Raw genomic sequence first — 57,277 nt, forward strand, 5'->3', positions numbered from 1 at the left:
CGGTTCTCGGCGAACGTGCAGGTCATCATCGACGCAGACACCCGCCTGGTCATCGCGGCGGCCCGGCCGGCGCCGGGTAACAAGGCCGACGCGCATGTCTGGCGGGAGTCGGACCTGCCCGCCCTGGCGGCGGGCACGACGGTCATCGCGGACGGCGCCTACCTCGGCACCGGCCTGATCGTCCCGCACCGCAAGAGAGCCAACCGCCCCCTCCTGCGCGGGCAGGAGGAGGACAACGCCGAGCACCGAAGGGTACGAGCCCGTGTCGAGCACACCTTCGCCCGGATGAAGAACTGGAAGATCCTGCGCGACTGCCGGCAACGGGGCGACGGACTCCACCATGCCGTCCAGGCCGTCGCCGCCATGCACAACCTCGCCATGACCCGGTGAAATGGCAGGTCAAACGCCATTCAGGCCTGTCCGAACCCGACCTTCTGCAACACCCTTTAGGGCGTGTGTCGGGAGTGGCGCCGTCCGCCCGAAGGACCACGGGGGAGCGCGTGCCGGGCGCCGCCGGGCGGGCGGGACCTTCGACACGCGTCCCGGCCGGTGGCGTCCGGCGGGTCACGGCGCGAGCGGGCCGCCGCCGGCGGGCAGCGGGTCCTTGGGGGCCGCCTCCCGTTCCGCGGGCGTCACCGCCGGCGGAACGGGAGGCGGCGCGCCCCGCCACAGCGACGTCAGCGCCACGCCGCCGACGAGCAGCGCCGCCGCGCACCAGCGCAGACCGCTGATCCCCTCGCCCAGGAACAGCGCCGCCGACGACATCCCGAAGACCGGGACGAGGAGCGAGAACGGCGCCACGGAGGAGGCCGGGTAGCGGCGCAGGAGCCAGCCCCACGCGCCGAAGCCGAAGATGGTGGTGATCCAGGCGACGTAGACGATGACGCCGACGCCCGTCCAGTCCAGTCCGCGCAGCGCGGCGAGGTCCCGCTCGGGGCCCTCCACGAGGAGCGAGAGGGCGAGCAGCGGCAGGACGGGCACGGTGCTGACCCAGACCATGAAGTTGAGCGCGTCGGGCGGGGAGGCCTTGCGGGTCAGGACGTTGGAGACGCCCCAGCAGGCCGCCGCGCCGATCACCAGGAGGAAGCCGACCAGGGGGCCCGAGGCGCCCTCGTCGACCGCCGCGACCGCGATGCCCGCGAGGGCGATCGCCATGCCGGCCACCTTGACGCCGCCGGGCCGCTCGCCGAGGGCGACGAAGGCGAACAGGGCGGTGAAGACCGCCTGGACCTGGAGGACCAGCGAGGAGAGCCCGGCCGGGGCGCCCAGGTCCATGCCGATGAAGAGCAGGCTGAACTTGACCACGCCCAGGACGAGGCCGACGCCCAGGATCCACTTCCAGGCCACCTTCGGACGGCCGACGAGGAAGACGGCGGGCAGGGCGGCGGCGAGGAACCGGAGGGCCGAGAAGAGCAGCGGCGGGAAGTGGCCGAGGCCGATCTCGATGACGACGAAGTTGACTCCCCAGACAGCGGCGACCAGCGCTGCCAGGGCGATGTGTGCGGGGCGCATGGTCCGAGGATCCCCTCGGCGACCGTGTAGCACCAGCACGGATCGCTACATGATGGGATGTAGCAACGCTTCATCCCGCGCTCCTCCGAACCCTCCGAGGTGGTCACCGTGCTGGACATCGGCCGTCTGCGGGCCCTGCACGCCGTCTCCGTCCACAAGACGGTGGGCGCCGCCGCCGAGGCCCTGGGCTACACCCCGTCCGCGATCTCCCAGCAGATCACCAAGCTGGAGCGGGAGACCGGCACCACCCTGCTCGAACGGCAGGGCCGGGGCATCCGGCTCACCGACGAGGCCCACCAGCTCGCCGCCACGACGAGCCGGCTCCTCGCCCTGATGGAGGAGGCGGAGGTGCGTCTGGAGGAACGGCGCGGCAAGCCCTCCGGGCGGCTCGCGATCGGCTGCTTCCCGAGCGCGGCGCGCGGTCTGATGCCCCGGGCGCTCGCGGAGCTGACCCGGCGCCACCCCGACCTGGACGTGCGGCTCTCGGAGGTGGACACGCACCTGTCGGTCGACCTGGTGGCGCGGGGCGTGATCGACCTGGCCGTGGCACACGACTGGGACATCGCGCCGCTGCCGGCCCCGCCGGGGGTCGAGCAGGCGGTCGTCGGCGACGACCTGTGCGACATCCTCGTCCCCCGGGACCACCCGCTGGCGGCGCGGGACTCGGTGCGGCGGGAGGAGCTGGCGGACGAGCGGTGGATCTCGCAGCCGCCGGGCTCGGTCTGCCACGACTGGCTGGTGCGGACGCTGCGGGCGACCGGGTACGAGCCGCTGATCGTCCATCAGGCGGGCGAGAACCACACGCAGGTGGCGCTCGTGGCGGCCGGCCAGGGCATCGCCCTGGTCCCCCGCCTGGGGCGCGGGGCGCTGCCGCCGGAGGTGGCGCCGATCCGCCTGGACCCGATGCCGAAGCGCCGCCTGCACGCCATGTGGCGCACGGGCGCGGCCCGCCGCCCGGCGATCCGCGAGACGGTGAGCACCCTCCAGGAACTCTGGCCGTCCATAGCGTCCCGGGCCTGACGGACCCGCGGCCGGGCGGACGGGCGTCCCACGAGCCCACCACCGGGCGGACGGGCACCCACCGGACGGACAGGCGCCCACCGGGCGGACGGGCGCCCCCGTACGCCTCCACTCAGGCCCGCCGCCGGGCGATTCCCGCGCGGGTCCTTGACCTGGCAGTTACTTTCCGGCTATCCGTGTCCCCTTGGAAGTTTCCTTCACCCCCGCACGGCCGGAAGGAGCATCAGTGCACCACCGCGCCCCCGCACCCCCCTCCGCCCCCGCTCCCGTCCCCTCCCGACGCACCCTCCTCGCGGTCACCGCCGCCGCCGCGGCCGCCGCCGTCACCGGGACGGGCGCCCCCGCCCTGGCCGCGCCCGAGCGGCACGACGACCGGAGTCTCCGGCGGATCGTCGACCGCATGTCCCTGGAGGAGAAGGTCGGCCAGCTCTTCGTGATGCGGGTGTACGGGCACTCCGCGACCGATCCGGACCGGGCGGACGTCGACGCCAACCTCGCCGAGATCGGGGTCCGCACGGCCGCCGAGCTGATCGCGCGCTACCACGTCGGCGGGATCATCTACTTCTCCTGGGCCCACAACACCCGCGACCCGCAGCAGATCGCCGACCTCTCCAACGGCATCCAGCGGGCCGCCCTCGCGCGGCCCGTCCCGGTCCCGGTGCTCGTCTCCACCGACCAGGAGCACGGCATCGTCTGCCGGGTGGGCGAGCCCGCCACCCTGCTGCCCGGTGCGATGGCCCTCGGCGCCGGCCGCTCGCACGCCGACGCCCGCCGGGCCGCGCGGATCGCGGGCGCCGAACTCGCCGCGATGGGCATCCGGCAGAACTACGCCCCGGTCGCCGACGTGAACGTCAACCCGGCCAACCCGGTCATCGGCGTCCGCTCCTTCGGCTCCGACCCGCGCGCGGTCGCCGGACTCGTCGTCGCCCAGGCCGAGGGCTACCGGCGGGCCGGGGTCGCGGCCACCTCCAAGCACTTCCCGGGCCACGGCGACACCGCCGTGGACAGCCACTACGGCCTGCCGACCATCACCCACACCCGGGAGCAGTGGGAGGAGCTGGACGCCCCGCCGTTCCGCGCCGCGATCGCCGCCGGGATCGACTCGATCATGACCGCCCACATCGTGGTCCCGGCGCTCGACCCGAGCGGGGACCCGGCGACCCTCTCCCGGCCCATCCTCACCGGCATCCTGCGCGAACGGCTCGGCTACGACGGCGTGGTGGTCACCGACGCGCTCGGCATGGAGGGCGTGCGGACCAAGTACGGCGACGAGCGCGTCCCGGTCCTCGCGCTCAGGGCCGGGGTGGACCAGCTCCTCAACCCGCCGAAGCTCGACGTCGCCTGGAACGCGGTCCTGAACGCCGTCCGCACCGGCGAGCTGACCGAGGCCCGGCTCGACGAATCGATTCTGCGCATCCTGCGCCTGAAGGCGAGGCTGGGTCTGTTCCGGCAGGCGTACGTGACCCGGGCGGGCGTCGAGCGGGTGGTCGGCACGAAGGCCCACCTCGCGCAGGCCGACCGGATCGCCGAGGCGACCACCACCCTGCTCCTCAACGAGGGCGGGTTCCTGCCCCTGCGCCCCTCCCGCCACCGCTCGGTCCTGGTCGTCGGCGCCGACCCGGCCTCGCCGTCCGGCACCACCGGGCCGCCCACCGCCACCCTGGCGACGGCCCTGCGGGAGCTGGGGTTCACCGCGACGGCGCTCTCCACCGGGACCGCCCCGACGGCCGCGAGGATCGAGGAGGCGGTGGCCGCGGCGGCCGGCAGGGACGCGGTGGTCGTGGGCACGTACAACGTCACCGCGACCAGCACCCAGCGCACCCTGGTGGCACGGCTCGCGGCGACCGGGGTGCCCGTCGTGACGGTCGCGATCCGCAACCCGTACGACGTCGCGCACCTGACGGGCCAGCGGGCGGCCCTCGCCGCCTACTCCTGGACCGACGTCGAACTCCGGGCCGCCGTCCGGGTCCTGGCCGGGCGGGCGAGGCCGGTGGGCCGGCTGCCGGTGCCGGTGCAGAGCGCGGCCGACCCGGCCCGGGTGCTGTACCCGGTCGGGTACGGCCTCTCGTACCGCTAGCGGACGGAACAGAGGGGGCGCACCCGGCCGGGTGCGCCCCCTCCTCACGTCACCGGGGGTTACGGCCGCAGGCCGTGCTCCCGGGTCGCCTCCTCGTCGACCGCCCTGTCGAGGCGGGCGTCGAAGCGGGCCAGCGGCTGCGCCGCCCGCTCCGCCGGGGCGGGGACGCCGGCCCAGGCGAGGATGCGGGCGGTGGCCTTCGCCCGCTCGGCCTCGACCAGGCCCTCCACGTTCGCGCCGTGGTTGGCGCCCGGGGCCACGTACACGTAGCTGTCGCGCGCGCCCTTGCCCAGGCGGAACTTCTCCGAGCCCCACGGGTCGTTGCCGCCGTAGACGAACAGCATCCGCCGCGCGTTGTTGCGGACCCAGGAGTCCACGTCCTTCATGGCCCGCGGGTCGAACTTGACCGGGATCTCGCGCGGCACGAAGTTGCGGGCGGGCTGGTAGCCGTAGCGGCTCAGGCCCTTGAGGTGCGGCTGCTTGATGAAGGGCGCGCCGAGCTGGGTCGCCGCCTGGTAGTAGTACGGCGTGTACGTCTCCAGGCCCTGGTCGGTGTAGGCGGACCAGCCGGAGTAGGCGTCGATCGTGTCGTACACCTCGTCGTCGGTCGCGGTCTCCGCCACCGGGATCTGGTCGCAGACGTCCTGGCCGTAGTACTGCCAGAAGCCCCACACGAAGTCGAGGACGACGGCCTCGTAGGCCTTGTCGAGCGTGCCGACGGTGTTGAAGGTGGCGCCCTCGGCCTCGGCCCACGCCTTGTACTTGGCCTGGAGCGGCGCGCGCCGGACGAGCGCCTCGCGCTGGAGGCCGTTCAGGCGGTCGCGGCACTCCTTGGTGCCGACGGTCGCGAAGAAGCGGTCGTAGGCCGAGTCCTCGTCGTTGACCACGTCGTTCGGGGCGACGTAGGCGACGACGCCGTCCATGTCGCGCGGGTAGAAGCGCTCGTAGTAGGTGGCGGTCATGCCGCCCTTGGAGGCGCCGGTGGAGAGCCACTTCTTGCCGTAGATCTTCTTCAGGGCGGTGAAGATCCGGTGCTGGTCGCTGGCGGCCTGCCAGATGTTCAGCTTCGACCAGTCGGCCGGCTGCGGCCGGGACGGGGTGAAGAAGCGGTACTCCATGGAGATCTGGTTGCCGTCGACGATCCGGGTCGGCTCGGCCCGGCTCGGCGTGGTGCTCAGGTTGTATCCGCTGGTGCGGAAGACGGTGGGGCGGTCCGTGTCCTTGTGGAGGACCGAGATCCGCTGCTGGAACGTGCCCTTCCACGGGCGCGCGTGGTCGACCGGCTGTTCGTAGTTCAGGACGAAGAAGCGGTAGCCGGCGTACGGCTTCTCCTCGATCAGGGTCATTCCCGGGATCGCCAGGATGCGGTCCTTGATGTCCTTGGCGGCGGCCCGGTCGACGGCCCCGCCCCGCGAGTCGGCGACGGACGCGGTGTCGGTGTCCGTGTCCGCGGCGGTGGCCACGCCGGTGGAGCCCACGGTGCCTATGAGCACCGAGAGCGACAGCAGCAGCCTGAGCGACGTGCGCATGCACCCTCCCCATGATTCACAACGGTGTCGCGAACCTAGCGGGGGCAACGTGTGGACCGCCAGACCCAGTTGGTCCTTACTCGTGAACTTTCCTGTGCTTCAGCACAGGATCCACCCCGTGGAGGTCCCCCGGCCCGCCACCGAACCCGACGCCCGGACGCAGCGGTTGAGGGCGTGCACGGTGAGGGGTCCGGTCCGCCGGTCGAACCGGCCGGACCTGACGGCGGGCCGGCCGCCGCGCGGCTGGATCGAGACGGACATGGGCCGGCGGGGGCCCGAGGTCCTGGCGACGGTGAGGGCGCAGACGTACTGCCGGGTCCGGTAGAGGCGCAGTTCCCCGGTGGGGAAGGCGATCGTCCGGGTGGGCCGCCCCTGGCAGACGGAGACGGCGTCGGCGGTGCCGGACCCCGGGCCGCCGGGGAAGGGCAGCAGGAGCAGCGCGAGGGCGGTGAGCAGCGGCACGAGGACACGGGCGGGCGCCCGCCGCCCGCGCCGGGCGGCCGGCGTGTCGTCCGTGGCCATGCGTTCCCCTCCCGGGCGTGTCTCCGCACTGGTGTACGGGACTACGACGCACCGGTCCCCCGAACGGTTGCCTCCGGTACGCCTCAGGCCTCGATCCGCGCCGGCTCCGCCTCCCCGACGAAGGTGCTCCAGAGCTTCGCGTACCGCCCGCCCAGGGCGAGGAGTTCGTCGTGGGTCCCGTCCTCCGCGACCCTGCCGTGGTCCATGACGACCACCCGGTCGGCGCGGGCCGCCGTGGTCAGGCGGTGGGCGACGACGAGGGTGGTGCGGCGGCCCGCGATCCGGTCGGTGGCCTGGTTGACCTGGGCCTCGGTCGCCAGGTCCAGGGCCGCCGTCGCCTCGTCCAGGAGAAGGATGTCCGGGTCGACGAGTTCGGCGCGGGCCAGGGCGATCAGCTGGCGCTGCCCGGCGGAGAGGTTCCGGCCGCGCTCGGCCACCTCGTGGAGGTAGCCGCCGTCGAGCGTGGCGATCATCTCGTGCGCGCCGACCGCGCGGGCCGCCGCCTCCACCTCGGCGTCGGTCGCCCCGGGCCGCCCGTAGGCGATGGCGTCGCGGACCGTCCCGGCGAAGAGGTAGGCCTCCTGGGGGACGACCCCGAGCCGGTGCCGGTACGCGGTGAGGTCGAGGTCCCGCAGGTCGGTGCCGTCGGCGGTGACCCGGCCGCCCGTGGGGTCGTAGAACCGCGCGACCAGCTTGACCAGGGTGGACTTCCCGGCGCCGGTCTCGCCGACGAAGGCGACGGTCTGCCCGGCCGGGATCCGCAGGTCGATCCCGGTCAGCGCCGCCTCTCCCCCGTCGCCGACGTCCTCGCCGTACGCGAAGGACACGTCCTCGAAGGCGATCTCGCCGCGCAGTGAGAGCACGTCCAGGGGCGCGTCGGCGGCGGCCGTCGACGTCGGCTCCTGGAGCAGTTCCCGCATCCGCTTCAGGGAGACGGCGGCCTGCTGGTAGCCGTCGAAGACCTGCGAGAGCTGCTGCACGGGCGCGAAGAACAGGTCGATGTAGAGGAGGTAGGCGACGAGGGCGCCGGTGGTGAGCGTCCCGGCCTCGATGCGGTTCGCGCCGACGACCAGGACGGCCGCGGCGGCGGCCGAGGACAGCAGGGTGACGAACGGGAAGTAGACCGAGATCAGCCACTGGCCCCGGACGCGGGCCTCGCGGTAGGAGTCGCTGCGCCCGGCGAACCGCTCGGCGCCGGAGCGCTCGCGGCGGAAGGCCTGCACGATCCGCAGCCCGGCCACCGACTCCTGGAGGTCGGCGTTGACGACGCTGATCCGCTCGCGCGCCAGCTCGTACGCCTTCACGCTGGAGCGCCGGAAGAAGTACGTGGCGACGACGAGGACCGGCAGGGTCGCGAAGACCACCAGGGCGAGCTGGAGGTCGAGCACGAGGAGCGCGACCATGATCCCGAAGAAGGTCACGACGGAGACGAAGGCGGTGACCAGGCCCGTCTGGAGGAAGGTGGACAGGGCGTCCACGTCCGTGGTCATCCGGGTCATGATCCGGCCGGTCAGCTCGCGCTCGTAGTAGTCCAGGCCGAGCCGCTGGAGCTGGGCGAAGATCTTCAGGCGCAGGGCGTAGAGGACCCGCTCGCCGGTGCGGCCGGTCATCCGGGTCTCGGCGGTCTGCGCGACCCACTGCACGAGCACGGTGACCAGGGCGAGCGCGGAGGCCGCCCAGACGGCGCCGATCGCGAGCCGGTTCACGCCCTCGTCGATGCCGTGCCGGATCAGGACGGGCAGCAGCAGGCCGGTGCCGGCGTCGAGGGCGACCAGGCCGAGGCTGATGAGCAGGGGCAGGCCGAAGCCCCGGAGCAGCCGGCGCAGGCCGTAGGCGTCCTCGGGGGCCACGGCCCGGGCCTCGTCGACGTCCGGGACGTCGGTGGCGGGCGGCAGGGCCGCGACGGCGGCGAGCAGCTCGGGGGTGGCGCCGGGCACGGCGCTCTCCCGGCCGGCGGCCCCGTCCCGCACCCACAGGGCGGGGGTGATGCCCCGCTCGGCGTCGAACTCGGCGTCCAGCTCGTCCCGCAGCGTGCGGTCCTCGGCCGGGGCCGGCGGGGTGACGCGGCCGGGCGAGACGGCGCCCAGCTCCTCGGGGTCGGTGAGCAGGCGGCGGAAGAGCGGGGAGCGCTCCTCCAGCTCCTCCCGGGTGCCGATGTCGGCGAGGCGCCCGCCGTCGAGGACGGCGATGCGGTCGGCCAGGTTGAGGGTGGAGCGGCGGTGGGCGATGAGCAGGGTCGTACGGCCCGCCATCACCGACTTCAGGGCCTCGTGGATCTCGTGTTCGACCCGGGCGTCCACGGCGGAGGTGGCGTCGTCCAGGAGCAGCAGCCGGGGGTCGGCGAGGATCGCGCGGGCGAGCGCGACGCGCTGGCGCTGGCCGCCGGAGAGGGTCAGGCCGTGCTCGCCGACCTTGGTGTCGTACCCCTCGGGCAGCTCGGCGACGAACCCGTCGGCCCGGGCGGCGCGGGCGGCGGCCTCGATCTGCTCGTCGGTGGCGCCGGGGGCGCCGTACGCGATGTTGGCGCGGACCGTGTCGGAGAAGAGGAAGGAGTCCTCGGGGACCAGGCCGACGGCGGCGCGCAGCGAGTCGAGGGTGAGCTCGCGGACGTCGTGGCCGCCGACGAGGACGGCGCCCCGGGAGACGTCGTAGAAGCGGGGCAGGAGGAGCGAGACGGTCGACTTGCCGGAGCCGGAGGCGCCGACGAGGGCGACGGTCTCGCCGGACCGGATCTCCAGGGAGAACCCGTCGAGCACCGGACGCCCGTCCTCGTACGCGAAGGAGACGTCGTCGAACTCGACCGTGGCGGGCGCGTCGGCGGGCAGCTCCTTGGTGCCGTCCTTCACCACCGGCTCGGTGTCGACGAGGTCGAGGACGCGCTCGACGCCGGCGCGGGCCTGCTGGCCGACGGTGAGGACCATGGCGAGCATGCGGACCGGGCCGACGAGGGAGGCCAGGTAGGAGGAGAAGGCGACGAAGGTGCCGAGGGTGATCCGCCCCTCGTAGGCGAGCCAGCCGCCGAGGGCCAGGACGGCGACCTGGCCGAGGGCGGGCACGGCCTGGAGGGCGGGGGTGTACCGGGAGTTGAGCCGGACCGTCCGCAGCCGGCCCGCGAAGAGCCTCCGCCCGGCCTCGCGGATCTTGCCGGTCTCCTGGTCCTCCTGCCCGAAGCCCTTGACGACCCGGACGCCGGACACGGCCCCGTCGACGACCCCGGCGACCAGGGCGGCCTGCTGCTGGGCGTGCCAGGTGGCCGGGTGGAGGCGGGTGCGGCTGCGCCGGGCGATGTACCAGAGGGCGGGGGCGACGGCGAGGGCGACGAGGGTGAGCGGCGGGGAGAGCCAGGCCATGACGCCCAGCGAGATCACGAAGAGCAGGACGTTCCCCACGGTCATCGGGAGCATGAAGAGCAGGCTCTGGATGAGCTGGAGGTCGGTGGTGGCCCGCCCGACGACCTGCCCGGTGGACAGCTCGTCCTGCCGTCGCCCGTCGAGCCGGGTGATCGTGCCGTACATGTCGGTGCGCAGGTCGTGCTGCACGTCCAGCGCCAGGCGCCCGCCGTAGTAGCGGCGCACGTAGGTGAGGGCGTAGACGAGGACGGCGGCCCCGACGAGGAGCCCCGTCCAGGTGGCGAGGTCCCGGGTCCTCGTCCCGATGACGTCGTCGATGATCACCTTGGTGAAGAGCGGCACGAGGGCGAGGACGCCCATCCCGAGGAGGGACGACCCGAGCGCCAGGAGCGTGTTGGCCCGGTACCGCCAGGCGTATCCGGCGAGTCTGCGCGCCCAGCCCTGCTGTTTCTCCCCGACCGCCACGTGTGACCTCCCGTACGTCCTGCTCTACCGGAAGCCCCAACGCGGCCGACGTGCGATTTCATCCCGCCGCAACAAAGATCCGACCGCGGGCGGAGGGCGGCTCGGTCTCCGGTCCCGGGCCGCCCGGGCGGACGGGGCGCGGCGGCGCGGCGCGGGCGGGGAGGCCCGGAGCCGCCGCGCCCGTGAGGCGCGCCGGGCCGGAAGGGGCGCCGGGGCGCCTCACAGGTGCGTCGGCTCGAACATCCTCAGGAGGGCCGGGAGGACGACCACCGAGGGGCCCGGGGTCGCGAGGGACTTCGCGAGGTCGGCCGCCAGGGCGTCGGGGGTGGTGAGGACGCCGGGGACGCCGAAGGACTCGGCGAGGGCGACGAAGTCCGGGCGGGTCAGCTCGGTGCCGGTGGCCTCGCCGTACGCGTCGGTCATGTACTCGCGCAGGATGCCGTAGCCCCCGTCGTCCACGATCAGCCACGTCACGTCGAGGCCGTGCTGCTTCGCCGTGGCCAGCTCCGCGAGCGAGTACATCGCGCCGCCGTCGCCGGAGACCGCCAGGACCGGCCGGGAGGGGTCCGCGACGGCCGCGCCGAGGGCGGCGGGGAAGGCGTAGCCGAGGCCGCCGGCGCCCTGCGCGGAGTGCATGGTGTTCGGGTGCCGGGCGTCGAAGGCCGACCAGGCCCAGTACGCGAGGATCGTCATGTCCCAGAAGCTCGGGGCCCGGTCCGGGAGCGCCTCGCGCACGGCGGCGACGACCCGCTGCTCCGTGCCGAGGTCCTGGGCGTCGATCCGGTCCCGGACCCGGCCGAGGACGGCCGCGACCCGCTCGGGCGCGGTCGGGTCGGTGCGCTCCCCGACCGTCTCCAGGATCGCCTGGAGCGCGAGCCGGGCGTCGGCGTGGATGCCGAGCGCCGGGTGGTTGGACTCCAGCTTCCCCGCGTCCGCCTCGATCTGGATCACCCGGCCGCGCGGGGCGAAGGTGTGGTAGTTCGAGGAGAGCTCGCCGAGTCCGGAGCCGACGACGAGGAGGACGTCGGCGTCCTCCAGGAAGTCGGTGGTGTGCCGGTCCTCCAGCCAGGACTGGAGGGACAGCGGGTGCTTCCAGGGGAAGGCGCCCTTGCCGCCGAAGGTGGTGACCACGGGCGCGTCGATCCGCTCGGCCAGGGCCCGCAGCTTCCCGGACGCGTCGGAGCGGACGACCCCGCCGCCCGCGACGATCACGGGCCGCTCGGCGTGCGCGAGCAGGTGGGCCGCCACCGCCGTCAGCTCGGGGCGCGGCACGACCTCCTCGGGGGTCGCGTCCATCGCGGTGACCACCGGCAGCGTCGTCCGCGCCGTGAGCACGTCCTGCGGGATCTCCACCCAGACGGGCCCGTGCGGGGCGGTCAGCGCCGACTCCCAGGCGGCGGCGATCGCGGAGGGGATCTGGGACGGCGTGCGGGCCGTGTGGACGGACTTCACGACGTCCCGGAAGGAGGCCTGCTGGTCGCGCAGCTCGTGCAGGTAGCCGTGCCGGCCGCCGCCGAGCCCGGCCGCCGGGACCTGGCTGCCGATCGCGACGACCGGCGCCGAGGCGGCGGCGGCCTCCTGGAGCGCGGCGAGCGACAGGAGCGCGCCGGGCCCGGTGGAGAGCAGCAGCGGGGCCGCCTCGCCGGTGATCCGGCCGTACGCGTCGGCGGCGAAGCCCGCGTTGTTCTCGACGCGCAGGCCCACGTACCGCAGCGGCGAGCGGCGGAGCGCGTCGAACATCCCGAGGGCGTGCTGCCCCGGGAGGCCGAAGACGGTGGTCGCGCCGAGCCCGGAGAGGGTCTCGACGACGAGGTCCCCGCCGGTCCGGCCCGGGGGCGGGTTCAGGGCCGCCTCGATCTGGGCGGGCGTGGGGCGCAGGACCAGGTCGTGGTCGTGGGTCATGGCGGGTCCCTCGGGGCGGTGGCGGAGTCGGTCGGGGCGCGGCCGGGAGCGGCCGCGCCCGACGGTCACCAGTGTCGCGCGGAGCGGGTGGCGCCCGCTCCGGCGGCTACTTCGCCGCGCGGCCGGCCGCGATCTGGCGGGACATGATCGTCGTCAGCTCGTACGCCGTGTGGGAGGCGGCGACGGCGGTGATCTCGGCGTGGTCGTAGGCCGGGGCGACCTCGACGACGTCGGCGGAGACCAGGTTGCAGGAGGAGAGGCCGCGCAGGATCTCCAGGAGCTCGCGGGAGGTCATGCCGCCCGCCTCGGGGGTGCCGGTGCCGGGCGCGTGGGCCGGGTCGAGGCAGTCGATGTCGATGGAGATGTACAGCGGGCGGTTCCCGATGCGCTGGCGGAGCTGGTCGGCGACCTCGTCGGCGCCGCGCCGGTAGACGTCGGCGGAGGTGACGATGCCGAAGCCCATCTTCTCGTCGTCGGTGAGGTCCTGCTTGCCGTACAGCGGGCCGCGCGTGCCGACGTGCGACAGCGCCTCGGTGTCGAGGATGCCCTCCTCGACGGCCCGGCGGAACGGGGTGCCGTGGGTGTACTCGGCGCCGAAGTACGTGTCCCAGGTGTCGAGGTGCGCGTCGAAGTGGAGCAGGGCGACCGGGCCGTGCTTCTTGGCGACCGAGCGGAGCAGCGGGAGCGCGATGGTGTGGTCGCCGCCGAGGGTCATCATGCGGGCGCCGGTGCCGAGGATCTCGTCGGCGGCGGCCTCGACGGTCTCGACGGCCTCGTTGATGTTGAACGGGTTGGCGGCGATGTCACCGGCGTCCGCGACCTGGGCGAGGGCGAACGGGGAGGCGTTCTGCGCCGGGTTGTAGGGGCGCAGCAGGCGGGAGGCCTCGCGGATGGCGTTGCCGCCGAAGCGGGCGCCGGGGCGGTAGGAGACGCCGCTGTCGAAGGGGACGCCGACCACGGCGACGTCGGCGGTGCCGACCTCGTCGAGCCGCGGCAGCCGGGCGAACGTCGCGGGACCGGCGTACCGCGGGACGCGGGACGAGTCGATCGGGCCGCGGAAGGCGTTCTGGTCGCTGCTCATGGTCGGGTCCTCCTGCAAGGTGGGGTGGGGGCTCCGGCGCGCCGGACACCACGACGGTAGGCGGTGGAAAAGCGGCGCAGAAGTGTACGTTTCCTCCACTGTACGAGCGCGTGGTGTACGAAGGGTCCATGACGACGAGCCCCGAGCACCCCGCCTCCACTCCCCCGGCCCCGCCGGTCCCGCTCGCCGCGCTGCTGGCCCGCCGGGACCTGGGCCTGCGGCTGCTCGCCGGCCCCGGGGACGCCTCCCTGCACTGGGTGCACACCTCGGAGATGGCCGACCCGTACCCGTACCTGCTCGGCGGTGAGCTCCTGATGACGGCAGGCGTGCAGCTCGCCGATCCGGCGCGGTACGTGGAGCGGGTGGTGGAGGCGGGGGCGGCGGCGCTCGCGTTCGGGGTGACGCCGGTGTACGACACGGTCCCGGCGGAGCTGGTCGAGGCCTGCGCCCGCCGGGGCCTCCCGCTCCTGGAGGTGCCGCCGCGGACCCCGTTCACGGCGGTGGCGCGGGCGGTGTGGCGGCTGATGGCGGAAGCCCGGCTGCACGAGCTGCGCCGGGTGACGGAGGCCCAGCGGTCCCTGGCGACGGCGGCGGCGCGGCCGGCCCCGGTCCCGGCGGTCCTCGGCGCGCTCGCCGCCCGGCTCGGCGGCCGGGCGGTCCTCTACGCCCCGGACGGCACGGAGTCGGCGGCGGCCGGCCGGGAGGTCCCGGCGGAGGCGTCCCGGGCGCTGCGGGAGCTGGCCGGGGTCCTGGGCCCGCGCCCCGGCGGCCCGGCGCCGGCGGGCGGGGAGGGCGGAGGTCCGCGCCCCGGCGGCCCGGCCTCCGCGAGCGGGGAGAGCGGGGACCTGCGCCTGGCGGCGTACGCCCTCGGGGGCGGCGACGGCCTGGTCCTGGGGGTGGCGGCGGACCGGCGGGACCCCGGCGACCACACGATCGCGGGCGTCGCGGTGGTCCTGCTCTCCCTCCTGACGGCCCCGCACCGGGGCGCGGACGCGGCGGTGCGGGACGGGGCCCTGGTCCGGCTGCTCCTGGGCGCCTCCCCGGCCGAGGCGGCGACCGCCCTGGACCCGGGCCCGTGGACGGTGGTCCACGCGCGGGGCGGCGACGGCACCCCGTTCGCTGCGGCGGACCTGGCGGCGTCGCTGGGGACGGCGCTGGTGGCCTCCGGCACCGGGGCGGAGGCCCTTGGGGAGGCAGGAGCGGCCCGTGGTTCCGGGGCGGCCCCCGCCTCCGTACGACTCCTTCTGCCCGCGTCTTCCGCCGTCACCGCGCGGCCCGGCTGGTTTCTCGGCGTCTCCGCCCCGGCCGGAGCCGAGGACCTCCCCGCCGCCGACAAGCAGGCGGCGCGGGCGCTGCGCCGCGCGGAGGCCACCCGGTCGGCGCTCGTGCGCCACCGCCCGGGCGGCCTCGCGTCCCTCGTGGACCCGGACGAGGCCGCCGCCCACGCCCGGACCCTCCTGGCCCCCCTGAACGAACCGCTCCGGGAGACCCTGCGCGCCTGGCTCTCCCTGCACGGCAGCTGGGACCGGACGGCGGTGGCCCTGGACGTCCACCGCAACACCGTCCGCCAGCGCGTCACCCGCTGCGCGGCGCTCCTGGAACGGGACCTGGACGACCCGGACGTGCGGACGGAGTTGTGGTTCGCGCTCCGGTGAGGGCCCGCTGTCCGGCGTGCGCGGCGCGGACGGCCGCCGCCGCGAGCCGCGCGCCCCGGCCGCGCGCGATCCGGTGCACCTCGCGCAGGGACCCCACCGGGCGGGCGACGACGTGACGGAGTCGCCCGGGGGTCGCCGAACCGTCGCCCAGCAGGTCCTCGACGCGCCCGAGGAGATCGACGGCCCTGAAGGCGGGCGGCTGGCTGCTCGGTCATCCGCACCCGGCCGGGCCCGAGACCTCGGCACCGGATGGGTTACCGCTGCCGCGCAAGGACGTACCGCTCACCCGCATCCGGCTCGCCGATCCAGGTGAAGACCGTCGGGTGCTCCTCCGTACCGCCGATGTCCCAGCCGGAGGACAGGCCCTCGCAGTCCGCGATGCCGAGTTCGTACGGCCGATCGACGCCCTCGTTCCCGGTCAGCTGCCATTTCCCGGTGCAGTTGCCGGCACCGGACCGCCCGCCCGCGGCCCCGTACGCGTTGACGCCCTTCGCCGTCACCGTGCCGTCCGCCTCGAAGCGGAGGCTTCCGCCGTCGCCGTCCGTCCAGGTGCCGACCAGGTCGGCCTCAGTGAGCCGGGGCGGTTCGTAGACCCTGAGGATCCCCGAGCCGTACGCCGCGGCCCCGACCGCGAGCGTCACCGCGAGCAGCCCCAGGCCGCCCAGCGCCACGCCCCCGAGCACCCGCCATCGGGCCCCGGGCTTTCCGGGGTTCCCCGCCGCCCGGGCGCACAGGGTCGCGGGTGCCGCCCCGACGATGAGGCCGAGGGCGAGGACGGGATGGACGAGCAGGCCGCCGGGGCCGTCGAGGCCGGCCAGGAGCATGCAGGAGCCGATGAGCAGCGCCAGGGCGACGGCGACGACCGCCACAGTGGCCAGGGTGAGCCGCCGGCTGTCGCGCCGGCCCGTGCGGCGGGCCACCGCACGCCCGAGGAGGACGAGGGGAAGCACCACCAGCGCCGAACCGACCAGCCCTGCGATCACCGAAATGACTGCCAGCAGCACGAGCGCGAACACGGTGCCGAACAGCCGTCCGAGACCGCCTTCGCCGCCGTGGGACTCCCCCTGCAGGCCGTACAGGACGCCCACCAGCGCGGCGATCACGGTCTCGGCCCCGATTGCCACGGCCCCGACGGTGAACACCGCGGCGTTCCCGCCGTCCGGAGGCCGCACGGGCGCGAACCCCTGCGGCGGCACACCCGGATTCCCGGGAGCCCCCGACGGCGCCGGCCCCCATTTCGGCGGCGTGGTCTGCGTCATGCGCCCCCCGTGTCCAGGCACATCGTGCACCTGGGCACACCGGCGTGATCAGAGGGGGAGGCGAAGCGGTCGGTTCACGGTTTCCCCCGGTCCTCCTCACTGACGTGGTACGAGTCGTCAGCCTCGCGCCAGGAACCGGCGGGCGGGCACGGCATCCCCCGGAGCGGTCCGGAGCTCTGCCCACACGGCTCCTTGGACCCCCGTACGGGGAACATCAGGGCCAGAGCTTGTTCACGGCGGTGGTCGTGGTCTTCCGGAAGGCCGTCAGCGGGGCGTCCTCCAGGTCGCCCATCTGGCCCCAGCGGACCAGGGTGACGGTGCGGCCGTCGCGGCCGACGGAGAAGAGGTGGACGTCGGTGCCGCCGATCTGCGGGTCGGCGGTGTCCAGGCTGTAGACCCAGGCGCCCTCCTCGACGTTGATCTTGCCGTGGTACGCGCTGACGGCCTTCAGGCCCGGGTTCTGCTGCTCCAGGAGGGGGCCGCAGCCGGCGAGGGACTTGCGGAGGGTGTCGACCAGCTTCACGGCGTCGGCCTCGGTGCGGGCGACGGTGGTGACCTGGACGCCGTTGGTGTCGAGCTCGGTGCTGAACTCGCGGTAGCGGGTGTTCTGCGCCGGGATCTTGTACGGGGCGCAGAGGACGCCGCCGTTCTCCGGGACGCCGGCGAAGACCTGGGTGGCGGTCCACGGCGTCGACGACGGCGGCATCTGGGAGGCGGCGAGGAAGGCGGGCTGGGCGGCGGCCTGCGCCGGGGCCGCGGCGAGGGCCGCGAGGCCCAGGGCGGCAGCGGCGGCGGTGGCGAGCGCGGTGCGGAGCTTGTTCATGGTGGTGGATCCCCCGTGGGTCGTTCGGTCAGTGCTCCACCAGCGTCGGGGGCGGTGCCCGCCGCCCGCAACGGTGACGCGCCCACCACCCGTCCCGGAACCATTCCACCCCCGCTGACGTGCAAGGACCTGAAGGGTGGGACGCACGGTCGAGGGGGATGGAATGCCGAAGGACGCCGCCGTCGAGGAGTTCGCGGGGCTCGTGCGCGCGCTGAAGGCGCGGGACGGGAGGAGTTACGAGGCACTGGGCCGGCGCCTGAGCGTCGGCGCGTCCACCCTCCACCGCTACTGCTCCGGCGCGACCGTCCCGGAGGAGTTCGCCGTGGTCGACCGCCTCGCCCTGCTGTGCGGGGCGGACGAGGAGGAGCGGCGGGCCCTGGAGGCGGCCTGGACCCGCGCGGACGCCGCCCGCCGCCGAACGGCTCCGCCCGTGCCCCCGCCCGCACCTGTGACGTCCGCGCCGGAATCGCCCCCGGAGCCGGCCGCGCCGGAACCGGGCCCCGCCCCGGACGCGACCGCGACCACAACCGCACCCGCACCCGCACCCGCACCCGCACCCGCACCCGCGACGGGGACCTCCCGTCGCACCGCCCCCGCTCCCCTCCTCGTCGCCGCCGTCGTCGCCCTCGTCGTGCTCGCCCTCGCCGCCGCCCTGCTCGGCCGCCCCAGCCGTACGCCTTCGGCCCTCCCTCCCTCTCCCACCCCTCAGGGGCGGACCGCGGCCCCCCTCCCCTTCACCTGGACCGTCGGCTCCGAGCTCTGGCAGGGCGGCTGCGGACACACCTACCTGGTGGACCGGGACCCGCGCGCGGTCGCCCCGCCGCCGGTCGCGGCCGACGCCGGGGCGTGGGCCGGGGCGCACGGTGCGGTGCACGGCGGCGAGGCGCTGGTGCGGATCACGCTCCAGGGCCGGTCGCCGTCCGACGCCGTCGTCCTCCACGCCCTGCACGTCCGCGTGGTCGGCCGGGCCGCGCCGCTGCCGTGGAACGCGTACCGGATGGACAACGGCTGCGGCGGCGCCGTCACCCCGCGCCACTTCGCCGTGGACCTCGACCGGCCGCGCCCGCTCGCGCGGTCCGTCGACGGCCTCGACGCCTCCGGGGCCGAGGTCCGGACGATCCCGGCCGTCTCCTTCCCCTACGCGGTCACCGCCTCGGACCCCGAGGAGCTGCTCGTCTCCGCCCGGACGGCGGGCTGCGACTGCCGCTGGTACCTGGAGCTGGAGTGGAGCGCCGGGGGCCGCTCGGGGACGGTGAGGATCACGGATGGCGGGAAGCCCTTCCGTACGAGCGGGACCGGGGAGGGGCCGACGCACGAGTACGACACCGTCGGCGGGCTCTGGATCACAGGCGAGGAGTCTGGACAGACCGGGTGACCGGTGGGTAACTTCGTCCGGTAAAGGCTGAGCAAGCGCTTAGGCAGATGCCCGGGCGCCGGAGCGACCGGCCGGACCGGGACAGGAACCGAAGGAGGCGGCTCGTGCGCCGTACCGTATTCAACGAGGACCACGAGGCGTTCCGGGAGACCATCCGGGCCTTCATCGAGGCCGAGGTCGTCCCGGTCTACGACGAGTGGTTCGCGGCCGGCCAGGCGCCCCGCGACTTCTACCACAAGCTCGGCGAGCTGGGCATCTTCGGCATCAACGTGCCCGAGGAGTTCGGCGGCGCGGGCCTGGACACCCACAAGTTCGAGGCGGTCCTCTACGAGGAGACCTCGCGCGCGGGCGTCCAGTTCGGCGGCTCCGGCGTCCACGTCCTGCTGGCCCTGCCGTACCTGAAGATGCTGGCCACCGAGGACCAGAAGAAGCGCTTCCTGCCGAAGTTCGTCTCCGGCGAGGAGATGTGGGCGCTCGCCATGACCGAGCCGGGCACCGGCTCCGACGTCGCGGGCATGAAGACCACCGCCAAGCTCTCCGAGGACGGCACCCACTACGTCCTCAACGGCGCCAAGACCTTCATCACCGGCGGCGTCCACGCCGACCGCGTGATCGTCTGCGCCCGCACCTCCGCCCCGTCGGCCGAGGACCGCCGCTTCGGCATCTCGCTCTTCGCCGTGGACACCAAGTCCGAGGGCTACTCCATCGGCCGCAAGCTGGACAAGCTCGGCCTGAAGACCTCCGACACCGCCGAGCTGGCGTTCGTCGACGTCGAGGTCCCGGTCGAGGACCTGCTCGGCGAGGAGGGCAAGGGCTTCTCCTACCTCGGCCACAACCTCGCCTCCGAGCGCTGGGGCATCGCCTTCGGCGCCTACGCGCAGGCCAAGGCCGCCGTCCGCTTCGCCAAGGAGTACGTGCGGGAGCGCACGGTCTTCGGCAAGCCGGTCGCGCACTTCCAGAACACCAAGTTCGAGCTGGCCGCCTGCCAGGCCGAGGTCGACGCCGCCGAGGCCGTCGCGGACCGCGCCCTGGAGGCCCTGGACGCGGGCGAGCTGACCCCGGCCGAGGCCGCGAGCGCCAAGCTGTTCTGCACCGAGGTCGCCCACCGCGTCATCGACCGCTGCCTCCAGCTCCACGGCGGCTACGGCTACATGAACGAGTACCCGATCGCCCGCCTGTACGCCGACAACCGCGTCAACCGCATCTACGGCGGCACCAGCGAGATCATGAAGTCGATCATCGCGAAGTCGATGGGCCTGTAAGTGCCCGAGGCGCACGACGCCCGGGGCGTCCGGGACGTGCCGGAGACCCCCGGGGCCCTGGACGTCCTGCTCGATCTGCTCGACCTGGAGCCGATCGAGCGGGACATCTTCCGGGGCCGGTCCCGGTCCTCGCTCGTCCCCCGCGTCTTCGGCGGCCAGGTGGCCGCCCAGGCGCTGGTGGCGGCGGGCCGGACCGTGCCCGGGGATCGCTGGGCGCACTCCCTGCACGCGTACTTCCTGCGCCCCGGCGACCCCGGCGCGCCGATCGTGTACGCGGTCGACCGCATCCGGGACGGGCGCTCCTTCACCACCCGCCGGGTCGTCGCCGTCCAGCACGGCCAGCCGATCTTCCACCTCTCCGCCTCCTTCCAGGCGTACGAGGAGGGGCTCGACCACCAGGCGGACATGCCGGCCGCCCCGGACCCGGAGTCGCTGCCGACGGCCGCCGAGACGCTGCCCCGGCACCTGCCGGAGGACGTGGCCCGGCGGCTCGTCGAGGCCCGCGCGGCCGTGGACCTGCGGTACGTCGACACCCCGCCGTGGGGCTCGGTCGGCGAGCCGCGCGAGCCGCGCTCGCAGGTGTGGTTCCGCACCAACGGCAAGCTGGCCGACGACCCGCTGCTGCACGTCTGCCTGGCGACGTACGTCTCCGACATGACGCTGCTCGACTCCGTCCTGCTCGCGCACGGGCGGGGCGGCTGGGCCGTCGGGGACGTGGTGGGGGCCTCCCTCGACCACGCGATGTGGTTCCACCGGCCCTTCCGGGCCGACGAGTGGCTCCTGTACGACCAGGAGTCGCCCTCCTCCGCCGGCGGGCGCGGCCTCGGCCAGGCCAGGATCTGGACGCGGGGCGGGAAGCTGGCCATCTCGGTCATCCAGGAGGGTGTCGTTCGCGTGCCGCGCCCGTGACCGGGCATACGTTCCGACCATGGGGCGAGAGGCGAAGGACGGGACGGGCGCGGTCGAAAGCGCCGGGGACGGCGGGAACGGCGGGAACGGCGGGAACGCCGGGGACGGCGAGAGCACCTTCACCGTGCTCGTGGCGGCGGGGGCGAACCTCGGGATCGCCGTCGCCAAGGCCGTGGCCGGCCTCATCAGCGGTTCGAGCGCGATGATGTCGGAGGCGGCCCACTCCCTCGCGGACACGGTCACCGAGGTCATGCTGCTCACCGCGCTCAGGCGGAGCGGGAAGCCGGCCGACGAGGACCACCCGGTCGGGTACGCGGGCGAGCGGTACGTCTGGGCGATGCTGGCGGCCGTCGCGACCTTCGTCGGCGGCGCGGTCTTCTCCGTCTACGACGGGATCCACACCCTCACCCACGGCGAGGAGCCGGGCGACCCGCTCGTCTCGTACGTCGTGCTCGCCGTCGCCTTCCTCCTGGAGGGCTTCTCGCTGCGGACCGGGATCCGGCAGGTGAGGTCCGAGGCCAGGCGGCGGAGGTCCCCCTTCCTCACCTATCTGCGGCGCACCCCCGACACCACCGTCAAGGCGGTCGTCATGGAGGACTCGGCCGCCCTCGTCGGACTGCTGCTCGCGGCGGGCGGCCTGCTCGGCGGGCAGCTCACCGGCTCCGGCGTCTGGGACGGCGTCGCCTCGGTCCTCATCGGCGCCCTGCTGGTGTACGTGGCCTGGGTCCTCGGCCGCTCCAACGCCGAACTGCTCGTCGGCCGCCCGCTGCCGAAGGAGATGCGGGACGCCGTGCGCGCGGAGCTGCTCGCCGTCCCGCAGGTCGAGGCGGTCCTCGACCTCACGACCCTCATCCAGGGGCCGGGCGAGGCCCTGGTCGCCGCGAAGGTCGACTTCCGGGACGGGGTCCCGGCCGAGGAGGTCGAGCGGGCCTGCGAGGAGGCCGAGGGCCGGCTCCGCGCGCGGGTGCCGGCGGTCCGCCGGGTCTACCTGGACCCGACGCCGGGCCGGGGGCGGCGCGGGCGGGCATGAGGGCGGGACCGGGCCGGCGGCTCAGCCCAGACCGGCCGCGTCGAGCAGGTACGCGGTCATCGGCTCGTAGGAGCGGGGGTCCAGGACGTGGTCGTCGAGCGGGATCGTGACCTGCATGGTGCCCTCGGCCTCGCCCAGGAAGAGGGCGGGGTCGTTGCAGTCCGCGTAGCCGACGGAGTCGATGCCGCGCTGGCCCGCGCGCCCGGCCCAGCCGTGGTCCGCGACCACCAGGTCGGGCGCGGGCTCGCCGAGCACCTCCAGGCCGTCCAGGATCGCGTTCATCGGCTCCGGGGAGTGGGTGTGCCAGAGGCTGGCGCCCCGCTCGAAGACGGCGACGTCCGCGAACTGCACGACGTACCCCTCGTCCGCGACGAGGCCGCCGGGGATGCGGACGATGTCGCAGCCCCGGGCGCGCAGCGCGGCCGCGACCCGGCTGTGGACGTCGATGAGGGAGCCGGGGTGGCCGGTCGCGAAGAGGACCCGTTCCCGGCCCTCGGCGGCCTTGCGCAGCCGGGCGGCGGCCCGGTCGAGGGCGTCCACGGTCAGCTCGGGGTCGATGGTGTCCTGGCCGCTCCGGTGGGCCGGGTCGTCGACGACGCCGCACCGCTCGGCCATCACGGCGAGCACGTCCTGCTCGTCGGTCCAGCGGTCGCCGAGCTCCAGGCCGAGCCAGTAGTGCCGGTCGCCGTTGGCGAGCCTTCTGTAGTGGGAGAGGTTGTTGTCGCGCGGGGTGGCGACGTCTCCCGCGATCCGGGTGCGGACGAGGTGCTCGACGAGGGCGGGGCGGCTGAGTATCGGCATGGGACCCATTCTGTCCGAGCCCCGGGCGGGGCGGGGACCGGATTCCGCCTCTCGGACGGCCGGGGCGGGCGGAACACCCTAGGGGGTCGCGAGCGCCCCGAAGGCTCCGTGGGCGAGCCGTCGCAGCAGCTCCTCCATGGGGCGGCGGCCGAGGGCGGCCAGGTGGGGGGTGGAGTTGAGCAGGCCGAAGACAGCGTGGACGGCGGTGCGGGCCTCGCTCTCGGAGGCGTCCGGGTACAGCTCGCGGACCGTCGTGACCCACAGCTCCACGTACTGCCGCTGGAGCTTGCGGACCCGCTTGCGGTCCTCGTCCTTGAGCCGGTCCAGCTCGCGGTCGTGGAGGGTGATCAGGGGCCGGTCGTCGAGGGCGAAGTCGATGTGCCCGTCGATGAGGGCGCCGAGCAGGGCCCGGGGGTCGCCGCCCGCCTCCCCGACCCGCAGCCGGCCGCCGTCGAGGAGCCGCTCGCTGATGCCGACGAGCAGTTCGGCGAGCATCGCGTCCTTGCCCGGGAAGTGACGGTAGAGGCCGGGGCCGCTGATGCCGACGGCGGCCCCTATCTCGTCCACGCCCACGCCGTGGAAACCGCGCTCGGCGAAGAGGCGGGCGGCCTCCTTGAGGATCTGCTCGCGTCGCGTGGGGGCGTCGGTCCTGCCGCCGGAGGCCGTGGTCGTGGTCATGGATTCGATTCTAGACAACCCCGTTAGCGGTCGTTAACCTGTGCGACATACGTTAACGCTCATTAACCGGACAAGGGAGATCGGTCGATGCAGCAGGCACCCGTGCTGGCGAGTGCGGCGGACCCCGCCTCGCCGGCCTGGCAGGCGAACGAGGCCGCGCACCACGAGCTGGCCGCGACCCTGCGCGCCAAGCTCGCGACGGCCGCGCTGGGCGGGGGTGAGAAGTCCCGGGCGCGGCACACCGCACGCGGCAAGCTGCTGCCCCGGGACCGGGTGGACACCCTCCTCGACCCGGGCTCGCCGTTCCTGGAGCTGGCCCCGCTCGCGGCCGACGGCATGTACGGCGGCCAGGCCCCGGCCGCCGGCGTCGTCGCGGGCATCGGGCGGGTCTCGGGCCGCGAATGCGTGATCGTCGCGAACGACGCCACCGTCAAGGGCGGCACCTACTACCCGATGACGGTGAAGAAGCACCTGCGGGCCCAGGAGGTGGCGCTGGAGAACCGTCTCCCCTGCCTCTACCTGGTCGACTCCGGCGGCGCCTTCCTGCCGATGCAGGACGAGGTCTTCCCCGACCGGGAGCACTTCGGCCGCATCTTCTACAACCAGGCCCGGATGTCCGGCGCGGGCATCCCGCAGATCGCGGCCGTCCTCGGCTCCTGCACGGCCGGCGGCGCGTACGTGCCCGCGATGAGCGACGAGGCCGTGATCGTGCGGAACCAGGGCACGATCTTCCTCGGCGGCCCGCCGCTGGTGAAGGCCGCGACCGGCGAGGTCGTCACAGCCGAGGAGCTGGGCGGCGGCGAGGTCCACTCCCGGATCTCCGGCGTCACCGACCACCTCGCCGAGGACGACGCCCACGCCCTGCGGATCGTGCGGAACATCGTCGCCACGCTCCCGGAGCGCGGCCCGCTCCCCTGGTCGGTCGAGCCGGCCGAGGAGCCGAAGGCCGACCCGTACGGCCTGTACGGGGCCGTGCCCGTCGACTCCCGCACCCCCTACGACGTGCGCGAGGTCATCGCCCGGGTCGTCGACGGCTCCCGCTTCCAGGAGTTCAAGGCCGAGTACGGGCAGACCCTCGTCACCGGCTTCGCCCGCATCCACGGGCACCCGGTCGGGATCGTCGCCAACAACGGCATCCTGTTCGCCGAGTCCGCCCAGAAGGGCGCGCACTTCATCGAGCTGTGCGACCAGCGCGGCATCCCGCTGGTGTTCCTCCAGAACATCACCGGCTTCATGGTCGGCAAGGCGTACGAGCACGGCGGCATCGCCAAGCACGGCGCCAAGATGGTCACGGCCGTGGCCACCACCCGGGTCCCGAAGCTGACCGTGGTCGTCGGCGGCTCGTACGGCGCGGGCAACTACTCGATGTGCGGCCGGGCGTACTCGCCCCGCTTCCTGTGGATGTGGCCCAACGCCAAGATCTCGGTCATGGGCGGCGAGCAGGCCGCCTCCGTCCTCGCGACCGTCAAGCGCGACCAGCTCGGCGACGACTGGAGCGCGGAGGAGGAAGAGGCCTTCAAGGCCCCCATCCGCGAGCAGTACGAGACCCAGGGCAGCGCCTACTACGCGACCGCGCGGCTCTGGGACGACGGGGTCATCGACCCGCTGGAGACCCGGCAGGTCCTCGGCCTCGCCCTGACCGCCTGTGCCAACGCGCCCCTGGGTGACCCCCAGTTCGGCGTCTTCCGGATGTGAGAGGGCCCCAGGAGATGTCTCAGGAGCGCCAAGAGGGCCAGGAGAGCCAGGAGAGGGAGAGGCCGTCCATGTTCGACACCGTCCTCGTCGCCAACCGGGGCGAGATCGCGGTCCGGGTCATCCGCACCCTGCGGGAGCTCGGCGTGCGCTCGGTGGCCGTGTACAGCGACGCGGACGCCGACGCCCGGCACGTGCGGGAGGCGGACACGGCGGTGCGGATCGGTCCTCCGCCGGCCGCCGAGTCGTACCTGTCCGTGCCCGCGCTGCTGGACGCGGCCCGCCGCACCGGCGCGCAGGCCGTCCACCCCGGCTACGGCTTCCTCGCGGAGAACGCCGCCTTCGCGCGGGCCTGCGCCGAGGCGGGGCTCGTCTTCATCGGGCCGTCCGCCGGGGCGATCTCCCTGATGGGCGACAAGATCCGGGCCAAGGAGACCGTGAAGGCGGCGGGCGTGCCCGTCGTCCCGGGCGCCGCCGACCCCGAACTGGCCGAGGCCGCCCGCGAGCTGGGCGCGCCCGTGCTGCTCAAGCCCAGCGCGGGCGGCGGCGGCAAGGGCATGCGGCTCGTGCGGGACCTGGCGGTCCTGGACGAGGAGATCGCGGCGGCCCGGCGCGAGGCCCGCGCCTCCTTCGGCGACGACACGCTGCTCGTGGAGCGGTGGATCGACGGGCCCCGGCACATCGAGATCCAGGTCCTGGCCGACGCCCACGGGAACGTGCTGCACCTCGGCGAGCGCGAGTGCTCGCTCCAGCGGCGCCACCAGAAGATCGTGGAGGAGGCGCCGAGCGTCCTGCTCACCCCGGAGCTCCGGGCGGCGATGGGCGCGGCGGCGGTGGAGGCGGCCCGGTCCTGCGGCTACGTGGGCGCGGGCACGGTCGAGTTCATCGTCCCGGGCGGCGACCCCGCCTCGTACTGCTTCATGGAGATGAACACCCGGCTCCAGGTCGAGCACCCGGTGACCGAGCTGATCACCGGGATCGACCTGGTGGAGTGGCAGCTGCGGGTCGCCGCCGGCGAGCCGCTGCCCTTCGCGCAGGAGGACGTCCGGCTGGACGGCTGGGCGATCGAGGCCCGGATCTGCGCCGAGGACCCGTCCCGCGGCTTCCTGCCCTCGGGCGGCACGGTCCTGGCGCTGAACGAGCCGCAGGGCGGCGGCGCCCGCACGGACTCGGGCTTGAGCGAGGGCACGGAGGTCTCCTCCCTCTACGACCCGATGCTGTCGAAGGTCATCGTGCACGCCCCGGACCGGCCCACGGCCCTGCGCCGGCTCCGCGCGGCCCTCGCGGACACGGTCACCCTGGGCGTCCCCACCAACGCGGGCTTCCTGCGCCGCCTCCTGGCCCACCCGGACGTGGTCTCCGGCGACCTGGACACCGGTCTGGTGGAGCGCGAGGCGGAGGGGCTCGTCCCCGAGGGCGTGCCCGCGGAGGTGTACGCGGCGGCGGCGGCCGTACGGCTCGCGGAGCTGGCCCCGGCGCCCCGGGACGGCTGGACGGACCCCTTCTCGGTGCCGAGCGGCTGGCGGCTGGGCGGCGCTCCGGCCCCGCTCGCCTTCCCCGTGCGCGTACCGGGCCTCGAACCGGTCACCGTGGAGGCGCCGCCCGGCGCCCGGGTCACGGACGCCTCGGTGACGGTCGTCGTGGACGGGGTCGCCCACACCTTCCACCGGGCCGGCTCCTGGCTCGGCCGGGACGGCGACTCCTGGCACGTGCTCGACCACGACCCGGTCGAGGCCGCGCTCAGCGGCGCCGGGCACGGCGGGGCCGACACGCTCGCCGCGCCGATGCCCGGCACCGTGACCGTGGTGAAGGTGGCCGTCGGGGACGCGGTGGAGGCCGGGCAGAGCCTGCTCGTCGTGGAGGCGATGAAGATGGAGCACGTCATCTCCGCCCCGCACGCCGGCACCGTCACCGAGCTGGACGTCACGCCCGGCACCACCGTCGCCATGGACCAGCTCCTGGCCGTGGTGACCCCGCACGAGACCCCCGGGGAGGACGCGTGAGCGCCGGACTGCCGATGACCGTCCCCGGCCGCGGGCTCCCCGCCCGGGTCCGGATCCACGAGGTCGGGGCCCGCGACGGCCTCCAGAACGAGAAGGGGGCCGTCCCGACGGAGGTGAAGGCGGAGTTCGTCCGGCGCCTCGCCGCCGCCGGGCTCGGCACCGTCGAGGCGACCAGCTTCGTGCATCCCAAGTGGGTGCCCCAGCTGGCCGATGCCGAGGACCTGTTCCCGCTGGTCCGCGACCTCCCGGTCCGCCTCCCGGTCCTGGTGCCGAACGAGCGCGGGCTCGACCGGGCGCTCGCGCTCGGCGCCCGGGAGATCGCCGTCTTCGCCTCGGCCACCGAGTCCTTCGCGAAGGCCAACCTCAACCGGACCGTCGACGAGGCCCTGGCCCTGTTCGCGCCGACCGTCCTCCGGGCCGTGGAGGCCGGTCTGAAGGTCCGCGGCTATCTGTCGATGTGCTTCGGCGACCCCTGGGAGGGCCCGGTCCCGATCGAGCGGGTCGTCCGGGTCACCAGGGCCCTCGCCGACATGGGCTGCGACGAGCTGAGCCTCGGCGACACCATCGGCGTCGCCACCCCCGGCCACGTGGAGGCGCTGCTCACCGCGCTGAACGAGGCCGGGATCCCCACCTCCCGCATCGCCGTGCACTTCCACGACACCTACGGACAGGCCCTGTCCAACACCCTGGCCGCGCTGCGGCACGGGGTGACCACGGTCGACGCCTCCGCCGGCGGCCTCGGCGGCTGCCCGTACGCGAAGAGCGCGACCGGCAACCTCGCCACCGAGGACCTCGTGTGGATGCTCGACGGCCTCGGCATCGAGACCGGGGTCGATCTGGCCGCCCTCACCGCCACGAGCGTGTGGATGGCCGAACAGCTGGGCCGGCCCAGCCCGTCCCGTACCGTCCGCGCCCTCTCCCACAAGGAGTGAACAGCCCCATGTCCCTCGACCACCGGCTCTCCGCCGAACACCAGGAACTCCGCCGCACCGTCGAGGCGTTCGCCCACGACGTGGTCGCCCCGAAGATCGGCGACTACTACGAGCGGCACGAGTTCCCGTACGAGATCGTCCGCGAGATGGGCCGCATGGGCCTGTTCGGGCTGCCGTTCCCCGAGGAGTACGGCGGCATGGGCGGCGACTACCTGGCCCTCGGGATCGCCCTGGAGGAGCTGGCCCGGGTCGACTCCTCGGTGGCCATCACCCTGGAGGCGGGCGTCTCGCTCGGCGCGATGCCGATCCACCTCTTCGGCACCGAGGAGCAGAAGCGGGAGTGGCTGCCCAGGCTGTGCGCCGGGGAGCTCCTGGGCGCCTTCGGCCTGACCGAGCCCGGCGCGGGCTCGGACGCGGGCGGCACCCGCACGACGGCCGTCCGCGACGGCGACGAGTGGGTGATCAACGGCTCGAAGTGCTTCATCACCAACTCGGGCACGGACATCACGGGCCTGGTGACGGTCACGGCGGTCACCGGCCGCAAGCCGGACGGCCGCCCGCTGATCTCCTCGATCATCGTCCCCTCCGGCACCCCGGGCTTCACGGTCGCCGCCCCGTACTCCAAGGTCGGCTGGAACGCCTCGGACACCCGCGAGCTCTCCTTCGACGGCGTCCGGGTGCCGGCGGGCAACCTGCTCGGCCAGGAGGGCCGGGGGTACGCGCAGTTCCTCCGCATCCTGGACGAGGGCCGGGTCGCCATCGCGGCGCTCGCGACGGGCCTCGCGCAGGGCTGTGTGGACGAGTCCGTGAAGTACGCGAAGGAACGTCACGCCTTCGGACGCCCGATCGGCGACAACCAGGCCGTCCAGTTCAAGATCGCGGACATGGAGACCCGGGCGCACATGGCCCGGATCGGCTGGCGGGACGCGGCCTCGCGCCTGGTCATGGGCGAGCCCTTCAAGAAGGAGGCGGCCATCGCGAAGCTGTACTCCTCCACGGTGGCCGTGGACAACGCCCGCGAGGCGACCCAGATCCACGGCGGCTACGGCTTCATGAACGAGTACCCGGTGGCCCGCATGTGGCGCGACTCGAAGATCCTGGAGATCGGCGAGGGCACCAGCGAGGTGCAGCGGATGCTGATCGCGCGGGAGTTGGGCCTGTCGGCCTGATCCCCCGCGCGGGAGAGCCCGTCGTCCCCGTGCGGGGGCGGCGGGCTCCGTCATGTCCGGGCCCGGCTCCGGGGCACCCCGACTGACCGGCAATGATGAGGTTAGGCTAACCTACATTCACCGCCGATCGAGTCGGCCCGCACGCCCGGGAGATCCCCGTGGAGACCCCGTACCGAAAAGGTGCCCGCCCCATGACGCACGCCGAGACCGCCCCCTTCCGGTTCTTCTCGCTCCGGGTCGACCGGACGCGGCGGCTCGGCCCGTCCCTGGTCCGGGTCACCTTCACCGGGGAGGACCTGAAGGACTGCGCCGCCGGCGGCCGCGACCAGTCGCTCTCCCTCTTCCTGCCGCACCCCGGCCAGGAGGCCCCCGTCCTGCCGCCCCTGGACGGGCAGGACATGTACGCGGTCCTCGGCGCCTGGCGGGCGATGCCCCACGGGGAGCGGGCCGTGATGCGCTCGTACACCGCCCGCGAGCAGCGCACCGGACCGGACGAGCTGGACATCGACTTCGCGCTCCACGAGGACGGCGGGCCGGCCTGCCGCTGGGCCGGGAGTGCCGGGCCCGGCGACCGGGTGGTCGTCCTCGGCCCCGCCGTGGCCGACAACACGGCCGTTCGTTTCCGGCCACCGGAGGACGCCGACTCCGTCGTCGTCTGGGCGGACGAGACGGCCCTCCCGGCGGCCTCGGCCATCCTGGAGTGGCTGCCGGCCGGGACCCGCGCCCGGGTCTTCCTGGAGGTCCCGCACTCCGGCGACCGGACCGCGCTGCCGACCGCCGCCGACGCCGAGGTCACCTGGCTCGTGCGGGAGGAGGGGGCGCCGTCCGCCGTGGACGCGGTGCGCGGCGCCGCGCTGCCCGGGGAGTCCCCGTACGTCTGGATCGCGGGCGAGTCGGGGTCGGTGAAGGCGCTGCGCAGGCACTTCGTGCGGGAGCGCGGACTCGACCGGCGCCGGGTGACGTTCGTCGGGTACTGGCGCAAGGGGCTGTCCGAGGACGCCCTGCGCGAGGTGCCGGACGAGACGCGGGAGGACGCGGCGCGCGACGGGGCGGCGCACGACGGGCCGACCGGCGACGGGACGACCGGCGCCGAGGCGTAGGTCCGCCCCGCCCCCTCGGCCCCGCCCCCGCACCTCGGCCCCGCCACGTAATCCATCTCACTCAAAGCGCCCCGGTCCGGGGTGGCTTGAAGGCACCGGGCGCCAGAAAATTAGGTTAGGCTCACCTACATTCCGCTGATCGCTTCCCCCGGCGATCCCCCACGCCCCCTCAGCGTTTCCTGCCGAAAGGGTCCCCGCATGCGCTCCCACCTGCTCAACGGCACCACGGCGGAGAGCTATCGTCGCTCCGCCACCGAAGGCGTCGAGCGGGTGGCGGACAAACTCGCCTCGGTGCGCGGGCCGTTCACCGGCACCACCCCCGCCGAGCTGGCCCCCGTCATCGACGCGGTCGACCTCGACCGGCCGCTCGGGGACGTCTCCGCCGCCCTCGACGAGCTGGAGGACGTCTACCTCCGCGACGCCGTCTACTTCCACCACCCCCGCTACCTGGGCCACCTGAACTGCCCGGTCGTCATCCCCGCCGTCGTCGGCGAGGCCGTCCTCTCGGCGGTCAACTCCTCCCTGGACACCTGGGACCAGAGCGCCGGCGGCACCCTCATCGAGCGGAAGCTGATCGACTGGACCAACGGCCGGGCCGGCTTCGGCCCCTCCGCCGACGGCGTGTTCACCAGCGGCGGCTCGCAGTCCAACCTCCAGGCCCTGCTGCTCGCCCGCCAGGAGGCCAAGACGGACGACCTGTCGAAGCTCAGGATCTTCTCCTCCGAGTGCAGCCACTTCAGCGTCCAGAAGTCGGCCGGCCTCCTCGGCCTCGGCGCCGGGGCCGTCGTCTCCGTCCCGGTCGACGCGGAGAAGCGGATGCGGGCCACCGCCCTCGCCGCCGAGCTGGCCGCCTGCCGCGCCGAGGGCCTGGTCCCGATGGCGATCGTGGCCACCGCCGGCACCACCGACTTCGGCTCCATCGACCCCCTGCCCGAGATCGCCGCCCTGGCCGACGAGTACGGCGCCTGGATGCACGTCGACGCGGCCTACGGCTGCGGACTGCTCGCCTCCCCCACCCGCCGCCATCTCCTGGACGGCATCGAGCGGGCCGACTCGGTCACCGTCGACTTCCACAAGTCCTTCTTCCAGCCGGTGAGTTCCTCCGCGCTCCTGGTCCGCGACGGCGCCGCCCTGCGCCACGCGACCTACCACGCCGACTACCTCAACCCGCTCCGCACGGTCGCCGAGAAGATCCCGAACCAGGTCGACAAGTCCCTCCAGACCACCCGCCGCTTCGACGCGCTCAAGCTCTGGATGACCCTGCGGGTGATGGGCGCCGACGGCGTCGGCGAGCTCTTCGACGAGGTCTGCGTCCTGGCCCGGCAGGGCCACGCGCTGCTCGCCGCCGACTCCCGCTACGAGGTCGTGGTCGAGCCGAGCCTCTCCACCCTCGTCTACCGCTACGTCCCCGCCGGCGACGCCGACCCCGAGGAGGTCGACCGGGCCAACCTGCACGCCCGCAAGGCCCTGTTCGCCTCCGGCGAGGCCGTCGTCGCCGGGACCAAGGTCGACGGCCGCCAGTACCTCAAGTTCACCCTGCTCAACCCCGAGACCACCGTCGCCGACATCGCGGCCGTCCTCGATCTGATAGCCGGCCACGCCGAGCAGTACCTGGGAGAGAACCTTGTCCACGCCTGAGAAGGCCCTGTCCGGGACGGCCCCGTCCGAGACCGCCGCGTCCGGGACCGCCGCACACGACACGGCTCGGATCCACGACTTCATCGGCATCGGGCTCGGTCCGTTCAACCTCGGACTCGCCTGCCTGACCGAGCCGATCGACGAGCTGGACGGCCTCTTCCTGGAGTCCAAGCCCGGCTTCGAGTGGCACTCCGGGATGTTCCTGGAGGGCGCGCACCTCCAGACCCCGTTCATGTCGGACCTGGTCACCCTCGCGGACCCGACCTCGCCCTACTCCTTCCTCAACTACCTGAAGGAGAAGGGCCGCCTGTACTCGTTCTACATCCGGGAGAACTTCTACCCGCTGCGGACCGAGTACAACGACTACTGCCGCTGGGCCGCCGGCAAGCTCACCTCGATCCGCTTCTCGACCACGGTCACCGCCGTCGCCTTCGACGAGGCGGCCGAGGTGTACGAGGTGGCCACCGAGGGCGGCGCGACGTACCGCGCCCGCCGGATCGTCCTGGGCACCGGCACCCCGCCGTACGTCCCCGAGAGCTGCCGGGGCCTCGGCGGCGACCTGATCCACAACTCGCGCTACCTGCCGCACAAGGCGGAGCTCCAGAAGAAGCGGACGATCACCCTGGTCGGCAGCGGCCAGAGCGCCGCCGAGATCTACTACGACCTCCTGAGCGAGATCGACGTCCACGGCTACCGGCTCAACTGGGTGACCCGCTCCCCGCGCTTCTTCCCGCTGGAGTACACCAAGCTCACCCTGGAGATGACGTCCCCGGAGTACGTGGACTACTTCCACGCGCTGCCCGAGCGGACCCGCTACCGCCTGGAGACCGAGCAGAAGGGCCTCTTCAAGGGCATCGACGGCGAGCTCATCAACGCCATCTTCGACCTGCTCTACCAGAAGAACCTGAACGGCCCCGTGCCCACCCGGCTCCTCACCAACTCCGCGCTGCACACCGCCGCGTACGACGAGGAGAGCGGCACGTACGCGCTCGGCCTGCGCCAGGAGGAGCAGGAGAAGGACTTCACCCTGGAGACCGACGGCCTGATCCTGGCCACCGGCTACAAGTACAGCGTCCCCGCCTTCCTGGAGCCGGTCCGCGACCGCCTCCGCTGGGACGGACAGGGCCGCTTCGACGCCGCCCGCAACTACGCGATCGACACGACGGGCCGCGGGATCTTCCTCCAGAACGCCGGCGTCCACACCCACTCGATCACCTCGCCCGACCTCGGCATGGGCCCGTACCGGAACGCCTACATCATCGGCGCGATGCTGGGCCGCGAGTACTACCCCGTCGAGAAGACCATCGCCTTCCAGGAGTTCGCCGTATGAGCGTCCGCTTCCGCCCGCTCGACCCCGTCCAGGACGCGGAGCTGCTCCACGGCTGGGTCACCCACCCCAAGGCCGCCTTCTGGATGATGCAGGACGCGAGCCGGGAGGACGTCGTGCGCGAGTACACGGCCTTCGCCGCGAACCCGCACCACGAGGCCTTCGTCGGCCTGGTCGACGGGGTCCCCGCGATCCTCATGGAGCGCTACGACCCGGCCCACCTGGAGCTGGTCGGCCTCTACGAGCCGCGTCCGGGCGACGTCGGCATGCACTTCCTGGTCGCGCCCACCGACACCCCCGTGCACGGCTTCACCCGCAAGGTGATCACCGCCGTGATGGCGGAGCTGTTCGCCGACCCGGCGACCGCCCGCGTGGTCGTCGAGCCCGACGTCGACAACAAGGCCGTGCACGCGCTCAACGCGGCCGTGGGCTTCGTGCCCGAGCGCGAGATCCAGAAGCCGGAGAAGAAGGCGCTGCTGAGCTTCTGCACCCGGGCGCAGTTCGAGGCCGCCGTGGGAGCCGCCGCATGAGCACCGTTCCGCAGACCACCGATCCCGTGGCCCACCTCACCCCCGGGCGCTGGGCCGACGCCAACCGCGCGCTGATCCGCAAGGGCCTGGCCGAGTTCGCCCACGAGCGGCTGCTCGACCCGCGCGAGCGGGGCGACGGCCGGTACGAGGTCCTGTCCGACGACGGCGCGACCGCGTACCGCTTCGCCGCCGACCGGTACGCCCTCGACCACTGGCAGGTCGACCCCGCGTCGATCACCCGCCACCGGGGCGACGAGGAACTCCCGCTGGACGCGCTGCTCTTCGTCATCGAGCTGCGCGGCGCCCTCGGCCTGAGCGACGAGATCCTGCCGGTCTACCTGGAGGAGATCTCCTCCACCCTGGCCGGCACGGCCTACAAGGCGGCCAAGCCGCGGGTGTCCTCCGCCCACCTGGCCCGCGCCGGCTTCCAGGCGATCGAGACCGGGATGACCGAGGGCCACCCCTGCTTCGTCGCCAACAACGGGCGGCTCGGCTTCGGCGTCGACGAGTTCCGCGCGTACGCCCCCGAGGCCGCGAGCGACGTCCACCTGGTCTGGCTGGCCGCCCGCCGCGACCGGGCCGCCTTCACCGCCGGGGCGGGCATCGACTACGAGACCTTCGTCCGCGCCGAGCTGGGCGACGCGGCGGTGGACGGCTTCGCGGCGGTCCTGGCCGCCCGCGGCCTGGACCTCGCCGACTACCTCCTGATGCCGGTCCACCCCTGGCAGTGGTGGAACAAGCTGTCCGTCACCTTCGCCGCCGAGGTGGCGCAGGAGCGCCTGGTGTACCTGGGCGAGGGCGCCGACGCGTATCTGGCGCAGCAGTCGATCCGCACCTTCTTCAACACCTCGGACCCGGCCAAGCACTACGTGAAGACGGCCCTGTCGGTCCTCAACATGGGCTTCATGCGGGGCCTCTCGGCCGCCTACATGGAGGCGACCCCGGCGATCAACGACTGGCTGCACGACCTGATCGAGAACGACCCGGTCTTCACGTCGGCGCGCTTCTCGATCATCCGGGAGCGGGCGGCGGTCGGCTACCGGCACCTGGAGTACGAGGCCGCCACCGACCGCTACTCCCCCTACCGCAAGATGCTGGCCGCGCTCTGGCGCGAGTCGCCGGTGGCGTCCCTCGCGGAGGGCGAGCGCCTGGCGACGATGGCCTCGCTGCTGCACGTGGACCACGCGGGCGCGTCCTTCGCGGGCGCGCTGATCGCGGAGTCGGGCGAGGAACCGACGGTGTGGTTGAGGAAGTACCTCGACGCCTACCTCCTCCCGGTCCTCCACAGCTTCTACGCCTACGACCTGGCGTTCATGCCGCACGGCGAGAACGTGATCCTGGTCCTCGACGAGCACGGCGCGGTCGTGCGGGCGGTCTTCAAGGACATCGCCGAGGAGATCGTCGTCATGGACCCGGACGCGGTCCTGCCACCGGCGGTGGAGCGGGTCCGCGCCGAGGTCCCGGAGGACATGAAGCTCCTCTCGGTCTTCACCGACGTCTTCGACTGCTTCTTCCGCTTCATGGCGGCGACGCTCGCGGCGGAGGGCGTCCTCGACGAGGACGGCTTCTGGCGCGCGGTCGCGGAGTGCGTGCGCGGCTACCAGGAGGAGCACCCGGAGTTCGCGGCCCGCTTCGAGCGGTACGACATGTTCGCGGAGACCTTCGCCCTGTCGGCCCTCAACCGCCTCCAGCTGCGCAACAACAAGCAGATGGTGGACCTCTCGGACCCGTCGGCGGCCCTCCAGCTCGTCGGCGACCTGGTGAACCCGATCGCCCGCTTCGCCTGACCCGAGGACCTTCCCGAGACCGGTGCGGGCCCCGGCGGAGTACGGTCACTCCGCCGGGGCCCGCATCTTTTGTTCCCTGCCGACGGTCGCCCCCCTCCGCAGGGGCAGGAGTCCCCGTCCTCGCGCGGGCGGGCGGGCGTCGAATTCGGCGGGGGACCACAGGTGGGCCAGGGCGGCGGGGTCGCGGCGGAGGAGCGTCGGCCCACGGCGCCGTCCCCGTCCGTGACTCCACGCAGCCCGCCGGCCCCGTCCTCGACCTCCCCGCCCCCGCCTCCGCCACCTTCGTGGCCTGCGTCCGGGGCGGCGGGTCCGGCGCCCGCCGAGGGGGCGTCCGCGCGGCGGCGAAGCCGGGGAGGACGGCCCTCACGCCACGAGGACCTCGACGGAGATCGTCGCCGCCAACCCGACGTAGACGGCACACGCGCCGTAGTTCAGGACGGCCGTCGCCTTCGACGAGCCGGTGAGCCGTGTGCGGAAGAAGCCCGCCAGCATCCCGATGCCGCCGTAGAGGACCACCTCCATCAGGACGTTGATCGCGCCGAGAAGCGCCATCTGCGCCCCGGGCGCCTCCGCGTCCCCCAGGAACTGCGGGAGGACCGCGAGGTAGAAGAGGATGATCTTCGGGTTCGTCAGGCTGATCAGCACCCCGCGCAGGTACCACCGGCCCGCCCCGACGTCACCGTGCTCTCCGATCGCGCGCCGCGCGCTCCGCAGGGTCGTGTACGCCAGCCACAGCAGGTACGCCGCCCCCACGATCCTCACCGCGTCGAGCAGCGACGGGTGCGAGCGGGCGATCTCCCCCAGCCCGGCGACGACGGCGGCGGCGTAGACGCTCATGCCCGTCCCGATGCCGAGGATCGCCTTCAGGGCGGACCGGCGGCCGCCCTCCAGGCCCACCGCGAGCATGTAGGCCATGTCGGGCCCGGGCGGGCCGAGGAAGAGCAGGATCACCGCGATGTAGCCCGGCAGCACCGATAGATCCACCATTGCCCGTCGCCTCCGGCTTCGTCGTGGTCGCCGTCCGTCTCCCCGTTCCCGTCCGGTCGATTCGGCCCCCGCGCGCACGGGAAACGCCCGGCCGGGCAGGACCCGGGCCGGGCGTTCCGTCTCGGTGGGCGGCTACTCCGCCGGCCAGGGCACCTCCGGCGAGCGGTACCAGTCGATGCCGAGGGCCTCGAAGCGGGGGGCCTGTTCGGCGAGGCGGACCTTGTACGCGTCCCAGTCGTGGGTGGCGGACGGGGACCAGCCCAGTTCGGCCACGCCCGGCAGGCGGGGGAAGGCCATGACGTCGAGGTCGCCGGTGGTGGCGAGGGTCTCGGTCCACAGGGGGGCCTCGACGCCCTTGACGGCGCTCGCGGGCGCGCCGGGGAGGTAGGCCGCCGGGTCCCAGTCGTACGACCTGCGGACCTCGACGTATCCGGCCCAGGAGAGGCCGAGCTTCGTCTCCTTCGTGTACTTCATGTCGAGGTAGGTGCGGTCGGCGGGCGAGAGGACCAGGCCGGTGCCGTTCCGCGCGGCGGCGGCGACCCGTTCCTTCTCCTCGGCGGGGGTGCGGTCGAGGCCCCAGTACTGGACGAGGGCGCCGGGGGCGGGGGTGGTGCCGGTGAGCTGGTGCCAGCCGATGACCTTCTTGCCGTACTTGGCGACGACCGGCTGCACCCGGTCCATGAAGGCCACGTAGTCGGCGTGGCTGGTGGAGTGGGCCTCGTCGCCGCCGATGTGGAGGTAGCGGCCGGGGGTGAGGGCGGCGATCTCGCGGATCACGTCGTCGACGAAGTCGTACGTGACCTGCTTGGGCACGCACAGGGAGCTGAAGCCGACCTTGGTGCCGGTGTAGAGGGGCGGGGCGACGCCGTCGCAGTTGAGCTCGGGGTAGGAGGCGAGGGCGGCGTTGGTGTGGCCCGGCACGTCGATCTCCGGGATCACCTCCTGGTGGCGGGAGGCGGCGTACCGGACGATCTCCTTGTACTCCTCCTTGGTGTAGGAGCCGCCGGGGCCGCCGCCGACCTCGGTGGAGCCGCCGTAGGTGGTGAGGCGGGGCCAGGAGTCGACGGCGATGCGCCAGCCCTGGTCGTCGGAGAGGTGCAGGTGGAGGGTGTTCACCTTGTAGAGGGCGAGCTGGTCGATGTACCGCTTCACCTCGTCGACGGTGAAGAAGTGGCGGGCGACGTCGAGCATGGCGCCCCGGTAGGCGTAGCGGGGGGTGTCGGTGATCGTGCCGCCCGCGACCTTCCAGGGGCCCTTCTGGACGGTCCCGCGCTCGACGGCGGAGGGCAGCTGCTGGCGCAGGGTCTGGACGCCGCGGAAGAGTCCGGCGGGGCGGTGGGCCGTCAGGGTGATGCCGCCCGGTCCGGAGCGGAGCCGGTAGCCCTCGTCGCCGAGGGCGGTGTCGGCGGCGCTGAGCCGGAGCCGGATGCCGCCGCGGGCCGCCTGTTCGTCGACGACGGGCAGCGGGAGGCCGGTGGCGGGCCGGAGCAGTCCGGCGAGGTAGTCGCCGATCTCCCTGACCTCGCGGGAGGCGGTGTTCACCCCGATGCGGGTGGCGGAGGTGAGGGCGTAGGGCTCGCCCCCGGGGGCGACGGAGGCGGGTACGGGGACGATGCGGCCGAGCGGGCGGACCTCGGGTTCGGCGGCGGCCCGGGGGCCGGGCGCCTTGCCGTCGGCGTCGGAGTCGGCGGCGGCCTCGCCGCAGCCGACTCCGGCGGCCGCGACCAGGAGCAGGGATCCGATCAGGCGCGGAATCGTTCGGCGCTGTCTCACGGGCGGGCTCCCCTTCGGGTGGACGACGCGTCTGTCGTTTTCTATATCCGAACCGCGCCCCTGTGTACCGCTGCCTTCCTCAGCGGCCAAGGTCTAGGCCAATTACCCGATCTGGAGGGGTGAACCGGCTCCCCCTGCCCGATTTCGGGCAGGATTCTTGCGCGGGGACGGAGGTACCCCTCAGTATTCACGGGTGCTCGAACGCCGCCCGTCGCACGACGACCTCGTCGACCACCTGGTCCGCAGCACCGCGCTCCAGCGCGGTGAGGCCGCCCGGGTGGTGCTCGACGTGCTGGCGTACTTCGACGAGACGACCGAGGAGTTCGTCCGCCGCCGCCACCGCGAGCTGCAGTCCGGCGGGGCCGTGAACGCCGAGATCTTCGAACGGATCGCGGCGGAGCTGCCGCACCGGGCCGTGGCGCCGCCGGAGCTCTCGCTCCGGCAGCTGCGCCGGATCGTGTACGGCTGAGCGGCCGCACCTCCCGGGGCGATCGCCCGGGCGGCCGAGTACATCCACTGACCTGGAGGGGTTTCACCTTTATGTGCGGAATTGTCGGTTACATCGGTAAGCGCGACGTGGCACCGCTGCTGCTCGAAGGCCTGCAGCGCCTGGAGTACCGCGGATACGACTCCGCCGGCATGGTCGTCACCAGCCCGAAGGCCACCGGCCTGAAGATGGTGAAGGCCAAGGGCCGGGTCCGTGACCTGGAGGCCCGCGTCCCCAAGCGCTTCACCGGCACCACCGGCATCGCCCACACCCGCTGGGCCACCCACGGCGCGCCGAGCGACGTCAACTCGCACCCGCACCTGGACCCCGAGAACAAGGTCGCCGTCGTCCACAACGGCATCGTGGACAACGCCCAGGAGCTCCGCGCCAAGCTGGAGGCCGACGGCGTCGTCTTCGCCTCCGAGACGGACACCGAGGTCATCACCCACCTCATCGCCCGCTCCCAGGCGTCCACCCTGGAGGAGAAGGTCCGCGAGGCGCTCAAGCTCATCGAGGGCACCTACGGCATCGCCGTGATGCACGCGGACTTCAACGACCGCATCGTCGTGGCCCGCAACGGCTCCCCGGTCATCCTCGGCATCGGCGAGAAGGAGATGCTCGTCGCCTCCGACGTCGCCGCCCTGATCGCCCACACCCGCCAGGTCGTCACCCTCGACGACGGCGAGATGGCCACCCTCAAGGCCGACGACTTCCGCACCTACACGACCTCCGGCGCCACCACCACGGCCACCCCGGAGACCGTCGAGTGGGAGGCCGCCTCCTACGACATGGGCGGCCACGACACCTTCATGCACAAGGAGATCTCCGAGCAGCCCGACGCGGTCGACCGCGTCCTGCGCGGCCGGATCGACGACCGCTTCTCCACCGTGCACCTGGGCGGCCTGAACCTGGACCCGCGCGAGGCCCGCACCATCCGCCGCATCAAGATCCTCGGCTGCGGCACCTCGTACCACGCCGGCCTCATCGGCGCCGGGCTCATCGAGTCCATGGCCCGCATCCCCGCCGACGCCGAGCCGGCCTCGGAGTTCCGCTACCGCAACCCGGTCGTGGACCCCGACACCCTCTACATCGCCGTCTCCCAGTCCGGCGAGACCTACGACGTGCTCGCCGCCGTCCAGGAGCTCAAGCGGAAGGGCGCCCGCGTCCTCGGCGTCGTCAACGTGGTCGGCTCCGCCATCGCCCGCGAGGCCGACGGCGGCGTGTACGTCCACGCGGGCCCCGAGGTCTGCGTCGTCTCCACCAAGTGCTTCACCAACACGGTGACCGCCTTCGCGCTGCTCGCCCTGCACCTCGGCCGCATCCGCGACCTGTCCGTCACCGACGGCAAGCGGATCATCGAGGGCCTGCGGAGGCTGCCCGCCCAGATCGAGGAGATCCTCAAGGGCGAGGACGAGATCAAGCGCCTCGCCGAGGAGTACGCGGGCGCCCAGTCGATGATGTTCATCGGGCGCGTGCGCGGCTACCCGGTCGCCCTGGAGGCCTCCCTCAAGCTCAAGGAGATCTCCTACATCCACGCCGAGGCCTACCCGGCCTCCGAGCTCAAGCACGGCCCGCTGGCCCTCATCGAGCCGGCCCTGCCGACGGTCGCGATCGTCCCCGACGACGACCTCCTGGAGAAGAACCGCGCCGCCCTGGAGGAGATCAAGGCCCGCAGCGGCCGCATCCTCGCGGTCGCGCACCAGCCGCAGGAGAAGGCCGACCACACCCTCGTGGTCCCGAAGAACGAGGACGAGCTGGACCCGATCCTCATGGGCATCCCGCTCCAGCTCTTCGCTTACCACACCGCCCTCGCCATGGGCCGCGACATCGACAAGCCGCGCAACCTGGCCAAGTCCGTCACGGTCGAGTAGCAGCGGGGTCCGGGCCTGTCCCCCGGACCCGCCGCCGGGCCTGTCCCCCGGCGCCGCCCGACCTGACACACGACGGTCCCCGTGCACACACCTCCCGTGCACGGGGACCGTCGCACTTCCCGGCCTAGCTCGCGGCCGGGGCGCCCTCGCCCGGCGCCCGGCGCCGGAGCAGCGCCGGCCGGCTCGCGACGGCGGCCGTGGCGCCGTACCAGGCGAGCAGTCCGGCGACGGCGGCGACCCAGCCGCCCGCCCTGCCGAGGCCGTCGCCGCCGGCCAGGGCGCCCACGCCCAGGAGCAGCAGGGCGACGAACAGCAGCCCGTACACGCCCTGTCCGAAGAGGCCGCCGCCCGAGGCCGCCAGGGTCAGGGTGAGCGCGAGGAGCGCCCACAGGAGCAGGAAGACCCCCACGGCGTCGGCCGAGGCGCCGCCGCCGGCGGCGGTCCCCCAGGTGAACCAGAAGGCGCCGAGCGCCGCGTGCGCCGTGCCCTCCCGGGCGTCGCCCGCGCGCAGCGCGAGCAGGCCGGCGAGGAAGAGCGTCACCCCGCCGACCCAGGTGGCGAGGCCCGCGGCGTCCGTCGCCGCGACGTTGTCGATGACACCGGTGCCGCCCAGGCCGAAGGCCAGGAGGGTCAGTCCGAGTGCGAGGCGGCCGAGCGTGGAGCTGGTGTTTCCCGCGGCGACGTCGTTGTCCACGGCGGGCTCCCTTCAGATGCGCAGTCGTGCTGCGTGAGCTGCTGTGTTCCGTGGCCTTTATCTACCCTTCACAAGTACACAATTCACCTGAGGAAGGCCGAAATTATGGCCGGATGACGGCAGTTGGGGGAGCGACGGGGAAGCGCGGGGAACGGGACGGCGGCTACGGGATGACGACGACGGGCCGCTGGGCGCGGCGCGCGAGGCGGCCGGCCACCGAGCCGAAGATCCGTCCGACGATCCCGTGCGTGGAACCGACCACGATCGCGTCGGCCGAGTACTCCCGGCCGACCTCCTCCAGCTCGTGGCAGATGTCGCCGCCGCGCTCGACCAGGATCCACGGCACCTCGGCGAGGTGCTCCGCGCAGGCCAGTTCCAGACCGAGGACCTCGGTGCGGTGGTCCGGCACGTCGACGAAGACGGGGGGCTCGCAGCCGGCCCACACCGTGGTGGGCAGCCGGTTGGCCACGTGCACGATGATCAGGCCCGAGCCGGAGCGGCGGGCCATGCCGATGGCGTACGCGAGGGCGCGCTCACTGGACGTGGAGCCGTCGAAGCCGACGACGACCCCGTGCCGGAAGGCCGGGTCGCAGGCATGACGTGGCTGTTCGACCGCGAGGGGGTCGACCGTGGAGTCGGCGACGCGCTCGCGGTCCGCGGGTTCGGGGAATTCGTGACCGGCCATCGGTGTCTCGGCGAAGAGGGTCCTCGTGGGAAGGGACGGGAGAAGGGGGAGAGGAACGACGGGTGACGGCGGAGCTGTGTCCGGGAATCATCTTCCCAAGCCCATACCCCCAAGGGTACGGCCGCACTCCTCTCCTGCCCAGGGCCCACCGCGCCTCGCCCGGCGGGCACACCGCTCGCGCGCGGCGTTCCAGGAGCATGCACGAGCCCTTCGGGATCTGGCAATGCCGGTTGTGCCCTACAGGCGTCCGGCCGGGGCGGGCCGGGACGCCCCACGGGGACGCGGGGAGACGTACGGGGCGGGAGGCGCGCGCGGGAACGGGGGGGCGTACGGGGACCGGGGGCGTACGAATCCGGGACCGGCACCGGGGCCGGATGCGGCGCCGGGGCCGGGTGCGGGGCCGGCACCGGGTCCGGGCGCGCGTGCGGGTCCGGCAGCGAGGCCGGGGTCGCACAGGGCCGAACGGTCGTCGCGGGGAGTGACCGGAGCGCTCCGTTCCTCGTTGCCACAGGTCCGCCCCACCGTCGCAGGGAGAGCGCCCGTGCCCGTACCGCCGACCGCCGCCGCCCGGTCCTCCGCCGTCCCCACCCCGACGCTCGCCGCGCCCCGCGCCCCCCGCCCCGCCGATCCCGCTCCCCCGTCCGCGGGTACGGGAGGGAAGAGGGGGGACAAGGGGGAGCAGGCCGCCGGCGACGTCGTCCGCTGGGCGGTCTTCTGCTGCGTCCTGGTCCCGGTGGTGCTCGTCGTCTACGGCACCTCGCTCGCCGGGGCGGCCGGGGCCGCCCTCGGCCTCGTCTCGGTGACGGCGGCCTGCCGGCTGCTGCTGCGGCGCTCGGAGCGGGGTCTCCGCGCGGAGACCGCGCGCGGCGGACGCCGGCACTAGTTCCGGAAGGGGCCCCCGGACGCACGGAACCCCCTTCGAGTTGACAGGCTCGCACACCCGAGCCCATATGTTTTCAGCCAACTTCCGGTGCCCGGCGCGTCCTTGGCGTAACGATTGGCCAACCTCGGGCCCGACACCCCCGGAGGCCCTGTCCCAAGGGGTCAGACCCCCCGCGTACCGGGGCGTTCATCACCCCGGTACGACCCTCGCGAGCCCCCGGACGCGACTCCCCGCCAACGATCGCTTCGCGCCAAGTTGCCTTGTCGACAATCCACCGGTTGGAGAACTTGTCACGCCGGCGCCACGGGACGCAGTAGATTCGATCATGGGTACCGAAGACTGGGGTCTCGTGCAAAACCGAGGGGAAACGTGCAGGAGCGACACGACCAGGGAGACGCGAACACCGAGGGGGGCTTAGCGTCATGAGCCAGGACTCCACCGCAGCGGAGGCCGGACGGAAACTGTCCGGGCGCCGCCGTCGCGAAGTCGTCGCGGTGCTGCTGTTCAGCGGCGGCCCCATCTTCGAGAGCTCCATCCCGCTCTCCGTGTTCGGCATCGACCGGCAGGACGCCGGAGTGCCACGTTACCGGCTGCTCGTCTGCGCCGGCGAGGAAGGACCGCTGCGGACCACCGGCGGCCTCGAACTCACCGCGCCGTACGGCCTGGAGGCCATCGGCCGGGCGGGCACCGTCGTCGTCCCGGCCTGGCGGTCGATCACCTCGCCGCCGCCGCCGGAGGCGCTCGAAGCGCTGCGCCGCGCACACGAGGAGGGGGCCAGGATCGTCGGGCTGTGCACCGGGGCGTTCGTCCTGGCCGCGGCCGGACTGCTCGACGGCCGCCCGGCGACCACGCACTGGATGTACGCGCCGACGCTCGCCAAGCGCTATCCGTCGGTCCACGTGGACCCGCGGGAGCTCTTCGTCGACGACGGGGACGTGCTGACCTCCGCCGGCACCGCGGCCGGAATCGATCTGTGTCTGCACATCGTGCGGACCGACCACGGCACGGAGGCCGCGGGCGCCCTGGCGCGCCGGCTGGTCGTCCCGCCGCGGCGCAGCGGCGGTCAGGAGCGCTACCTCGACAGGTCTTTACCCGAGGAGATCGGCGCCGACCCGCTGGCCGAGGTCGTCGCCTGGGCGCTCGAACACCTCCACGAGCAGTTCGACGTGGAGACGCTCGCGGCGCGCGCGTACATGTCGCGGCGGACCTTCGACCGCCGGTTCCGCTCCCTCACGGGCTCGGCCCCGCTCCAGTGGCTGATCACCCAGCGGGTGCTCCAGGCGCAGCGGCTTCTCGAGACCTCCGACTACTCGGTCGACGAGGTGGCGGGCAGGTGCGGCTTCCGCTCGCCGGTGGCCCTGCGCGGTCACTTCCGGCGCCAGCTCGGCTCCTCGCCGGCGGCCTACCGGGCGGCCTACCGCGCCCGGCGTCCGCAGGGCGAGGCCGGCACGACGGTGCTCGACCCGGTCGTGCCCGCCCAGCTCGGGGCCGGCGTGCGGCGGCCGGGCCCGCCGCTGGAGCCGGGGAAGCCGCAGTCCGACGCCTACGCGTCCGGACGGCCCTCCCTGCCGGGCCAGCGCAGCGCGCCGTGACCGGGGCGCCGTGACCGAGAGACCCGCGGCCACAAGCCGCGCACCGCAGGACCGACGGGCGTCCGGGGACACCTCCCCCGGGCGCCCGTCGGGCTGCCGGGCCGGGTCCGCTCCCCCGCGCACCCCCTAAGGTGGACGCATGAACGACCGCATGGTGTGGATCGACTGCGAGATGACCGGGCTCTCGCTGACGGACGACGCACTCATCGAGGTGGCCGCGCTGGTCACCGACTCGGAACTGAACGTGCTCGGCGACGGCGTGGACATCGTGATCCGCCCGCCGGACGCCGCCCTGGAGACCATGCCGGAGATCGTGCGCCAGATGCACACGGCCTCGGGGCTGCTCGACGAGCTGGCGGACGGCACCACGCTCGCCGACGCCGAGGCCCAGGTCCTCGCCTACGTGCGCGAACACGTCAAGGAGCCCGGCAAGGCGCCGCTGTGCGGGAACTCGGTCTCCACCGACCGCGGCTTCCTCGCCCGCGACATGCCCGCCCTGGAGGGCCACCTGCACTACCGGATCGTCGATGTCTCCTCGGTCAAGGAGCTGGCCCGCCGCTGGTACCCGAGGGCGTACTTCAACAGTCCGGAGAAGAACGGCAACCACCGGGCGCTCGCCGACATCCGCGAGTCCATCGCCGAACTGCGCTACTACCGCGAGGCGGTCTTCGTCCCGCAGCCCGGCCCCGACTCGGAGACCGCGAAGCGGATCGCCGCGCGCCACGTCCTGTCCTCGGAGTGACGCCGGAACGACCGCCCGCTCGCGCCCTCGAACGCCCCTCCGGGAAACGTGGGCGCGAGCACCCTCCCGGACCCTGTAGACTTCTTCTCGGCCGGTCGGGGAAACCTTCGGGAAAACCGCCGGTCATGGTGGGTATAGCTCAGATGGTAGAGCACCTGGTTGTGGTCCAGGATGTCGCGGGTTCGAGTCCCGTTACTCACCCTGTGTGACGAAGGCCCCGGTTCGAAAGAACCGGGGCCTTCGTCGTTCCCGTACGGGAAAGGGGGGCGCGCCCCGGTCGAGGGGGGGAGAACGACCGGGGCGCGCGATGTGGGGGGCGCAGTGGTTCTTCGGGGGGGGCTACCGGTAGGCGGCGAAGGCCTTCGTGAAGGCCAGCGGCTGCTGGAGGATCGAGGAGCAGGTGGCGTCGGCGCGGTTCACGGCGCCGTCCGGGCACTGCTTGTCACGGGTCGAGGACCACATCGAGAGCCAGCCCAGCCCCTTGGACCTCGCGAAGTCGACGAGCTGGGTGGCGTCGTCGACCTTGAAGACCTCGGTGGTGACGTCGTTGACGCCGATCATCGGGGTGACGGCGACCGCCTTCCAGGCCGCCGCGTCGGAGAGCCCGAGGACGCCCTTGACCTGGGCCTGGGTCGCGGTCGCGGCCTGGATCGCGTACGTGCCCATGTCGGCGCTGTACGCCGGGCCGTAGTCCATCGCCATGATGTTGACGGCGTCGACGCGGACCCCGTTCCGCTTGGCGTCCGCGAGCAGGTCCACGCCCGGCTGGGTCAGGCCCTCGGGCATGACCGGCAGGGTGAAGGAGACGTTCAGGCCCGGGTGGGCCTTCTGGAGCTGGGCGATCGCCTGCGCGCGTCGGGTGTTGGCGGCGGTGTCCGGCAGGGCCGCGCCCTCGACGTCGAAGTCGACCTTGGTCAGCCCGTACTGGTCGACGACCTTGCCGTACGCGGCGGCGAGCGCGGCGGCCGAGGAGCAGTTCAGGGCCAGCTCGTGTCCCGCGGCGCCGCCGAAGGAGACGCGGACGTCGCCGCCCTTGGCGCGCAGGGCACCGATCTGGGCGGCGACCCTGTCGTTCGCCAGGTCGGTGACCCCGCCCCACAGCGGGGCGCAGGCACCGCCGGAGGTGATGAAGGCGAGGTTGAACTCCTTCACGCCGGTGGCGTCCGCGGTCGCGAGCAGGTCGTACGCCGGGTAGAGCGAGGTGTCGACGTACGGGGCGAACTTCGCGCCGGTGACGGGCGCCGGCGTGGAGGTCGTCGGGGTGGGCGTCGGAGCCGGGGTCTGCGTCCGCGTGGGGGTCGGCGCGGGGGCCGTGGTGGCGGTCGCGGTCGGGGTCGGCTCGGCCGTCGCCGTCGCCGTCGCCGTGGGGGTGGCGGTGGCGGTGGGCTGGTCGGTGGGGCGGCCGCTGGGGGTGGGGGCGGGGCCGCCGGCCGAGCAGGACGCCTTGTTGATCAGGCAGTTCGCGGGGTCGCCCGCCTCTCCCGCGGCGGAGGTGACGAAGCCGACGGTGACGGACCGGCCGGGGTCCAGCTGCCGGTTCCAGCTCGCGGGCCTCACGGTGACGTGCCGGCCGGAGACGGTGTGCTCGCCGTTCCAGAGGGAGCCGATGGTGGTGCCGGCCGGGAGGTCGAACTCCAGGGTCCAGTCGGACTGCGCGGCGGACGTCTCGTTGGTGACGACGTACTGGCCGGTGTAGCCGCCGGTCCAGGAGCTGGTCCGGGTGTAGGCGGCGCCGACGGAGGCGGCCTGGGCGGTGCCGGTGAGCGCGAAGGCCGCGCCGCCGGCGACGGCCGCCGTGACGACCGCCGCGACGGCCTTGGTCCTCGTGCTCGCCCTGCGCCGGTGCGATCGGGTGCCCATGGCGTGCCTGCCTCTGCGTGCGGAAGTGGGGGTGCGGCAGCACGCTAGCGAGCGGAGAACGGACAAAGCGGGGATCGGGGGCGGAGGCGGGAATCCTTAGGGTCCGCTTAAGGCGGCCATCGGAACCAGCAAAGGTTCGGCGCCGAGCCCCGGACGCGGACCGGGGTTCGCTCCCGGGAGCCTCGGGGACCTCCCGGAGTTCGTTCCCGGGAACCCCGGGGACCTCTCTGAGTTCGTTCCCGGGAACCCCGGGAATCTCCCGGAGTTCGTTCCCGGAAGCCCCGGGGACCTCCCGGAACTCGTCTCCGAGGTCTTGGACCCATCCCGGAACCCACCCCCGGGCCCCGGAGGCGCCCCGGCCCCCCGGGCGCCCCTCCCCCGGAACTCAGCCCTCCCGTGCCCGGCGCGTCCCCGTCCCCCCGCGCCGGCGGCGGGCCGGGCGGTGGCTCCGGCGGCCGCTCCCTCCGGGTGCGCCGGCCGGGCCGCCCGCGCCGGCGCGTCCGCCGAGGCCGATCCAGACGCGGACCTCCGTGCCGCCGAGGACCGAGCGGCCGATGCGGACGTCGCCGCCGGTGCCCTCCGCCACGCGCCGCACGATGTCGAGGCCGAGGCCCGTGGAGCCGTCCCGGCCGCCGCTGTTGCCCCGGGCCAGCGCGGCGGCCGGGTCGGCGATGCCGGCGCCCGCGTCGGAGACCAGGACGATAACGGCGTCGTCGCCGTTGTGGACGTCGATGGAGAAGGCCGTGCCCTCCGGGGTGTGGCGGAAGACGTTGCCGAGGAGGGCGTCGAGCGCGGCGACGAGTTCGGGCCGGGCGACCGGGATGCGGACCGGGCGCTCGACGCCCGCGACCCGCACCCGGCGCCCCTCGTCCTCGGCGAGCGCCGACCAGAAGTCCATCCGCTCGCGCACCACTTCGGCGGCGTCGCAGCCCGCGCCGGGTCCGGTCGCCTGGGTCTGCGGCTTCGCCTCCCGGGCCGTGCGGATGATGATGTCGACCTCGCGCTCCAGCTGTTCGACGGCCGCGCGGGTCTGCTCGGCGGCCGGTCCCGAGCCGAGCGAGGCCGCGTTGAGCCGCAGGACGGTGAGCGGGGTGCGCAGCCGGTGGGAGAGGTCGGCGGCCAGCTCCCGCTCGTTGGCCAGGAGTTGGACGACCTGGTCGGCCATCGAGTTGAAGGCGACGGCGGCGGACTTGAGTTCCGGCGGCCCCTCCTCGGGGACCCGGGCGCCGAGCCGCCCCTCGCCCAGGTCGTGGGCGGCGCCCGCGAGCCGCTGGGCGGGCTGGACCATGCGGACGCCGAGTCGGTCGGCGACGGCGACGGAGCCGACGATCAGGGCGGCGCCGACCCCGGCGAGGACCAGCCAGGCGGTGCCGACGCCGTTGGACACGTCGCCCTCGGGGACGAAGAGTTCGACGACCGCGACCCGGCCGCTGCTGAGCGCGGTGGGCTGGAGCAGGGCGAAGCCGCCGGGGACCTCCGTGATCGAGGCCCGGCCGAGCTCCCGGGTGGCCGTGAGCTCCTTCTCCCCCGCCCGGCGGGTGCCGATCTCCAGGGGCGCGCCGCCCGGCGCCTCGGCGGGGACGTGGACGGCGAGCCGGCCGGCGGCCCCGTCCTCGGTGGTGGCGACGGCCTTGTCGAGTTCGTCGCGGTCGGTGGTGATGGCGAGGACGGGGGCGAGTCCGGCGGCCCGCCGTTCGGCGTTGGAGATGGCCCGGTCGCGGGCCATCTCCTTGACGACGAGCCCGAGGGGGACGGCGAAGGCGACCACGACCATGGCGGTGACGGCCAGGCACACCTTGACGAGCGCCCACCTCACGGCCGCGGCTCCGCGGGCGGCTCCAGCTTCACGCCCACCCCGCGCAGGGTGTGCAGATAGCGGGGCCGGGCGGCCGTCTCGCCCAGTTTCCGCCGCAGCCACGACAGGTGGACGTCGATGGTCTGGTCGTCGCCGTAGGACTGCTGCCAGACCTCGGCGAGCAGTTCCTTGCGCGGGACGACCACGCCGGGCCGCCCCGCGAGGAAGGCGAGCAGGTCGAACTCGCGCCGGGTCAGGTCCAGGGGCGTGCCGTCCAGTTCCGCCTGGCGGCGCAGCGGGTCGACGGTGAGCCCGCCGACCCGGATGACCCGGGAGGGCGGTGCCTCACCGGCGCCGGACCGGGCGCGGCGCAGGACGGCGGCCATCCGGGCGGAGAGGTGGTCGACCGAGAAGGGCTTCACGAGGTAGTCGTCGGCCCCCGCGTGGAGGAGCCGTACGATCTCGGCCTCGTCGTCCCGGGCGGTCGCGATGATCACCGGCACGTCGGTGATGCCGCGCAGCATCTTGAGCGCCTCGGACCCGTCCAGATCCGGCAGTCCGAGGTCGAGGATGACCACGTCGAAACGGAAATGGGCGACCTCGCGCAGCGCCTCCAGTGCCGTGCCTACGCTCCGTACGGTGTGGGACGCCTCGGAGAGCTGCCGGATGAGGGCGGAGCGCACGAACTGGTCGTCCTCGACCACGAGCACACTTGCCATGGGCGGCACCGTACGCCATGCGGACGGATCATCGGACAATGTCCACCCTCCGATCCGGAACGGCCGGAGGTGGTGCACTATGGGCCGGTGCGAAGAGGACTGGTCCACGCCCTTGCCTGGTCACTCGCCACCGGCGCGGCGGTCACCCTGTCCTGGTGGGGAGTGCACACGGTGCTGTCCGGAACCGTGTACGACCCGCCGCGCGCGCTGCCCGTGCCGCTCTGGGCCGCGGACGGGACGCACGATCCCGACGGGCGTCCGCTGACCTCCTCGACCCGGTATCCCGGCCCGGACGGGCCGTCCGCGTCCACCGCGCCGGAGACCGGACCGGGCGGCGGTCCGACGCCCTCGGCCACCCCGTCCGACACCCCCTCCGGCACCCCCTCCGGCACTCCGTCGCGGCGGCCGAGCCCGACGGCGGAGACCCCGGCGGCCCCGCCGCCGAAGACCGGTTCGGGCGGAGGTTCCGGGCCGGAGTCCGGCTCCGGCACGAACGTGAAGAGCTACGCCGTGGACGGCGGCCGGGTCGCCTTCGACCTCGGGGGGACCTCGGCCGAACTGGTCTCCGCGACGCCCGCCCCGGGCTGGCAGATGCAGGTGTGGAAGCAGACGACCTGGATCCGGGTGACCTTCACCCGGGACGGCCGCGAGCTGTCGGTCTTCTGCGTGTGGCACGACACCGCGCCCCGCGTGGAGATCGAGGACCGGGCGGTCTGACGGACTGTCCGGCTGTCCCCGGCTGTCCGGCTGTCCGGATTCCTGGCGGAGGTTCCTAGCGGAAGACGGAGGCCGGCGGGGCCGGTGAGGGCTTGGCGCTCGCGTCGGTGACCGGGGCCGCTCCCCCGGCGAAGTCGGCGAGCGCCCGCCCGTGTTCGACCCGGCCCGGGTGCGGGTCGGTGGCGACCCTGCGGGTGAGTTCGGCGACCGGGAGCTCCCGGTCGGAGGCGAGCAGGACCGCGTTGCCGAAGCGGCAGCCGCGCAGCACGGTCGGGTCGGCGGTCAGGGCCAGTTCGGGGAAGACGGCGGCGGCCGTGGCGATCTGGCCGCGCAGATGGGCCAGCGGCGGGCCGTCGGCGAGGTTCGCCGCGTAGAGGCCGCCGGGCCGCAGCGCCCTCCGCACCTCGGCGAGGAACTCGGCGCTGGTCAGATGGGCGGGGGTACGGGCTCCGCCGAACACGTCCGCGATGATCAGGTCCGCCCAGCCGTCCTGGACCTTGGCGAGGCCGGCGCGGGCGTCGGTGGAGCGGACCCGGACGCGGGCGCCGGGGTCGAGCGGCAGCTCCCGGCGGACGAACTGGACCAGGCGCCCGTCGAGCTCCACGACCTGCTGCGTGGAGCGGGGCCGGGTCGCGGCGACGTACCGGGCGAGGGTGAGGGCGCCGCCGCCGAGGTGCACGGCCTGGAGCGGGCGGTTCGGCGGGGCGGCGAGGTCCACGACGTGGCCGAGGCGCCGCTGGTACTCGAAGGAGAGGTGGGTCGGGTCGTCCAGGTCGACGTGCGACTGCGGGGCGCCGTCGACGAGCAGCGTCCAGGCGCGCGGGCGCTCCCGGTCGGGTACGAGTTCGGCGAGGCCGCCGTCGACGGTCTCGGAGACGGGGGCTGCCGCCGCCGCCCGGTCACGCTGCTTGTTCCTGGCCATCCGTCCATTATCGGACGATCGGACCGTGACCGGCGTGCCCGGGGCCGCCGGACCGGGCCCGGGGCTCAGCGGCAGCCGTCGGCGGCCTCGATGAGCCGGGCCGCTTCGCCGAGCGCCTCGCGCAGGACGGCGGGGTCGGTGACCGGGTCGGTGTCGCCGGGGGGCAGCAGCCAGCCGGCCGGGCGGGGGGCGCCGCCGGCCGGTTCGGGCAGCTCCGGCAGCTCGGGGAGGCGGAGGCCCCGCCCCGAGGTGCGCGTACAGGCGCTGCCCGGCACGTCCCAGGCGGCGGCGGTGCCGGGCGGGACCAGGAAGCCGAGGGTGTCGCAGGTGCCGTCGTGCACCACCGGGCCGACGGCGGGGGCGCCGGTGCGGCGCAGGATGTCGACGGCCTCCAGGCCCTGGCGGACCGGCACGGTGACCAGGTCCCAGGCCCCGGCGGCGGACTCGGCCCCGGCGGTGCCCGGGGCGGGCACGGGCCGGGCGGCCGACTGTGAACCGATCTCCGACATGGGACCCCTCCTCGCTCCATGAGGAGACACGTTCCGTCTCTCCTTACGGTTCAACGCCCGTGCGCGTCAACGGCTACGGCGGTTTCCCGCCGCAAAGGATGGCAGTTCATGGCAGATCGCAGGCGAGATATCCGATTTGTAGCCAAACTCTGCGTAGGCATTCGGTTACAGCGGGTACGTTTCTGCCGCCGGACCACCCGGCAGCACCAGGAGAGGGCTCGGCCATGGCGATGTCACGGGCAGTTCCCAACCTCGCCTTCCGCAGGCTCCGAGGACAGCAGTCGCCGGCGGAGTTCGCCGCGGCCGTCCGCCGGGCGGCGCGGGAGATCGGCGAACAGGTCGCGTGCGACGCCCGCTACATCGGACGCGTGGAGGCGGGCGAGATCCGCTGCCCCAACTACGCGTACGAGCGGGTCTTCCTGCACATGTTCCCCGGACTCGGCCTCTCCGACCTGGGGTTCTCCGCGCGGGAGACGGTGCGCGGCCGGCGGCAGACCGTCCCGGCCGGGGCGTCGCCCCCCGCCGCCTCCACGACCCGGAACGATGAGGAGAGCGACGTGCTGCGTCGCGCATTCATGACGAGCGGCTCCGCCACCCTGGCGGCCGCCTCGCTGGGACTCGGCGGCCCCGCCGTCGCGATCCCCAGCCCCCGCGGGACCCACCGGATCGGCGAGACCGAGGTGCGGGCCGTCGAGGACGCCGTGCGGCGGATCCGGCTGCTCGACGACCGGCACGGCGCCGACGGCCTCTACAAGGTGGCCGCCCAGCCGCTCCGCACCGCGTACGCGCTGCTCGACGCCGGCACCACGGTCCGCCGCTCCACCGAGGACCGGCTGCACGCGGGCGCGGGCGAACTCTCCCTCTCCGTCGGCTGGCTGGCCCACGACTCGGGCCGGCACGAGGACGCACGCTCGCACTACGCGGAGGCCCTGGCCACCGCGCGGGTGGCGGGAAGCTCCGGGAACGCGGCCCTGGAGGCGCACGCCTTCTGCAACACCTCGTTCCTGGCCCGGGACACCGGCCGGCACCGGGAGGCGGTCAGGGCGGCGCAGGCCGGGCTGCGGGCCGCGCGGTCCCTGGACTCGGCCCGGCTGCTCTCCCTGCTCTCGCTGCGGGAGGCGTGCGCGTGGGCGGCGCTCGGCGACCGGTCCGCCTGCGAGCGGGCCCTCGGCCGCGCGCACTCCTTCTTCGACCGGGGCCCGGCCGACGGGGACCCGGAGTGGATGTCCTTCTTCGGGGAGCCGGAGCGGGAGGCGCAGGAGGCCCGGTGCTGGTCGGAGCTCGGCGACTGGGGCCGGGCCGTCCGCCACGCCCACCGGGCCGCGGTCCTGCAGAACCCGCACTTCGCCCGGAACCTCGCGCTCTACCGCGCCCAGCTCGCCCGGGACCTGGCGCACGCGGGCCGTCCGGACGAGGCGGCGGCGGAGGCGCGCCGGGTGGTGGACTCCCTCGACGGCATCGCCTCGGCCCGCATCCGCGAACTCCTCGCGGAGACGGGCCGGGTGCTGGCGGCCGTCCGCTGAGGCGGGCCTACTGCTCCAGGTGCCCGGTGTCGTTCCAGCGTTCGAGCGCCGGATCGCCGTAGGCCCAGCCCAGGACCGAGAGGCTCGTCGGGTCGAGGCGGATGCGGGCGGCGAAGGAGACGTCCTCGCCGAGCCAGCGGGCACCGATGGAGCGGAGGATGTGCCCGTGGGCGAAGACCAGGACGTCCCGGTCGGCGGAGCGGGCCCACTCCACGACCTCGTCGGCGCGGTCCGAGAGCTGCGCCAGGGTCTCGCCGCCGGGGACGCCGTCGCGCCAGATGAACCAGTCCGGCCGCCGCTCCTTGATCTGCGGCGGGGTGAGGCCCTCGTACGCCCCGTAGTCCCACTCCATCAGCGCGTCCCAGGGCTCGGCCCGGTCGCCGAAGCCGGCGAGCGCGCAGGTCTCGCTCGCCCGCACCAGGGGGCTGGTGCGCACCTCCACGCCGGGCAGGCCCTGCCAGGGGCCGCGGTGCAGGCGCTCGCCGAGCAGCTTCGCGCCGCGGCGCCCCTCCTCGAGCAGGGGGATGTCGGTCCTGCCGGTGTGGCGGCCGAGGAGCGACCACTCGGTCTGGCCGTGCCGGGCGAGCAGGATGCGCGGTGCCATGGGAAGGCTCTCCAGAGGTTCGCGGTGCGGACGTGCTCCTTCCATCATCGCCCACCTGAATTCGGGGCGACACGCGGGCAACCTCCGGGTGCCGTCCGGCGTCCCCTCCCCGGGGCCGTACGCCATACGGGAGGGGATCTTGTCCATGCGCAAGCCACGCTGGTGGGCCGAGCTGTCACTGATCGGCGTCGTGTACGCGGCCTACACCGGCGGACGGCTGCTCGTGCGGGGCGACGAGGCCTCGGCCGTCGACCACGGCCTGGCGATCCTGCGCCTGGAGGGGCTGCTCGGGATCGACGCCGAGCGACCGCTGAACCGGCTGTTCACGGACGTCCCCGCGCTCGGCGTCCCGGCGGACTTCGCGTACGCCACGCTGCACTACCTGGTCACCCCGGTGGTCCTGGTGTGGCTGTTCCGGCAGCGGTCCGCGCACTACCGGGCGGCCCGCGCCTGGCTGATGGCCTCCACCCTGCTCGGGCTCGTCGGCTTCACGCTGCTGCCGACCTGCCCGCCCCGGCTGCTCGACGCGGCGCACGGATTCACCGACACGATGGCCCACTTCAGCGCGTACGGCTGGTGGGGCGGCGAGGCGAGCGCGCCGCGCGGGCTCGGCGGGATGACCAACCAGTACGCGGCGATGCCCAGTCTGCACGTGGGGTGGGCGCTGTGGTGCGGGGTGATGCTGTGGCGGTACGGGCGGACTCCGCTCGTGAGGGCGCTCGGGGTGGCGTATCCGCTGCTCACGACGATGGTGGTGATGGGCACGGCCAACCACTACCTGCTCGACGCGGTCGCGGGGGCGGCCGTGATGGGGGCCGGGTTCCTGCTCGCCCCGCACGCGCTGCGGGCGGTCGACCGGCTGCGCGGGCGGGCGGGGACGGGGGCGGGCGCGGAGACGGGAACGGGGGAAGCCCCTCCGGTTGTCGGTGGGGGATGCGAGACTTTCGCGGGTGAGCACATCCCCGGACAGCGGTCCGTCGCGACCGCCGCAGACGACACGTCGACACCTGCTCGCTGAGCTGCGCGGACCGGGGGTCGCACCGCGTCCGCTGGACGCGCGGGCGCTCGCGGCGCTCGCCGCCAACCCCGGCTGCCGGCGGCGGGCCTTGCTCGACGGCGCCGGGGTCGACAAGTCCGCCCTCGCCGCGAAGCTCGGCTCCCCGGCCCCGTTCGGGCAGTCGCAGTTCGCGATCGTGCGGGGCAACTCCTTCGAGGCGAAGGTGAAGGCGGACGGCGGGCGCGAACTGCTGCGGCTGCTCGGGGTGGAGGAGCCCGGCGAGGTGTCCGTGCCCGACCTGTCGGCGGCCGGGCCCGAGGGCCGGGTGGCGCGCACGGCGCTCGCGCTGCGGGAGGCGACCGGGTCCGGGGGGTGGACGCTGCTCGACCATCCGCTGCTGGCCCTGGAGGTGGCGGGCTCCCCGGTCTACCTGGAGCCGGACGCGGTGGTGGTGCGTCCGGGCGGCGGGTGGACGGTGGTCGAGATCAAGTCCTTCCCGACGGTGGACGGTTCGGCGGACGCGGCGAAGGTGGGCGCGGCGGCCCGCCAGGCCGCCGTGTACGTGCTGGCGCTCGAACGGGTGGCGGCGGTCACGGAGGGCGCGCGGGTGGCGCACTCGGTGCTCCTGGTCTGCCCGAAGGACTTCTCGAACGTGCCGACGGCCTCGGTCGTCGACGTGCGCAAGCAGCGGTCGGTGACCCGGCGCCAGTTGGACCGGCTCACCCGGATCGACGAGATCGCGGACGCGCTGCCGGAGGGCGTCAGCTTCGACGTGGCGGAGCGCTCGCCGGAGGAGCTGACGGCGTCGGTGGAGTCGGTGCCCCACCAGTACGCGCCGGAGTGCCTGGCCGCCTGCGAGCTGGCCTTCCACTGCCGGTCGCGGTCGCGGGAGACGGGCGCGGTGGAGACCCTGGGCCGTTCGGTACGGGGCGAGCTGGGCGGCCTGACGACGGTCGGAGCGGTCCTGGCGGCGGCGCGCGGCGAGGCGGGCGACCCGGACGACCCGGCGGTGGCGGCCCTGCGGCGGGCCAGGGCGCTGCGCGAGGAGGCGCTGGCCTCGGCGCCCGCCCGCACCCCCCGGGAGCACGTCGCATGCCCCTGCTGACGTCCCTTTCCCGCACCGCGCCCCGGGAGGGCCTCGCATGTCGCTGATCTCCACGCTGGCCCGGATGGAGGCCGTCGAGTCGGGCCGGGCGCAGCAGCTCGCCACCGTGCGGCACCGGCGGGTGTCCGAACGGCCTCTGGTCCTGGTGCCGTTGACCACCGCCGGCGAGGCGGGCGCCCCGCTGGGCGCGCTCGTCGGCACCGACCCCGAGGAGCCCCGGCTCCTGGTGGTGCCCCAGCCCCGCGACCGGGACCTGCGGTTCGCGTTCCTCGCGGACCTGGCCGAGGAGGTCCTGCCGTACGTCGACGCGTTCGCGGACGTCGTCGAGCTGATCGAGCGCAACGAGACGGACGCCGAGACCGGCAAGAAGGTGCGGGTCGAGGTCGAACTGTGCACGGACGCACCGCAGTTGATCGTGCCGAGCCGGGCGGGCGTCGAGTACGTGCGGCTGCTCGGGCGGTCGACGCGGTTCCGGCGGACGGCCGAACAGGACCCGGAGACGCCGTTCCCGGCGCCGCCCCGGGTGCCGCTGCTCGGGCGCTGGCTGACGCACTTCGGGGAGCGGGCCCGGGTGCCCGGGTCCTCGCTGCTGCTCGCGGCGACGGACCTGCTCAACCGGCACTGGGCGACCGGCCAGTCCTCCCTGGAGGACCAGCACCTGGGCGCGCTGCTCGCCTGGATCGACCCGGAGGACGGGGTGTCCGGCCGGGAGGGCGCGCTGCGCGCCGAGGCGGGGCGGGACGAGCGGGGGCAGCTCTTCTGCCCGCCCGCCGGTCCCGCCACGGACCCGGCCTTCGACAACGGGCTGCTCGCGCCCGCGATCGAGCGGTACGACCGGGCCCGGCAGGCGTCCGGCGCGGCCGAGGACGCCGAGGCGGCCGACCGGGCCCTCGGCGAACTGCTCGCGGCCGAGCGGGAGGTGCGCCGGCTCGTCGTCTCGCAGCTGAAGCCGACGTGGGACGCGGTGTGGCGGGCGGTCGGCCTGCTGCGGGAGTTGCCGGAGGGGGCCAGGGTCGAGGACCGCTGGACCCGGGACCGCTGGTCCTTCACCGCCCACCGGGACCGGGTCGCGGCCGGCGAGCCGCCGCAGCCGCGCCGGGACGACGCGGTGACGGCGGCGCGGAAGCTCGCGGCCCGCGAGCAGGCGCAGGGGCAGCTGGAGGCGCAGGAGGCCCTGGACGACCCGCTGGTCCTGGCGGGCCGGCGGCTCGCGGGCGAGGCGTTCGCGGCGGAGGTGGTGGAGGTGGTGATGGCGTGGACGGAGTCGAAGCGGCCCGCGCCCCGGCCGCTGCTCACGGTCCGCACGGACGACCGGCCGCACCTGGACGAGCGGGTGCGGGTGTACCGCTCGCTCGACGGGAAGCCGCAGGCGGCGGAGTTCGTG

Annotated in this window: 47 protein-coding genes and 1 tRNA gene (1 of these 48 cut by a window edge); 28 read left to right on the forward strand and 20 right to left on the reverse strand. The window is 74.0% G+C overall.

The window, feature by feature from the left end:
• The coding region (locus ACIQKA_RS21390; protein ID WP_402541961.1) for a transposase family protein at positions 1-390 on the forward strand (390 nt) is incomplete at its 5' end.
• 174 nt (positions 391-564) lie between these two features.
• Here the strand turns inward: ACIQKA_RS21390 and ACIQKA_RS21395 are convergent.
• A complete protein-coding gene (locus ACIQKA_RS21395; protein WP_402541963.1) occupies positions 565-1,512 on the reverse strand; it encodes an EamA family transporter in 948 nt (315 codons plus the stop codon).
• Between the two features lie 108 nt (positions 1,513-1,620).
• On the opposite strand from ACIQKA_RS21395, the gene ACIQKA_RS21400 reads away from it, so the two are divergent.
• Entirely contained in the window at positions 1,621-2,532 is a 912-nt protein-coding gene (locus ACIQKA_RS21400) for a LysR substrate-binding domain-containing protein (RefSeq protein ID WP_383428923.1), read from the forward strand.
• Between the two features lie 226 nt (positions 2,533-2,758).
• A complete protein-coding gene (locus ACIQKA_RS21405) occupies positions 2,759-4,609 on the forward strand; it encodes a glycoside hydrolase family 3 protein (protein WP_402541965.1) in 1,851 nt (616 codons plus the stop codon).
• Positions 4,610-4,668: 59 nt separating this feature from the next.
• Here the strand turns inward: ACIQKA_RS21405 and ACIQKA_RS21410 are convergent, their stop codons facing one another.
• The 5 genes from ACIQKA_RS21410 to speB all read right to left on the reverse strand — a co-directional run bounded on the left by ACIQKA_RS21410 (position 4,669) and on the right by speB (position 13,458).
• Positions 4,669-6,138, reverse strand: coding sequence for an aminopeptidase (locus tag ACIQKA_RS21410; protein ID WP_402541966.1), 1,470 nt, complete (start codon positions 6,136-6,138; stop codon positions 4,669-4,671).
• Positions 6,139-6,237: 99 nt separating this feature from the next.
• Entirely contained in the window at positions 6,238-6,660 is a 423-nt protein-coding gene (locus ACIQKA_RS21415) for a hypothetical protein (RefSeq protein WP_383149577.1), read from the reverse strand.
• 83 nt (positions 6,661-6,743) lie between these two features.
• Positions 6,744-10,475: an ABC transporter ATP-binding protein gene (locus ACIQKA_RS21420; protein WP_383440439.1), complete on the reverse strand. Its 3,732-nt coding sequence runs from the start codon at positions 10,473-10,475 to the stop codon at positions 6,744-6,746.
• Positions 10,476-10,694: 219 nt separating this feature from the next.
• Positions 10,695-12,377, reverse strand: a complete 1,683-nt coding sequence (locus tag ACIQKA_RS21425) for a thiamine pyrophosphate-binding protein (RefSeq protein WP_402541968.1) — start codon at positions 12,375-12,377, stop codon at positions 10,695-10,697.
• A gap of 106 nt (positions 12,378-12,483) precedes the next feature.
• Positions 12,484-13,458: an agmatinase gene (gene speB / locus ACIQKA_RS21430; RefSeq protein WP_402541970.1), complete on the reverse strand. Its 975-nt coding sequence runs from the start codon at positions 13,456-13,458 to the stop codon at positions 12,484-12,486.
• Between the two features lie 128 nt (positions 13,459-13,586).
• On the opposite strand from speB, the gene ACIQKA_RS21435 reads away from it, so the two are divergent.
• Positions 13,587-15,113, forward strand: a complete 1,527-nt coding sequence (locus tag ACIQKA_RS21435) for a PucR family transcriptional regulator (protein WP_402541972.1) — start codon at positions 13,587-13,589, stop codon at positions 15,111-15,113.
• Between the two features lie 254 nt (positions 15,114-15,367).
• On the opposite strand, the gene ACIQKA_RS21440 is transcribed toward ACIQKA_RS21435, so the two are convergent.
• On the reverse strand, positions 15,368-16,237 hold the full coding sequence (locus ACIQKA_RS21440) for a hypothetical protein (protein ID WP_402541973.1): 870 nt from the start codon (positions 16,235-16,237) through the stop codon (positions 15,368-15,370).
• Positions 16,238-16,586: 349 nt separating this feature from the next.
• Positions 16,587-17,195, reverse strand: coding sequence for a hypothetical protein (locus tag ACIQKA_RS21445; RefSeq protein WP_383440427.1), 609 nt, complete (start codon positions 17,193-17,195; stop codon positions 16,587-16,589).
• Between the two features lie 163 nt (positions 17,196-17,358).
• Between ACIQKA_RS21445 and ACIQKA_RS21450 the strand changes: the two genes are divergently transcribed.
• The 4 genes from ACIQKA_RS21450 to ACIQKA_RS21465 all read left to right on the forward strand — a co-directional run bounded on the left by ACIQKA_RS21450 (position 17,359) and on the right by ACIQKA_RS21465 (position 21,771).
• Complete coding sequence (locus tag ACIQKA_RS21450) at positions 17,359-18,570, forward strand: helix-turn-helix domain-containing protein (protein ID WP_402541974.1); 1,212 nt, start codon at positions 17,359-17,361, stop codon at positions 18,568-18,570.
• Positions 18,571-18,674: 104 nt separating this feature from the next.
• Entirely contained in the window at positions 18,675-19,832 is a 1,158-nt protein-coding gene (locus tag ACIQKA_RS21455) for an acyl-CoA dehydrogenase family protein (protein ID WP_383149567.1), read from the forward strand.
• The gene (locus ACIQKA_RS21460) at positions 19,833-20,741 is read left to right on the forward strand and encodes an acyl-CoA thioesterase (RefSeq protein ID WP_402541975.1); all 909 of its coding nucleotides are present in this window, start codon (positions 19,833-19,835) and stop codon (positions 20,739-20,741) included. It abuts the gene before it with no gap.
• Between the two features lie 19 nt (positions 20,742-20,760).
• Entirely contained in the window at positions 20,761-21,771 is a 1,011-nt protein-coding gene (locus tag ACIQKA_RS21465; protein WP_402541976.1) for a cation diffusion facilitator family transporter, read from the forward strand.
• Between the two features lie 21 nt (positions 21,772-21,792).
• Here ACIQKA_RS21465 and ACIQKA_RS21470 read toward each other — a convergent pair whose 3' ends face one another.
• A complete protein-coding gene (locus ACIQKA_RS21470; RefSeq protein ID WP_383149561.1) occupies positions 21,793-22,572 on the reverse strand; it encodes a phosphatase in 780 nt (259 codons plus the stop codon).
• Between the two features lie 78 nt (positions 22,573-22,650).
• Positions 22,651-23,250: a TetR family transcriptional regulator gene (locus ACIQKA_RS21475; protein ID WP_383149559.1), complete on the reverse strand. Its 600-nt coding sequence runs from the start codon at positions 23,248-23,250 to the stop codon at positions 22,651-22,653.
• Between the two features lie 87 nt (positions 23,251-23,337).
• On the opposite strand from ACIQKA_RS21475, the gene ACIQKA_RS21480 reads away from it, so the two are divergent.
• The 9 genes from ACIQKA_RS21480 (at position 23,338) to ACIQKA_RS21520 (ending at position 35,428) form a co-directional block, all read left to right on the forward strand.
• The gene (locus tag ACIQKA_RS21480) at positions 23,338-24,945 is read left to right on the forward strand and encodes a carboxyl transferase domain-containing protein (protein WP_376231572.1); all 1,608 of its coding nucleotides are present in this window, start codon (positions 23,338-23,340) and stop codon (positions 24,943-24,945) included.
• A 68-nt stretch (positions 24,946-25,013) separates the two neighbouring features.
• Entirely contained in the window at positions 25,014-26,945 is a 1,932-nt protein-coding gene (locus tag ACIQKA_RS21485) for a biotin carboxylase N-terminal domain-containing protein (RefSeq protein WP_402541977.1), read from the forward strand.
• Positions 26,946-26,959: 14 nt separating this feature from the next.
• Complete coding sequence (locus tag ACIQKA_RS21490; RefSeq protein ID WP_383428989.1) at positions 26,960-27,877, forward strand: hydroxymethylglutaryl-CoA lyase; 918 nt, start codon at positions 26,960-26,962, stop codon at positions 27,875-27,877.
• A gap of 8 nt (positions 27,878-27,885) precedes the next feature.
• The gene (locus tag ACIQKA_RS21495; RefSeq protein ID WP_383149556.1) at positions 27,886-29,046 is read left to right on the forward strand and encodes an acyl-CoA dehydrogenase family protein; all 1,161 of its coding nucleotides are present in this window, start codon (positions 27,886-27,888) and stop codon (positions 29,044-29,046) included.
• A 191-nt stretch (positions 29,047-29,237) separates the two neighbouring features.
• Entirely contained in the window at positions 29,238-30,146 is a 909-nt protein-coding gene (locus tag ACIQKA_RS21500) for a siderophore-interacting protein (RefSeq protein WP_383428943.1), read from the forward strand.
• A 198-nt stretch (positions 30,147-30,344) separates the two neighbouring features.
• Positions 30,345-31,784 carry a pyridoxal phosphate-dependent decarboxylase family protein gene (locus ACIQKA_RS21505; RefSeq protein ID WP_402541979.1) on the forward strand — a complete coding sequence of 480 codons (1,440 nt, stop codon included), beginning with the start codon at positions 30,345-30,347 and terminating at the stop codon, positions 31,782-31,784.
• A gap of 70 nt (positions 31,785-31,854) precedes the next feature.
• Entirely contained in the window at positions 31,855-33,114 is a 1,260-nt protein-coding gene (locus tag ACIQKA_RS21510) for a lysine N(6)-hydroxylase/L-ornithine N(5)-oxygenase family protein (protein WP_383149752.1), read from the forward strand.
• Entirely contained in the window at positions 33,111-33,641 is a 531-nt protein-coding gene (locus ACIQKA_RS21515) for a GNAT family N-acetyltransferase (protein WP_383149551.1), read from the forward strand. The genes ACIQKA_RS21510 and ACIQKA_RS21515 overlap by 4 nt, the downstream gene beginning before the upstream one ends.
• A complete protein-coding gene (locus tag ACIQKA_RS21520; RefSeq protein WP_402541980.1) occupies positions 33,638-35,428 on the forward strand; it encodes an IucA/IucC family protein in 1,791 nt (596 codons plus the stop codon). The genes ACIQKA_RS21515 and ACIQKA_RS21520 overlap by 4 nt, the downstream gene beginning before the upstream one ends.
• Positions 35,429-35,791: 363 nt before the next feature.
• Here the strand turns inward: ACIQKA_RS21520 and ACIQKA_RS21525 are convergent, their stop codons facing one another.
• Positions 35,792-36,415: a LysE family translocator gene (locus ACIQKA_RS21525; protein WP_386362261.1), complete on the reverse strand. Its 624-nt coding sequence runs from the start codon at positions 36,413-36,415 to the stop codon at positions 35,792-35,794.
• Positions 36,416-36,547: 132 nt separating this feature from the next.
• Positions 36,548-38,188 carry a beta-N-acetylhexosaminidase gene (locus tag ACIQKA_RS21530; protein WP_383149545.1) on the reverse strand — a complete coding sequence of 547 codons (1,641 nt, stop codon included), beginning with the start codon at positions 38,186-38,188 and terminating at the stop codon, positions 36,548-36,550.
• Positions 38,189-38,381: 193 nt separating this feature from the next.
• On the opposite strand from ACIQKA_RS21530, the gene ACIQKA_RS21535 reads away from it, so the two are divergent.
• Together ACIQKA_RS21535 and glmS are read left to right on the forward strand one after the other, a co-directional pair.
• A complete protein-coding gene (locus tag ACIQKA_RS21535; protein WP_024758123.1) occupies positions 38,382-38,657 on the forward strand; it encodes a hypothetical protein in 276 nt (91 codons plus the stop codon).
• A gap of 71 nt (positions 38,658-38,728) precedes the next feature.
• Entirely contained in the window at positions 38,729-40,546 is a 1,818-nt protein-coding gene (gene glmS, locus ACIQKA_RS21540; protein WP_383149543.1) for a glutamine--fructose-6-phosphate transaminase (isomerizing), read from the forward strand.
• A gap of 124 nt (positions 40,547-40,670) precedes the next feature.
• Here glmS and ACIQKA_RS21545 read toward each other — a convergent pair whose 3' ends face one another.
• A complete protein-coding gene (locus ACIQKA_RS21545) occupies positions 40,671-41,240 on the reverse strand; it encodes a GPR1/FUN34/YaaH family transporter (RefSeq protein WP_402541982.1) in 570 nt (189 codons plus the stop codon).
• A 163-nt stretch (positions 41,241-41,403) separates the two neighbouring features.
• Positions 41,404-41,925 (reverse strand): universal stress protein, encoded by a 522-nt coding sequence (locus ACIQKA_RS21550; RefSeq protein ID WP_383149539.1) that lies wholly within the window; start codon positions 41,923-41,925, stop codon positions 41,404-41,406.
• Positions 41,926-42,466: 541 nt separating this feature from the next.
• Between ACIQKA_RS21550 and ACIQKA_RS21555 the strand changes: the two genes are divergently transcribed.
• The 4 genes from ACIQKA_RS21555 to ACIQKA_RS21570 all read left to right on the forward strand — a co-directional run bounded on the left by ACIQKA_RS21555 (position 42,467) and on the right by ACIQKA_RS21570 (position 45,343).
• Positions 42,467-42,808, forward strand: a complete 342-nt coding sequence (locus ACIQKA_RS21555; protein ID WP_383149537.1) for a hypothetical protein — start codon at positions 42,467-42,469, stop codon at positions 42,806-42,808.
• Positions 42,809-43,230: 422 nt separating this feature from the next.
• On the forward strand, positions 43,231-44,400 hold the full coding sequence (locus tag ACIQKA_RS21560; protein WP_383149535.1) for a helix-turn-helix domain-containing protein: 1,170 nt from the start codon (positions 43,231-43,233) through the stop codon (positions 44,398-44,400).
• A 139-nt stretch (positions 44,401-44,539) separates the two neighbouring features.
• Positions 44,540-45,142, forward strand: coding sequence for an oligoribonuclease (orn, locus tag ACIQKA_RS21565; protein ID WP_383149534.1), 603 nt, complete (start codon positions 44,540-44,542; stop codon positions 45,140-45,142).
• Positions 45,143-45,270: 128 nt separating this feature from the next.
• A tRNA-His gene (locus ACIQKA_RS21570) sits at positions 45,271-45,343 on the forward strand.
• A gap of 138 nt (positions 45,344-45,481) precedes the next feature.
• Here ACIQKA_RS21570 and ACIQKA_RS21575 read toward each other — a convergent pair.
• From ACIQKA_RS21575 to ACIQKA_RS21585, 3 genes are all read right to left on the reverse strand, one after another.
• Entirely contained in the window at positions 45,482-47,002 is a 1,521-nt protein-coding gene (locus tag ACIQKA_RS21575) for a cellulose binding domain-containing protein (protein ID WP_402541986.1), read from the reverse strand.
• A gap of 385 nt (positions 47,003-47,387) precedes the next feature.
• Positions 47,388-48,818 (reverse strand): ATP-binding protein, encoded by a 1,431-nt coding sequence (locus ACIQKA_RS21580; protein WP_383155199.1) that lies wholly within the window; start codon positions 48,816-48,818, stop codon positions 47,388-47,390.
• Complete coding sequence (locus ACIQKA_RS21585; protein WP_383155201.1) at positions 48,815-49,516, reverse strand: response regulator transcription factor; 702 nt, start codon at positions 49,514-49,516, stop codon at positions 48,815-48,817. Before ACIQKA_RS21585 ends, ACIQKA_RS21580 begins: the two co-directional genes overlap by 4 nt.
• An 87-nt stretch (positions 49,517-49,603) precedes the next feature.
• Here ACIQKA_RS21585 and ACIQKA_RS21590 point away from each other — a divergent pair, with 87 nt between their 5' ends.
• Complete coding sequence (locus ACIQKA_RS21590) at positions 49,604-50,233, forward strand: hypothetical protein (RefSeq protein ID WP_402541988.1); 630 nt, start codon at positions 49,604-49,606, stop codon at positions 50,231-50,233.
• A 55-nt stretch (positions 50,234-50,288) separates the two neighbouring features.
• Here the strand turns inward: ACIQKA_RS21590 and ACIQKA_RS21595 are convergent, their stop codons facing one another.
• Together ACIQKA_RS21595 and ACIQKA_RS21600 are read right to left on the reverse strand one after the other, a co-directional pair.
• The gene (locus ACIQKA_RS21595) at positions 50,289-51,155 is read right to left on the reverse strand and encodes a spermidine synthase (protein ID WP_402541989.1); all 867 of its coding nucleotides are present in this window, start codon (positions 51,153-51,155) and stop codon (positions 50,289-50,291) included.
• Positions 51,156-51,220: 65 nt separating this feature from the next.
• The gene (locus ACIQKA_RS21600; protein WP_390105477.1) at positions 51,221-51,664 is read right to left on the reverse strand and encodes a hypothetical protein; all 444 of its coding nucleotides are present in this window, start codon (positions 51,662-51,664) and stop codon (positions 51,221-51,223) included.
• 224 nt (positions 51,665-51,888) lie between these two features.
• Here ACIQKA_RS21600 and ACIQKA_RS21605 point away from each other — a divergent pair, with 224 nt between their 5' ends.
• Entirely contained in the window at positions 51,889-53,187 is a 1,299-nt protein-coding gene (locus tag ACIQKA_RS21605) for a tetratricopeptide repeat protein (protein WP_383428958.1), read from the forward strand.
• Between the two features lie 7 nt (positions 53,188-53,194).
• Here ACIQKA_RS21605 and ACIQKA_RS21610 read toward each other — a convergent pair whose 3' ends face one another.
• Complete coding sequence (locus ACIQKA_RS21610; RefSeq protein ID WP_351972099.1) at positions 53,195-53,791, reverse strand: histidine phosphatase family protein; 597 nt, start codon at positions 53,789-53,791, stop codon at positions 53,195-53,197.
• 145 nt (positions 53,792-53,936) lie between these two features.
• Between ACIQKA_RS21610 and ACIQKA_RS21615 the strand changes: the two genes are divergently transcribed.
• The 3 genes in view from ACIQKA_RS21615 to ACIQKA_RS21625 are tightly spaced (at most 37 nt apart) and all read left to right on the forward strand, a layout consistent with a single transcriptional unit that may run on beyond the window.
• A complete protein-coding gene (locus ACIQKA_RS21615; protein WP_402541990.1) occupies positions 53,937-54,809 on the forward strand; it encodes a phosphatase PAP2 family protein in 873 nt (290 codons plus the stop codon).
• Entirely contained in the window at positions 54,742-55,893 is a 1,152-nt protein-coding gene (locus ACIQKA_RS21620; protein WP_383155218.1) for a hypothetical protein, read from the forward strand. The genes ACIQKA_RS21615 and ACIQKA_RS21620 overlap by 68 nt, the downstream gene beginning before the upstream one ends.
• Positions 55,894-55,930: 37 nt before the next feature.
• Positions 55,931-57,277 carry the 5' portion of a hypothetical protein gene (locus ACIQKA_RS21625; protein WP_383428959.1) on the forward strand. It continues 243 nt past the right edge of the window, so the window shows 1,347 of its 1,590 coding nt (coding positions 1-1,347); the start codon lies at positions 55,931-55,933; its stop codon lies beyond the right edge, outside the window.

Source organism: Streptomyces sp. NPDC092045 (assembly GCF_044756005.1).
Taxonomy (GTDB): Bacteria; Actinomycetota; Actinomycetes; order Streptomycetales; family Streptomycetaceae; genus Streptomyces.

Bases quoted from the DNA above. Each gene is read 5' to 3' on its own strand.
- ACIQKA_RS21450 (WP_402541974.1), top strand. From the start codon at position 17,359: ATGCCGAAGGACGCCGCCGTCGAGGAGTTCGCGGGGCTCGTGCGCGCG.
- ACIQKA_RS21505 (WP_402541979.1), top strand. From the start codon at position 30,345: ATGCGCTCCCACCTGCTCAACGGCACCACGGCGGAGAGCTATCGTCGC.
- orn (WP_383149534.1), top strand. From the start codon at position 44,540: ATGAACGACCGCATGGTGTGGATCGACTGCGAGATGACCGGGCTCTCG.
- ACIQKA_RS21585 (WP_383155201.1), bottom strand. From the start codon at position 49,516: ATGGCAAGTGTGCTCGTGGTCGAGGACGACCAGTTCGTGCGCTCCGCC.
- ACIQKA_RS21415 (WP_383149577.1), bottom strand. From the start codon at position 6,660: ATGGCCACGGACGACACGCCGGCCGCCCGGCGCGGGCGGCGGGCGCCC.
- glmS (WP_383149543.1), top strand. From the start codon at position 38,729: ATGTGCGGAATTGTCGGTTACATCGGTAAGCGCGACGTGGCACCGCTG.
- ACIQKA_RS21600 (WP_390105477.1), bottom strand. From the start codon at position 51,664: ATGTCGGAGATCGGTTCACAGTCGGCCGCCCGGCCCGTGCCCGCCCCG.
- ACIQKA_RS21410 (WP_402541966.1), bottom strand. From the start codon at position 6,138: ATGCGCACGTCGCTCAGGCTGCTGCTGTCGCTCTCGGTGCTCATAGGC.
- ACIQKA_RS21435 (WP_402541972.1), top strand. From the start codon at position 13,587: ATGACGACGAGCCCCGAGCACCCCGCCTCCACTCCCCCGGCCCCGCCG.
- ACIQKA_RS21605 (WP_383428958.1), top strand. From the start codon at position 51,889: ATGGCGATGTCACGGGCAGTTCCCAACCTCGCCTTCCGCAGGCTCCGA.
- ACIQKA_RS21445 (WP_383440427.1), bottom strand. From the start codon at position 17,195: ATGAACAAGCTCCGCACCGCGCTCGCCACCGCCGCCGCTGCCGCCCTG.
- ACIQKA_RS21485 (WP_402541977.1), top strand. From the start codon at position 25,014: ATGTTCGACACCGTCCTCGTCGCCAACCGGGGCGAGATCGCGGTCCGG.
- ACIQKA_RS21515 (WP_383149551.1), top strand. From the start codon at position 33,111: ATGAGCGTCCGCTTCCGCCCGCTCGACCCCGTCCAGGACGCGGAGCTG.
- ACIQKA_RS21465 (WP_402541976.1), top strand. From the start codon at position 20,761: ATGGGGCGAGAGGCGAAGGACGGGACGGGCGCGGTCGAAAGCGCCGGG.
- speB (WP_402541970.1), bottom strand. From the start codon at position 13,458: ATGAGCAGCGACCAGAACGCCTTCCGCGGCCCGATCGACTCGTCCCGC.
- ACIQKA_RS21615 (WP_402541990.1), top strand. From the start codon at position 53,937: ATGCGCAAGCCACGCTGGTGGGCCGAGCTGTCACTGATCGGCGTCGTG.
- ACIQKA_RS21490 (WP_383428989.1), top strand. From the start codon at position 26,960: ATGACCGTCCCCGGCCGCGGGCTCCCCGCCCGGGTCCGGATCCACGAG.
- ACIQKA_RS21550 (WP_383149539.1), bottom strand. From the start codon at position 41,925: ATGGCCGGTCACGAATTCCCCGAACCCGCGGACCGCGAGCGCGTCGCC.
- ACIQKA_RS21395 (WP_402541963.1), bottom strand. From the start codon at position 1,512: ATGCGCCCCGCACACATCGCCCTGGCAGCGCTGGTCGCCGCTGTCTGG.
- ACIQKA_RS21525 (WP_386362261.1), bottom strand. From the start codon at position 36,415: ATGGTGGATCTATCGGTGCTGCCGGGCTACATCGCGGTGATCCTGCTC.
- ACIQKA_RS21470 (WP_383149561.1), bottom strand. From the start codon at position 22,572: ATGCCGATACTCAGCCGCCCCGCCCTCGTCGAGCACCTCGTCCGCACC.
- ACIQKA_RS21425 (WP_402541968.1), bottom strand. From the start codon at position 12,377: ATGACCCACGACCACGACCTGGTCCTGCGCCCCACGCCCGCCCAGATC.
- ACIQKA_RS21495 (WP_383149556.1), top strand. From the start codon at position 27,886: ATGTCCCTCGACCACCGGCTCTCCGCCGAACACCAGGAACTCCGCCGC.
- ACIQKA_RS21595 (WP_402541989.1), bottom strand. From the start codon at position 51,155: ATGGCCAGGAACAAGCAGCGTGACCGGGCGGCGGCGGCAGCCCCCGTC.
- ACIQKA_RS21475 (WP_383149559.1), bottom strand. From the start codon at position 23,250: ATGACCACGACCACGGCCTCCGGCGGCAGGACCGACGCCCCCACGCGA.
- ACIQKA_RS21610 (WP_351972099.1), bottom strand. From the start codon at position 53,791: ATGGCACCGCGCATCCTGCTCGCCCGGCACGGCCAGACCGAGTGGTCG.
- ACIQKA_RS21560 (WP_383149535.1), top strand. From the start codon at position 43,231: ATGAGCCAGGACTCCACCGCAGCGGAGGCCGGACGGAAACTGTCCGGG.
- ACIQKA_RS21480 (WP_376231572.1), top strand. From the start codon at position 23,338: ATGCAGCAGGCACCCGTGCTGGCGAGTGCGGCGGACCCCGCCTCGCCG.
- ACIQKA_RS21500 (WP_383428943.1), top strand. From the start codon at position 29,238: ATGACGCACGCCGAGACCGCCCCCTTCCGGTTCTTCTCGCTCCGGGTC.
- ACIQKA_RS21520 (WP_402541980.1), top strand. From the start codon at position 33,638: ATGAGCACCGTTCCGCAGACCACCGATCCCGTGGCCCACCTCACCCCC.
- ACIQKA_RS21575 (WP_402541986.1), bottom strand. From the start codon at position 47,002: ATGGGCACCCGATCGCACCGGCGCAGGGCGAGCACGAGGACCAAGGCC.